The 57,671-nt window shown below is 37.7% G+C and carries 60 protein-coding genes, 1 tRNA gene and 1 pseudogene (1 of these 62 running past the window's edge); 10 read left to right on the top strand and 52 right to left on the bottom strand.

The genetic code is table 11. The features are described from left to right. The 4 genes in view from dltA to dltD are tightly spaced (at most 48 nt apart) and all read left to right on the top strand, a layout consistent with a single transcriptional unit that may run on beyond the window. Window positions 1–244: the 3' end of a D-alanine--poly(phosphoribitol) ligase subunit DltA gene (gene dltA / locus C9J29_RS15955; protein ID WP_089986243.1), read on the top strand. 1,232 nt of this gene lie to the left of the window's left edge; 244 of the gene's 1,476 nt are visible here — the last part of the coding sequence; its start codon lies off the left edge, out of view; the stop codon is at window positions 242–244. Continuing rightward, window positions 241–1,404, top strand: coding sequence for a D-alanyl-lipoteichoic acid biosynthesis protein DltB (gene dltB, locus C9J29_RS15950; protein WP_036221103.1), 1,164 nt, complete (start codon window positions 241–243; stop codon window positions 1,402–1,404). The genes dltA and dltB overlap by 4 nt, the downstream gene beginning before the upstream one ends. A gap of 48 nt (window positions 1,405–1,452) precedes the next feature. Beyond that, window positions 1,453–1,686, top strand: a complete 234-nt coding sequence (dltC, locus tag C9J29_RS15945) for a D-alanine--poly(phosphoribitol) ligase subunit 2 (protein ID WP_008173205.1) — start codon at window positions 1,453–1,455, stop codon at window positions 1,684–1,686. After that, complete coding sequence (gene dltD / locus C9J29_RS15940; protein ID WP_089986244.1) at window positions 1,683–2,858, top strand: D-alanyl-lipoteichoic acid biosynthesis protein DltD; 1,176 nt, start codon at window positions 1,683–1,685, stop codon at window positions 2,856–2,858. The genes dltC and dltD overlap by 4 nt, the downstream gene beginning before the upstream one ends. A 65-nt stretch (window positions 2,859–2,923) precedes the next feature. Here dltD and C9J29_RS15935 read toward each other — a convergent pair whose 3' ends face one another. The 13 genes from C9J29_RS15935 to C9J29_RS15880 form a co-directional block, all read right to left on the bottom strand. Then, window positions 2,924–3,439 carry a GNAT family N-acetyltransferase gene (locus tag C9J29_RS15935; protein ID WP_008173208.1) on the bottom strand — a complete coding sequence of 172 codons (516 nt, stop codon included), beginning with the start codon at window positions 3,437–3,439 and terminating at the stop codon, window positions 2,924–2,926. Beyond that, the gene (locus C9J29_RS15930; RefSeq protein WP_089986245.1) at window positions 3,426–4,037 is read right to left on the bottom strand and encodes a GNAT family N-acetyltransferase; all 612 of its coding nucleotides are present in this window, start codon (window positions 4,035–4,037) and stop codon (window positions 3,426–3,428) included. Before C9J29_RS15930 ends, C9J29_RS15935 begins: the two co-directional genes overlap by 14 nt. 147 nt (window positions 4,038–4,184) lie before the next feature. Continuing rightward, window positions 4,185–5,477, bottom strand: a complete 1,293-nt coding sequence (eno, locus tag C9J29_RS15925; protein WP_069482559.1) for a phosphopyruvate hydratase — start codon at window positions 5,475–5,477, stop codon at window positions 4,185–4,187. 2 nt (window positions 5,478–5,479) lie between these two features. Then, window positions 5,480–7,021 (bottom strand): 2,3-bisphosphoglycerate-independent phosphoglycerate mutase, encoded by a 1,542-nt coding sequence (gene gpmI, locus C9J29_RS15920; RefSeq protein WP_107922414.1) that lies wholly within the window; start codon window positions 7,019–7,021, stop codon window positions 5,480–5,482. Continuing rightward, entirely contained in the window at window positions 7,014–7,775 is a 762-nt protein-coding gene (gene tpiA / locus C9J29_RS15915; protein WP_107922413.1) for a triose-phosphate isomerase, read from the bottom strand. The genes gpmI and tpiA overlap by 8 nt, the downstream gene beginning before the upstream one ends. Window positions 7,776–7,802: 27 nt before the next feature. Then, window positions 7,803–8,987, bottom strand: coding sequence for a phosphoglycerate kinase (locus C9J29_RS15910; RefSeq protein WP_089986247.1), 1,185 nt, complete (start codon window positions 8,985–8,987; stop codon window positions 7,803–7,805). A gap of 510 nt (window positions 8,988–9,497) precedes the next feature. Continuing rightward, window positions 9,498–10,514 carry a type I glyceraldehyde-3-phosphate dehydrogenase gene (gene gap, locus C9J29_RS15905; protein WP_090003053.1) on the bottom strand — a complete coding sequence of 339 codons (1,017 nt, stop codon included), beginning with the start codon at window positions 10,512–10,514 and terminating at the stop codon, window positions 9,498–9,500. Window positions 10,515–10,642: 128 nt separating this feature from the next. Next, on the bottom strand, window positions 10,643–11,689 hold the full coding sequence (locus tag C9J29_RS15900; RefSeq protein ID WP_089986249.1) for a sugar-binding transcriptional regulator: 1,047 nt from the start codon (window positions 11,687–11,689) through the stop codon (window positions 10,643–10,645). Between the two features lie 176 nt (window positions 11,690–11,865). After that, complete coding sequence (locus tag C9J29_RS24970) at window positions 11,866–11,988, bottom strand: hypothetical protein (protein WP_255250346.1); 123 nt, start codon at window positions 11,986–11,988, stop codon at window positions 11,866–11,868. Window positions 11,989–12,244: 256 nt separating this feature from the next. Next, window positions 12,245–12,478 (bottom strand): glutaredoxin family protein, encoded by a 234-nt coding sequence (locus tag C9J29_RS15895; RefSeq protein WP_008173221.1) that lies wholly within the window; start codon window positions 12,476–12,478, stop codon window positions 12,245–12,247. A 161-nt stretch (window positions 12,479–12,639) separates the two neighbouring features. Then, complete coding sequence (locus C9J29_RS15890; RefSeq protein ID WP_107922412.1) at window positions 12,640–14,910, bottom strand: S9 family peptidase; 2,271 nt, start codon at window positions 14,908–14,910, stop codon at window positions 12,640–12,642. 130 nt (window positions 14,911–15,040) lie between these two features. Further along, the gene (locus C9J29_RS15885; RefSeq protein ID WP_107922411.1) at window positions 15,041–15,790 is read right to left on the bottom strand and encodes a TPM domain-containing protein; all 750 of its coding nucleotides are present in this window, start codon (window positions 15,788–15,790) and stop codon (window positions 15,041–15,043) included. Continuing rightward, the gene (locus C9J29_RS15880) at window positions 15,790–16,371 is read right to left on the bottom strand and encodes a LemA family protein (protein WP_089986252.1); all 582 of its coding nucleotides are present in this window, start codon (window positions 16,369–16,371) and stop codon (window positions 15,790–15,792) included. The genes C9J29_RS15885 and C9J29_RS15880 overlap by 1 nt, the downstream gene beginning before the upstream one ends. A gap of 132 nt (window positions 16,372–16,503) precedes the next feature. Between C9J29_RS15880 and C9J29_RS15875 the strand changes: the two genes are divergently transcribed. Further along, window positions 16,504–17,121, top strand: a complete 618-nt coding sequence (locus tag C9J29_RS15875) for a spore coat protein (RefSeq protein WP_008173231.1) — start codon at window positions 16,504–16,506, stop codon at window positions 17,119–17,121. A gap of 54 nt (window positions 17,122–17,175) precedes the next feature. Here the strand turns inward: C9J29_RS15875 and C9J29_RS15870 are convergent, their stop codons facing one another. The 4 genes from C9J29_RS15870 to C9J29_RS15855 all read right to left on the bottom strand — a co-directional run bounded on the left by C9J29_RS15870 (window position 17,176) and on the right by C9J29_RS15855 (window position 20,048). After that, on the bottom strand, window positions 17,176–17,898 hold the full coding sequence (locus C9J29_RS15870) for an amino acid ABC transporter ATP-binding protein (RefSeq protein ID WP_008173232.1): 723 nt from the start codon (window positions 17,896–17,898) through the stop codon (window positions 17,176–17,178). Further along, complete coding sequence (locus tag C9J29_RS15865; RefSeq protein ID WP_107922410.1) at window positions 17,895–18,599, bottom strand: amino acid ABC transporter permease; 705 nt, start codon at window positions 18,597–18,599, stop codon at window positions 17,895–17,897. Before C9J29_RS15865 ends, C9J29_RS15870 begins: the two co-directional genes overlap by 4 nt. 80 nt (window positions 18,600–18,679) lie before the next feature. Further along, window positions 18,680–19,474, bottom strand: a complete 795-nt coding sequence (locus C9J29_RS15860) for a basic amino acid ABC transporter substrate-binding protein (protein WP_089986253.1) — start codon at window positions 19,472–19,474, stop codon at window positions 18,680–18,682. A gap of 499 nt (window positions 19,475–19,973) precedes the next feature. Continuing rightward, window positions 19,974–20,048 (bottom strand) — tRNA-Arg (locus tag C9J29_RS15855). Between the two features lie 316 nt (window positions 20,049–20,364). Here C9J29_RS15855 and clpP point away from each other — a divergent pair. Further along, the gene (clpP, locus tag C9J29_RS15850; RefSeq protein ID WP_008173241.1) at window positions 20,365–20,958 is read left to right on the top strand and encodes an ATP-dependent Clp endopeptidase proteolytic subunit ClpP; all 594 of its coding nucleotides are present in this window, start codon (window positions 20,365–20,367) and stop codon (window positions 20,956–20,958) included. 51 nt (window positions 20,959–21,009) lie between these two features. Here clpP and C9J29_RS15845 read toward each other — a convergent pair whose 3' ends face one another. The 14 genes from C9J29_RS15845 to C9J29_RS15780 form a co-directional block, all read right to left on the bottom strand. Then, window positions 21,010–21,267 carry an HPr family phosphocarrier protein gene (locus C9J29_RS15845; RefSeq protein ID WP_008173242.1) on the bottom strand — a complete coding sequence of 86 codons (258 nt, stop codon included), beginning with the start codon at window positions 21,265–21,267 and terminating at the stop codon, window positions 21,010–21,012. A 113-nt stretch (window positions 21,268–21,380) separates the two neighbouring features. Continuing rightward, entirely contained in the window at window positions 21,381–22,328 is a 948-nt protein-coding gene (whiA, locus tag C9J29_RS15840) for a DNA-binding protein WhiA (RefSeq protein WP_008173244.1), read from the bottom strand. 88 nt (window positions 22,329–22,416) lie between these two features. Beyond that, complete coding sequence (locus tag C9J29_RS15835) at window positions 22,417–23,385, bottom strand: gluconeogenesis factor YvcK family protein (RefSeq protein ID WP_008173246.1); 969 nt, start codon at window positions 23,383–23,385, stop codon at window positions 22,417–22,419. A 4-nt stretch (window positions 23,386–23,389) separates the two neighbouring features. After that, window positions 23,390–24,283, bottom strand: a complete 894-nt coding sequence (rapZ, locus tag C9J29_RS15830) for an RNase adapter RapZ (protein WP_008173248.1) — start codon at window positions 24,281–24,283, stop codon at window positions 23,390–23,392. A 9-nt stretch (window positions 24,284–24,292) separates the two neighbouring features. After that, window positions 24,293–24,760 (bottom strand): NUDIX hydrolase, encoded by a 468-nt coding sequence (locus C9J29_RS15825; RefSeq protein WP_008173251.1) that lies wholly within the window; start codon window positions 24,758–24,760, stop codon window positions 24,293–24,295. 328 nt (window positions 24,761–25,088) lie between these two features. Continuing rightward, window positions 25,089–26,033 (bottom strand): thioredoxin-disulfide reductase, encoded by a 945-nt coding sequence (trxB, locus tag C9J29_RS15820; protein WP_008173253.1) that lies wholly within the window; start codon window positions 26,031–26,033, stop codon window positions 25,089–25,091. Between the two features lie 231 nt (window positions 26,034–26,264). Continuing rightward, window positions 26,265–27,788 (bottom strand): tetratricopeptide repeat protein, encoded by a 1,524-nt coding sequence (locus C9J29_RS15815; protein WP_090003049.1) that lies wholly within the window; start codon window positions 27,786–27,788, stop codon window positions 26,265–26,267. Between the two features lie 90 nt (window positions 27,789–27,878). Then, window positions 27,879–28,496 carry a bifunctional phosphoribosyl-AMP cyclohydrolase/phosphoribosyl-ATP diphosphatase HisIE gene (hisIE, locus tag C9J29_RS15810; RefSeq protein ID WP_089986254.1) on the bottom strand — a complete coding sequence of 206 codons (618 nt, stop codon included), beginning with the start codon at window positions 28,494–28,496 and terminating at the stop codon, window positions 27,879–27,881. Further along, entirely contained in the window at window positions 28,493–29,254 is a 762-nt protein-coding gene (gene hisF, locus C9J29_RS15805; protein WP_090003048.1) for an imidazole glycerol phosphate synthase subunit HisF, read from the bottom strand. Before hisF ends, hisIE begins: the two co-directional genes overlap by 4 nt. Then, entirely contained in the window at window positions 29,248–29,880 is a 633-nt protein-coding gene (hisH, locus tag C9J29_RS15800) for an imidazole glycerol phosphate synthase subunit HisH (RefSeq protein WP_008173260.1), read from the bottom strand. Before hisH ends, hisF begins: the two co-directional genes overlap by 7 nt. Further along, window positions 29,877–30,476 carry an imidazoleglycerol-phosphate dehydratase HisB gene (hisB, locus tag C9J29_RS15795; protein WP_008173261.1) on the bottom strand — a complete coding sequence of 200 codons (600 nt, stop codon included), beginning with the start codon at window positions 30,474–30,476 and terminating at the stop codon, window positions 29,877–29,879. Before hisB ends, hisH begins: the two co-directional genes overlap by 4 nt. A gap of 4 nt (window positions 30,477–30,480) precedes the next feature. Further along, complete coding sequence (gene hisD, locus C9J29_RS15790) at window positions 30,481–31,755, bottom strand: histidinol dehydrogenase (RefSeq protein WP_107922409.1); 1,275 nt, start codon at window positions 31,753–31,755, stop codon at window positions 30,481–30,483. A 47-nt stretch (window positions 31,756–31,802) separates the two neighbouring features. Further along, on the bottom strand, window positions 31,803–32,432 hold the full coding sequence (gene hisG / locus C9J29_RS15785) for an ATP phosphoribosyltransferase (protein WP_036120252.1): 630 nt from the start codon (window positions 32,430–32,432) through the stop codon (window positions 31,803–31,805). Then, on the bottom strand, window positions 32,425–33,597 hold the full coding sequence (locus C9J29_RS15780) for an ATP phosphoribosyltransferase regulatory subunit (protein WP_096364814.1): 1,173 nt from the start codon (window positions 33,595–33,597) through the stop codon (window positions 32,425–32,427). The genes hisG and C9J29_RS15780 overlap by 8 nt, the downstream gene beginning before the upstream one ends. 526 nt (window positions 33,598–34,123) lie before the next feature. Between C9J29_RS15780 and C9J29_RS15775 the strand changes: the two genes are divergently transcribed. Further along, window positions 34,124–34,327, top strand: coding sequence for a hypothetical protein (locus tag C9J29_RS15775; protein ID WP_036120258.1), 204 nt, complete (start codon window positions 34,124–34,126; stop codon window positions 34,325–34,327). 75 nt (window positions 34,328–34,402) lie between these two features. Here C9J29_RS15775 and C9J29_RS15770 read toward each other — a convergent pair whose 3' ends face one another. The 15 genes from C9J29_RS15770 to C9J29_RS15700 form a co-directional block, all read right to left on the bottom strand. Further along, window positions 34,403–34,948 carry an acyltransferase gene (locus C9J29_RS15770; RefSeq protein ID WP_008173273.1) on the bottom strand — a complete coding sequence of 182 codons (546 nt, stop codon included), beginning with the start codon at window positions 34,946–34,948 and terminating at the stop codon, window positions 34,403–34,405. A 5-nt stretch (window positions 34,949–34,953) separates the two neighbouring features. Further along, entirely contained in the window at window positions 34,954–35,595 is a 642-nt protein-coding gene (gene ppaX, locus C9J29_RS15765) for a pyrophosphatase PpaX (RefSeq protein WP_008173275.1), read from the bottom strand. Between the two features lie 13 nt (window positions 35,596–35,608). Then, complete coding sequence (gene lgt, locus C9J29_RS15760; RefSeq protein WP_008173278.1) at window positions 35,609–36,430, bottom strand: prolipoprotein diacylglyceryl transferase; 822 nt, start codon at window positions 36,428–36,430, stop codon at window positions 35,609–35,611. A gap of 45 nt (window positions 36,431–36,475) precedes the next feature. Continuing rightward, window positions 36,476–37,411 carry an HPr(Ser) kinase/phosphatase gene (gene hprK, locus C9J29_RS15755; RefSeq protein WP_025116542.1) on the bottom strand — a complete coding sequence of 312 codons (936 nt, stop codon included), beginning with the start codon at window positions 37,409–37,411 and terminating at the stop codon, window positions 36,476–36,478. Between the two features lie 122 nt (window positions 37,412–37,533). After that, window positions 37,534–37,851, bottom strand: coding sequence for a cytochrome c551 (cccB, locus tag C9J29_RS15750; protein WP_008173280.1), 318 nt, complete (start codon window positions 37,849–37,851; stop codon window positions 37,534–37,536). 51 nt (window positions 37,852–37,902) lie between these two features. Next, window positions 37,903–38,745 (bottom strand): YitT family protein, encoded by an 843-nt coding sequence (locus tag C9J29_RS15745; protein ID WP_036120271.1) that lies wholly within the window; start codon window positions 38,743–38,745, stop codon window positions 37,903–37,905. A 172-nt stretch (window positions 38,746–38,917) separates the two neighbouring features. After that, window positions 38,918–40,147 carry an EAL and HDOD domain-containing protein gene (locus C9J29_RS15740; RefSeq protein ID WP_043989566.1) on the bottom strand — a complete coding sequence of 410 codons (1,230 nt, stop codon included), beginning with the start codon at window positions 40,145–40,147 and terminating at the stop codon, window positions 38,918–38,920. A 171-nt stretch (window positions 40,148–40,318) separates the two neighbouring features. Beyond that, window positions 40,319–40,963: a VTT domain-containing protein gene (locus C9J29_RS15735; protein WP_225316111.1), complete on the bottom strand. Its 645-nt coding sequence runs from the start codon at window positions 40,961–40,963 to the stop codon at window positions 40,319–40,321. Between the two features lie 255 nt (window positions 40,964–41,218). Beyond that, complete coding sequence (locus tag C9J29_RS15730) at window positions 41,219–42,766, bottom strand: fatty acid--CoA ligase family protein (protein WP_089986259.1); 1,548 nt, start codon at window positions 42,764–42,766, stop codon at window positions 41,219–41,221. Between the two features lie 142 nt (window positions 42,767–42,908). Beyond that, window positions 42,909–44,843, bottom strand: a complete 1,935-nt coding sequence (locus C9J29_RS15725) for an FtsX-like permease family protein (RefSeq protein ID WP_043989568.1) — start codon at window positions 44,841–44,843, stop codon at window positions 42,909–42,911. After that, window positions 44,815–45,591, bottom strand: coding sequence for an ABC transporter ATP-binding protein (locus tag C9J29_RS15720; RefSeq protein ID WP_008173288.1), 777 nt, complete (start codon window positions 45,589–45,591; stop codon window positions 44,815–44,817). Before C9J29_RS15720 ends, C9J29_RS15725 begins: the two co-directional genes overlap by 29 nt. Before the next feature lie 12 nt (window positions 45,592–45,603). Further along, window positions 45,604–46,029, bottom strand: a complete 426-nt coding sequence (locus C9J29_RS15715; protein ID WP_107922408.1) for a hypothetical protein — start codon at window positions 46,027–46,029, stop codon at window positions 45,604–45,606. An 11-nt stretch (window positions 46,030–46,040) separates the two neighbouring features. Next, window positions 46,041–47,024, bottom strand: a complete 984-nt coding sequence (locus tag C9J29_RS15710) for a sensor histidine kinase (RefSeq protein WP_008173291.1) — start codon at window positions 47,022–47,024, stop codon at window positions 46,041–46,043. Next, window positions 47,024–47,728 carry a response regulator transcription factor gene (locus C9J29_RS15705; protein WP_008173292.1) on the bottom strand — a complete coding sequence of 235 codons (705 nt, stop codon included), beginning with the start codon at window positions 47,726–47,728 and terminating at the stop codon, window positions 47,024–47,026. The genes C9J29_RS15710 and C9J29_RS15705 overlap by 1 nt, the downstream gene beginning before the upstream one ends. A gap of 100 nt (window positions 47,729–47,828) precedes the next feature. Next, window positions 47,829–48,821 (bottom strand): lipoate--protein ligase, encoded by a 993-nt coding sequence (locus C9J29_RS15700; RefSeq protein ID WP_008173293.1) that lies wholly within the window; start codon window positions 48,819–48,821, stop codon window positions 47,829–47,831. Between the two features lie 144 nt (window positions 48,822–48,965). Between C9J29_RS15700 and yhfH the strand changes: the two genes are divergently transcribed. Next, a complete protein-coding gene (gene yhfH / locus C9J29_RS15695; protein ID WP_008173294.1) occupies window positions 48,966–49,091 on the top strand; it encodes a protein YhfH in 126 nt (41 codons plus the stop codon). A gap of 200 nt (window positions 49,092–49,291) precedes the next feature. On the opposite strand, the gene C9J29_RS15690 is transcribed toward yhfH, so the two are convergent. From C9J29_RS15690 to C9J29_RS15665, 6 genes are all read right to left on the bottom strand, one after another. After that, window positions 49,292–51,481: a YhgE/Pip domain-containing protein gene (locus C9J29_RS15690; protein ID WP_090003043.1), complete on the bottom strand. Its 2,190-nt coding sequence runs from the start codon at window positions 51,479–51,481 to the stop codon at window positions 49,292–49,294. Window positions 51,482–51,611: 130 nt separating this feature from the next. Continuing rightward, window positions 51,612–52,184 carry a TetR/AcrR family transcriptional regulator gene (locus C9J29_RS15685; RefSeq protein ID WP_008173298.1) on the bottom strand — a complete coding sequence of 191 codons (573 nt, stop codon included), beginning with the start codon at window positions 52,182–52,184 and terminating at the stop codon, window positions 51,612–51,614. Window positions 52,185–52,305: 121 nt separating this feature from the next. Beyond that, window positions 52,306–52,833, bottom strand: coding sequence for a FixH family protein (locus C9J29_RS15680; protein WP_008173300.1), 528 nt, complete (start codon window positions 52,831–52,833; stop codon window positions 52,306–52,308). Between the two features lie 3 nt (window positions 52,834–52,836). Then, window positions 52,837–54,225, bottom strand: coding sequence for a sensor histidine kinase (locus C9J29_RS15675; RefSeq protein ID WP_008173302.1), 1,389 nt, complete (start codon window positions 54,223–54,225; stop codon window positions 52,837–52,839). Then, window positions 54,222–54,905 (bottom strand): response regulator transcription factor, encoded by a 684-nt coding sequence (locus C9J29_RS15670; protein ID WP_008173305.1) that lies wholly within the window; start codon window positions 54,903–54,905, stop codon window positions 54,222–54,224. The genes C9J29_RS15675 and C9J29_RS15670 overlap by 4 nt, the downstream gene beginning before the upstream one ends. Continuing rightward, the gene (locus C9J29_RS15665; protein WP_233301547.1) at window positions 54,902–55,873 is read right to left on the bottom strand and encodes a YncE family protein; all 972 of its coding nucleotides are present in this window, start codon (window positions 55,871–55,873) and stop codon (window positions 54,902–54,904) included. Before C9J29_RS15665 ends, C9J29_RS15670 begins: the two co-directional genes overlap by 4 nt. 164 nt (window positions 55,874–56,037) lie before the next feature. Between C9J29_RS15665 and C9J29_RS15660 the strand changes: the two genes are divergently transcribed. After that, on the top strand, window positions 56,038–57,126 hold the full coding sequence (locus tag C9J29_RS15660; protein WP_043989571.1) for a glycosyltransferase family 2 protein: 1,089 nt from the start codon (window positions 56,038–56,040) through the stop codon (window positions 57,124–57,126). A 170-nt stretch (window positions 57,127–57,296) separates the two neighbouring features. Then, a pseudogene (locus C9J29_RS15655) lies at window positions 57,297–57,671 on the top strand (collagen-like protein); the annotation flags it as partial.

The following is a 57,671-nucleotide window of genomic DNA, read 5'->3' as shown; positions in this document are numbered from 1 at the left end:
TTCAAGCTGTGTAGTTGTTCCTGTCCATAAAGATAATGAAATTGTTTCTCTAAATGCTCATATCGTTTTGCGTGAGCCTTTAGCGGACTCTGCTTTTAAAATGACTAAGCAGTTGAAGACCCTATTATCGGAGTATTTACCAGCCTATATGATACCTAGAACGTTTAAATATATGGATGCTTTACCGCTAAATCCAAATGGTAAAGTCGATCGTAAAGGATTGGCGGTTATGGAAACAGTATGACGCCTTATGGAAATATAGCATTCTTTCTCATTATTGGACTATTATTGCTACCTACTATTTTATTAGGTTTACGTGGCAAGTCTGCGAAGCATTATAATTTATTGGTATCGTTGATTGTTTTAGCTCTTATCTTTGGACACTCCTTGAACGGATCAATTTCGTTAATATTGTTTACGGTCTTTCAAATAGTGCTTATTACGGCTTATCAACGCTATCGACTGCAGCAAAATAATGGACCCGTTTTTGTCATGGCTGTGCTCCTGTCGATTTTGCCGCTTGTGCTAGTGAAGATTTTGCCTATCCTTGGTCTGCATCATTTATTCGGCTTCCTTGGTGTGTCCTACATTACGTTTAAAGCAGTGCAAATGATTTTAGAAACACGCGACGGCTTAATGAAGGAAAAAGTCTCTATCGTCGAACTGGCCTATTTTTTACTGTTCTTTCCTACAGTATCGTCGGGTCCTATCGATCGTTGGCGCCGTTTTACGAAGGATTTTCATTCGGTTCCCTCTTCGGAAGACTATCAAAAGCTGTTACTAAGTGGCATTAACTATATCTTTGTGGGCTTTTTATATAAATTTATATTGGCTTATTTAATCTACAACTACACACTTATTTATTTGCCAAACCATACGTATAACTATTTGACACCTTTCCAAGGACAGTTAGCGTATATGTATATGTATAGCTTTTACTTATTCTTTGATTTTGCAGGCTATAGTGCATTCGCAGTAGGTGTAAGCCGAATAATGGGCATTCAAACACCTATTAACTTTAACCGTCCATTTGCCAGTCGCAATATTAAAGACTTTTGGAATCGTTGGCATATGAGTCTTTCCTTCTGGTTCAGAGATTATGTTTATATGCGCTTTGTTCTTTGGATGACGAAGAAAAAATGGCTGAAAAATAAATTCGCCATTTCATATATAGGGTTCTTTTTACTATTCTTTTTAATGGGCATTTGGCATGGCCTCGAATGGCATTTTGTCGTTTATGGTCTCTATCATGCCTTATTAATTATTAGCTTCGATAAATTCGAACGCTGGAATAAAAAGCATAAGCTTTGGCCAAAAAATAAATGGACGCATGCCATTGGTGTATTTATCACGTTCAATGCCGTATGTTTTGGCTTCTATATCTTTTCAGGGAAATTATTTTAACTAAAGGCTTTCTACAAATAAAGCCTGTTCAATAAAGGAGAATTATTAATGGAAAAACAACAAGTTTTAGAAATGCTAGTGGAGTTATGTGAAGATGAAATTATTGTAGAAAACCCAGATATCGATCTATTCGAGGAAGGTCTTCTTGATTCCTTTGGTACCATTAATTTATTGGTAGAAATTGAGAACCGTTTTAATATTTCTGTACCTATTACTGATTTTAATCGTGAAGAATGGAACACGCCGAATCGTATTGCAGGGAAGTTAGCTGAAAGACAATGATAAAAAAAGGCTTTCTATCACTATTTATTGCCTTAGCCCTGTTTTCCGGCTTTGTCTTCTTTCCAAATTCTTGGATCAAAGCATGGATATCAGAAGATGATGTGGAGCAAGCCAAAACAAATATGTCTCCACTCGTCTTTCAAGGCACGTATTTACAGGAGCGAATGTTACAGGAGCCTACTTCCATGCCTTTATACGGTTCCTCTGAATTAAATCGATTTGACCCGTTTCACCCTTATAATTATGCTCGAGCAACAGATGCCCCGTATACGACATTTATGATTGGTCGTGGTGGGATGCAGTCCATTACGCATTTCTTAAATTTTGCTGCGCAAGAGAAAAATTTAGAGGGCAAAAAATTAGTTTTTATTATTTCACCCCAATGGTTTACGGAAAAAGGTATGGGTGAATTCCATTTTTCACCGAATTATTCTATGTTACATGCCTATGACTTAGCGTTTAATCGTGACATGGATGCTCATCTCCGTAAACAGGCTATGGAGCGCCTGCTAGAATTTGATACCGTTGAGCGAGATCGTCTCTTAAAAACGATGTATCAATATCAAATGTCTAATGGCAAAAAACATCCTGTTACAGGACGTATGGCTATGATAGCGGGCCGCTTTCACAAGGAATTACTAGAAAAAAAGGATCTCTACTATTCGCTATTCCCTCGCAAGGGGCATTCATTAAAAAATAATGATAAGCTCGTTGCGGACCAAAGCTTTGAACAGCAAATACAGCATGCTGAAGCCTATGGGGAGAAACGTGTCTCCAATGAATATATGATTGAAAATAGAGCTTACAAGCGACTGGTTAACGCTAATTTTTCAAAGTTTAAGAATATGCGAAAGCATGAAGATTATACGGAATCTCCTGAGTACAAGGATTTTCAGCTAGTTATGGATGTGTTAAAGGATGCTGGTGCTAAGCCATTATTCGTCTCTATTCCCGTTAACGGCTATTGGTATGATTATAATGGCTATTCTAAAGAACGACGACAACAATATTATGAGAAGATGGCACAACTATTAAAGGATGCCAATGTCGACTATGTTGATTTTACAGACCATGAGTACGACCCTTATTTTATAATGGATACGATTCATATTGGCTGGAAGGGCTGGGTTTATTTAGACCAGAATATGGATAAATACTGGGCACAGCAGTAATGTAATAGCAAATGGAGAGTCGGTCTGTAGTGAGCTAACACTTCAGACTGACCTTTTTATATTCATTAACTTTCATCATCTAATGAGAACAGTCTAAGTTCCTCAGAATCATTGGAAAATTGGATGACCTTTTCAAACTGCAAGCCTATTCTTTCGAGTAACTTAGCTGACGCATGATTATCTTGGGTAGTAATAGCCACAATTCGATTAAATCCTAGTGTCTCTAGACCATAGGCTAAAACGGCTGATGCTGCTTCATAGGCATATCCCTTTCCCCAATAATCAGGGAGAAACGCGAAACCAATATCTACATCCTCTAAATTATCTCTTTTGACGAAACCGCATATTCCTATCGGGGTTTGATCTTCCGTTTTTTCCACTACATATAGGCAAAATCCGAATTGCTCATACATCCGTATTGCACCATTTTCTATATAACGAGCCGCCTCCTCTACGGTCTTCACACCGCGGTCACCGATAAATTGTATCCACGAGGGATCATTCACTAGCTCAAGAATAAATGGCGCATCATCCGTTGTTTGTAAGCGCAATATTAGTCGTTCTGTTTCAAGAATGTTCATTGTCACGCTGCTCTCCTTTCGTCTGAAGCTTACAGTCAAATTTACTGCTCTCCCATTCAGACGCTAAAATAGAATATTGATATTCATCCACCCATTGTCCCTTGGACATATAGTTTTGTAAGAAATGACCTTCGCGTCTCATCCCTATACGCTCAAGTACGGCAATAGAATTGTTATTTCTCACATCCGTAAAGGCAATGACTTTATGTTTCTTTAATGAATGGAAAAGATAATTTATTAACGCGCAAACCGCTTCCTTTGCATATCCCTTCCCCTGATGTTCCGGAGAAAGGGTAAATCCAATTTCTACAATGCGTGGTTCACTTAAAGGCGTGTGAAGTGCGCAATCTCCAATAAGCTCATTCGTTTCCTTCAAAGCAATGGCGAATTGGTACCATGTCCCTGGCTGATTAGGAACATGATTTATTTGGTGATGCACGAACGTTTTTGCTTCGTGATATTGATAATTCTCCCACGATTGATATTTAGCAATTTCAGGATCAGCCCGATATGTGTAAAAACTTTCAATATCATCCGTCTGAAATTTTCTTAATAGAAGACGATCTGTTCCAGCAAATACTTCCATATTTTTCTCCATAGTATTTTCCCTTTCATAACTTTCTTCCATATATATTATTATAATCATTTTAAACGATGGATGCTTTGTTCATTTTTCATGACAACATCCATAAAAAATCGCCCCAAAAGTATGTTTAACTTTTGGGACGAAATACGTATTAGTCGCTTATTTTAAGTTATAGAATGATTTTAAACCAAGGTACTCAGCCGTTGAACCAAGTTGATCTTCGATGCGAAGAAGTTGGTTGTATTTAGCTACGCGGTCTGTACGTGATGGCGCACCCGTTTTAATTTGGCCTGCATTTGTTGCTACGGCGATATCAGCAATTGTTGCATCCTCTGATTCACCAGAACGGTGAGAGATAACTGCTGTGTAGCCTGCACGTTTCGCCATTTCGATCGCTTCAAATGTTTCTGTTAATGTACCGATTTGGTTCACTTTGATAAGGATTGAATTTCCAACTCCTTGCTCAATACCTGCAGATAATTTTTTTGTATTTGTTACAAATAAATCATCACCTACTAATTGAACACGACTACCAATACGTTCAGTTAATAGCTTGTGTCCAGCCCAGTCATTTTCATCTAAACCGTCTTCAATTGAAATGATTGGGTATTTGTTTGTTAACTCTTCGTACCAATCAACCATCTCTTCTGAAGTTTTAACAACACCTTCACCATCTAAGTGGTATTTACCATCTTCTTTATTGAAAAGCTCTGATGAAGCTACATCCATTGCAAGCTTCACTTCTTCACCTGGTTTGTAGCCTGCTTTTTCAATTGCTTCTAAAATGACTGTAATTGCTTCTTCGTTAGAGCCAAGGTTTGGTGCGAAACCACCCTCGTCACCTACTGCTGTATTATAGCCTTTAGCTTTTAGTACTGCCTTTAAGTGGTGGAAAATTTCAGCACCAATACGTAGTGCATGACGGAAAGATTCTGCACCGACAGGCATAACCATAAATTCTTGAATGTCTACATTGTTATCTGCGTGTGCTCCACCATTTAAAATGTTCATCATTGGTACTGGTAATTGTTTAGAATTAAACCCACCAAGATATTGATAAAGAGGTACATCTAAATAATCTGCCGCAGCATGTGCAACTGCCATGGATACACCTAGAATTGCGTTAGCACCTAGCTTGCCTTTATTTTCTGTGCCATCAAGCTCTATTAAAGCTTTGTCAATGACAACTTGGTCAAGAACAGAATAGTTACCTTCTAATTCTTGTGCAATAATTGTGTTAACATTTTCAACTGCTTTTAATACACCTTTGCCTAGGTAACGAGAGTTGTCACCATCGCGTAATTCTACAGCTTCGTATTCACCTGTTGATGCACCTGATGGTACGATTGAGCGTCCGAAAGCGCCTGACTCTGTAAATACTTCAACCTCTACTGTTGGGTTCCCACGTGAATCTAAAACTTCGCGAGCATAAACTTGTGTAATAAATGGCATAATTAATTCTCCTCTTTTTCAATTAATGATTGACCTGTCATTTCAGTAGGCTGTGACACCTGTAATAATTCTAACATGGTTGGAGCCAAATCGGCTAAAATACCACCATTTCGTAAAACAACATTTGGTTTTGTCACAATTACTGGAACAGGATTTGTTGTATGAGCTGTCATAGGCTCCCCAGCTAGTGTTACCACTTCATCAGAGTTCCCATGGTCAGCTGTAATAATAGCTGCACCAGCTTTTGCAAGAAGCGCATCTACTACTTTCCCTAAGCATTCATCCACTACTTCAATGGCCTTAATTGTTGGTTCAAGCATTCCACTATGACCTACCATATCAGGGTTGGCAAAGTTAAGAAGAATACCATCAAATTTTTCAGCCTCAATTTCTGCAAGTAAGGCTTCTGTCACCTCATAAGCAGACATTTCAGGTTTTAAATCGTATGTGGCAACCTTTGGGGATGCGATTAATAAACGTTCTTCACCTAAGAATTTCTCCTCACGTCCACCGCTCATAAAGAAAGTAACATGTGGATATTTTTCGGTTTCGGCAATGCGTAGCTGTGTTTTACCATTCATCGCTAACACTTCACCGATTGTATTTTTCAGGTTGTCATTTTCATAAGCAACCTGTGCATTAACTTCATCACTATAATGAGTAAAGGATACAAATTTCAAGTTTTTTGGATGCTTGGCAGATACTGCAAAACCATCAAAGCCTTCATTTGTGAATACTTTTGACAACTGTATAGCACGGTCCGGACGGAAGTTAAAGAAAATGACTGCATCGTTATCACCAATCGTTGCCACTGGCTCTCCATGCTCTTGAATGCTAAATGGGATGACAAATTCATCTGTCACTTCACGCTCATACGATGCTGCTACACCACTTTTTGCACTTTCCGCTGTTTGACCAACGCCATCTACCAGTACATTATAAGTAAGCGCGACACGATCCCATCGTTTATCGCGGTCCATTGCATAGTAACGACCGTGAATAGATGCAAATTGACCTACTCCCATTTCAGTCATTTGTTTTTCAGTTTCTTCAATATAGTCTAAAGCTGTTGTAGGTCCAACATCTCGACCATCTAAGAAGCCATGAACGAAAACGTCCGTTACATCTTGCTGCTTTGCAAGCTTTAATAGAGCAAACATATGCTCATAATGACTATGAACACCACCATCTGATAACAGCCCCATAATATGCAATTTAGAATTATGAGCTTTCACATGTGCCACCGCATCTAAAAATGCTTGATTTGTAAAGAAGTCTCCTTCACGTATCGATTTATTTAAGCGTGTTAAGCTTTGATAAACAATACGACCAGCACCAATGTTTAAGTGACCCACCTCGGAATTACCCATTTGTCCTTCTGGTAGCCCAACGGCTTCTCCAGATGCTGTTAATGTAGCGTGTGGGAATTGGCTCCAATATCGATCAAAATTTGGCTTTTTAGCCTGTGCTACTGCATTTCCGAATGTTTCATCACGAAATGCAAAGCCATCTAAAATAATTAAAGCTACTGGCTTTTTAGGCATTTGCTGCCGCCTCCAATAATGTTAAATAAGATTCTGGTTGTAAGCTTGCTCCACCTACTAATGCTCCATCAATATGCTCTTTTGATAAAAGCTCATGAACGTTGTCAGGCTTAACGCTGCCACCGTATTGGATGCGAACTGCATTGGCCGTTTCAGCATCAAATAATTCCTCAACGACCGAACGAATCGCTCCGCAAACTTGATTGGCATCATCGGCTGTAGCCGTTTTACCTGTACCGATTGCCCAAATTGGTTCATAGGCAATGACCATATGCTCTACTTGCTGCGCTTCGAATCCAGCAAGTGCCGCTTTAATTTGGCCCGCAACCTTTTGCTCTGTCGTTCCCGCTTCTCGTTCCTCTAGCGTTTCACCACAGCATATAATCGGTACAATATTATGTGCAAGTGCTGCTGCTACTTTTTTATTAATAGCGTCATCTGTTTCATTGTAGTACTCGCGACGTTCTGAGTGTCCTAATATAACATAGTCCACGTCCACACTTGCTAGCTGTGCAGGGCTAATTTCACCAGTAAAGGCACCTTCATTTTCATAGTGCATCGTTTGGGCACCAATAGCTAGCTCTGATTCACTAGCAACTTGCACAAGTGTAGGTAGGTAAAGTGCTGGTGCGCAAATTACAGCATCTACTTTCTCATTAGAAGGAAGTTTATCCTGTACGGCATCTACAAATTGTATAGCTTCTTCAAATGTCTTAAACATTTTCCAGTTACCTGCAATAATTGGTTTACGCATCGTCTTGCCTCCGATTTTTTATTTGGCTTATTTATCGTTTAGTGCAACAATTCCTGGAAGCTCTTTACCTTCCATTAGCTCTAGTGAAGCACCGCCACCTGTAGAAATGTGATCCATTTTAGTAGCTACTTCAAACTTTTCAACTGCCGCTGCAGAGTCACCACCACCGATTACTGTATAACCGGATGTAGTTGCCATTGCATCAGCCACTGTTTTTGTACCATTCTCAAATTTATCCATTTCAAAGACACCCATTGGTCCGTTCCAAATAATCAATTTAGAATTTTTAATGACCTCTGCATAGTGAGCTGCTGTTTTTGGCCCAATGTCTAGCCCCATCCAATCGGCAGGAATAGCATCAACATCCACAACTTTTGTTTCCGCATCTTGTGAAAATTCATTAGCCACTACCGCATCAATTGGCATATGTAATTGCACGCCTTTTGCTTTTGCCTTTTCAATAAATGATTTTGCTAGCTCAATTTTATCTTCTTCTAATAAAGATTTCCCAATATCGTAGCCTTGTGCCTTAATGAACGTGAATGATAATCCACCACCAATAATTAAGTGGTCTACTTTTTCTAATAAACTTTCAATTACACCAATTTTATCTTTAACTTTGGCACCACCGATAATCGCTGTAAATGGATGTTCAGGATTCGATAGCGCTTTACCAAGTACATCTAATTCCGTTTGCATAAGGAAACCTGATACTGCAGGAATGTGCTTGGCGATTCCTTCTGTAGAAGCATGTGCACGGTGAGCTGCACCGAAAGCATCATTGACATAAATATCTGCTAGCTGAGCAAATTGCTGTGCTAAAGCTGGATCATTTTTTTCTTCGCCTGCATGGAAACGAACGTTTTCAAGAAGTAAAATGTCTCCATCCTGCATGCTCGCAACAGCTTCTTCCACTGCTTGCCCAATAGATTCATCTAGCTTCGTAACTGGTTTGCTCATTAGCTCCGCTAAGCGAATACCAACTGCTGTTAGACGCATATCCTCTTTTACTTCACCCTTTGGACGACCTAAATGAGAAGCTAAAATGACTTTTGCACCTTGCTCTACTAAGTATTCAATTGTTGGAATAGCTGCTCGAATACGTGTTTCATCTGTAATGGCCCCATCCGCCATTGGAACATTAAAATCAACACGTACAAAAACGCGTTTACCTTTTACATCAATATCTTTCATTGTCTTCTTATTTAACATGAAGAAACTCCCTTCAAAGCTGTTTTAGTCTTACATCATTGTGTTTTACCCATCTTGGCTCCACACCATGCTTCCTAAATCGAAAAGTCATCTTGGTACTTTTTCGGGGTCACCATCTAATGTGCATATGATTCTCCAACTTTTGATAATGAACCCTAATACTTATTTTATAGTAGCAAAAGTACCCTTTTATGTCTTGCAAACACCATATATGAATTACGCATTAGTGTTGGAGTCCCAACAAAATCTGTGACATCCGCTAGGCTATTATCTTGATGTAGTCGGTGTTTGGACACCCACTCCATTAAAGAGAGCCATTTGTGTATTCATCTCATTACCTATAGAGGTGGGTATTTCCTGCTGAATTTAGACAAAAAGGGAGTAAGGGTTAACCCTTACTCCCATTACCCTTGTATATTATATCTATTCGATATTATAAAGGCTATACTTTTTGTGCATAAAAAGCAGTATTATGTCACACTTTTTACTCAAAATGTTGAAATATGATACTTATTTATTGTTTAACCCTTGTTCAGCAATGTATAAAGCTAAGTCCATTAAGCGAGTAGAGTAACCAATTTCGTTATCGTACCAAGCTAGAACCTTCACCATTTTGTTTTCTAATACCATTGTTGAAAGACCATCAACAGTAGAAGAATGGTGGTTACCGTTATAATCAATAGAAACTAATGGTAGTTCGTTGTAGTCTAAAATGCCTTTTAATTCATTTTCAGATGCTTCTTTTAATACCGCATTAATTGCTTCTTTCGTTACATCTGCTTTTAATTCTACAACTAAGTCTACACATGATACGTTAGGTGTTGGTACACGCATAGAGAAGCCATCTAATTTACCTTTTAATTGTGGTAATACTTTAGAAACGGCTACCGCTGCCCCAGTTGTTGTTGGAATCATAGATACCGCTCCTGCACGTGCACGACGTGGGTCAGAGTGTGGGAAGTCTAAGATTCGTTGATCGTTTGTGTAAGAGTGGATTGTTGTCATCATACCGCGTTCAATGCCAAATTTCTCATCAAGTACTTTCGCTACAGGCGCAAGACAGTTTGTTGTACAAGAAGCATTTGAGATAACATCATCTGTTGCTGGGTTATAGTCTGTATGGTTAACACCCATCACAAATGTAGGCATTTCTCCTTTTGCTGGTGCAGAAAGGATTGCTTTTTTAGCTCCTGCTTCAATATGCTTCCCTACTTCTTCCACTGAACGGAAATGACCAGTACATTCAAGAACTACGTCTACTCCTAATTCACCCCATGGTAATTGTGAAGGATCTTTTTCAGCATATACTTTTATACGTTGACCATTTACTACGAAAGAATCTTCATCTGCATTGACTTCAGCATCATAGATACCGTGGACTGAATCATATTTCAATAAGTGTGCAAGCTGACCTGCGTCTGTTAAGTCGTTTACAGCTACTACTTCAAATTCATTTTGCTTCATTGCCTCACGAAATACTAAACGTCCAATACGTCCAAATCCATTAATTGCTAATTTTAATGCCATTGTTAATTCCTCCAATAATGTGTAATTTCTGCCTCCATTGAAATAGAGACGTTAAATTGCTTTTATGCTCATTCAAAAAATGCTTCAACATTTTTTGAGATCGAGTGACATGGTAATGCTCACACCCATCAATCAAAATGGCTGTCAGTAGATAAAGTAGCGGCAATGGCTTTTGCGGCTGCTTCATCTGTAATAAAAATCGTTTGCTTTGGCGCTACTTTAAAATAAGAAAGCATCGCATTGACCTTTTGTTTTCCTGCTGCCACGGCAATAACTTGCTGGCTATTTTTTACCTGTTCAAGCTGAATACCAATCGTGCGGATACGATGTACGATTTCACCATCGGCATTAAAGTAATAACCAAATGCCTCACTTACCGCGCCCTTCTCCTCAAGAATTCGCAAATCCTCAGAAGATGAATTACGTCGAATCGCCATTTCCTCTGCCGATCCAATGCCATGGATCACGCAATCTGCTCGATCATAATACGCCATCATTTCAGTTACCATAGGCTCTGTTAGCATTGCTTGATATGCTTGCTCACTTAAATGCTCAGGTAAAAATAATGTACGGTATTGTTCCTCCATCTGCATGGCAAATGTTGCAACAAGCGTATTCGCTTGCATTTGCATTTCATGACCAATTCCTCCGCGTGCGGCAACAAAGGTAATATCTTTTTGTCCCTCTAATGGATGTAAAAATTGAGCTAGAGAGGCAACTGATTTTCCACCAGTGACCGCTACAACTTGTTCATCAAAAGCAGTAGACATAAATTGCAATGCTGCTTCCTTGCCAAGCAAGGTTAGGATTGTATTGTCTTCACTATAGTCACCTGGTACAACAACAACATGTTGTATACCAAAATGATGTTCAAGCAATTTTGCAAGCTGGGTTAAACCAGACCATTCATAAACGATGGCTCTCAGTTTTTCAATGACTTCTTCACCATCATCTGTACATACCATACCCGACTTTTGCGAATCTAATAACCCTTGTTCACGTAAAATGTCAGTTTCTTTACGAATTTCTCTCTCTGTCATTTTCAATGAATCTGCGAGTGTTCGACGCCCGATAGGTTGCATAAGTTGAACGGCTTGCAAAATACGATATCTAGATTGCAGAAGCGGATACATTTCAGGAAGTAGCCTTTGCTGTGCCTCTGGAATAGTGAACATATTTATCTACTCCCTTGTTAATAGGGGTGGGTTCAATTAAGTCCCACTATATTATTTTGTGTCCCACTTATGATTTTATTATAATACGCATATTTGGAAAGTGCAAGTAATTGTATAGTTTTGGATTAAAAAAAAAGCCCCATAGCTTTGTCATTAACTACGGGACTTTGGTTTGCTTATTTTGTGAAAGATAAAATTGCGTTTTTCTTAAATCCTTCTAAAGCTTTTGTTGCTTCATTTTTATTTGTAAATTCAAAAATACGAACGTCCTTTTTTTCAAAAACTGTAATAACCCACATTGTAAAATCTCCCTTCACATCGCTTTTGTAATATAACAACCACTAGAATTTGTGATACTTTTCATTATCTGTTTTATAACAACGTCTTACTTGATACCTATTCTACTCCGATTTTTATAAAATAAAAGACTAATGTGAAGGTCTTCACAAACTGTTCAAATTCAAACCGCTTTCATTGAACAATTTGTGAATTGTATGAATGACAACTAACAATAGAGCGATTTACGCCGTTATTATCTTTTTAAAGACATAGAACTTAACTGCCCAAGTACTCCATCAATGTAGCATAATCCAGATTACCGTATTGGATAACGACCCCATCCTTTTCTACTACAGGTATCATTAACATATATTTTTCGTGTATGAGATCATCCTCTTCAATATTAACTATTTCAATATCGAACGCTACATCTTCCTGTACAAGCTTTAATGTATGTAAGCCCTCTACACATAATGGACAATTAGCTCGACTAAAAAATTGAACAATCATGGATGGCACCTCCTGTTTCTATTATTTCTTCATCGTTGAACGATGACAATGCTAGCTACAACGATTGTAAACTATGTGGTGGATTCATTCAAAAGCTTACTAGAAAAATGAAAGGCATTGAGTGCGAATAACAAGCACATCAATGCCTTTTGGCTATTATGTTATTTTAAATGATGATCAAGGAATTTCAACATGGCATTATAGAATTCGATTCTGTTTTCTTCATTCGCGAAGCCATGGCCCTCATTATCCTTTAACATATACTCTACATCTACACCTCTAGCACGTAAAGCTTCGACAATTTGGTCGGATTCCGCTTTGTTGACACGTGGATCATTTGCGCCTTGTGCAACAAATAAAGGTGTTTTAATTTTATCTGCATGGAAGACCGGAGAAACCGCTGTTAATAATTCTTTATCTTTCTCTGGATGACCTACTCGTTCATAAAAAATGTCTCGCATAGTTTCCCAGTATGGTGGAATTGTATCTAATAGTGTGAAAATATTAGATACACCAACATAATCAACTGCTGCCGCATATAAATCTGGTGTATACGTAATGCCAGCTAATGTAGCATAACCGCCAAATGAAGCACCGTAAATACCGATACGTTTAGGATCTGCAATACCCTGGTCAATCGCCCATTGAACGCCATCCGTTATATCATCTTGAATTTTCAAGCCCCATTGCTTATTACCAGCTTGAAGGAATTCCTTCCCATATCCAGTCGAGGAACGGAAGTTTACTTGTAGCACTGCATAGCCACGATTTGCTAATAGCTGTACTTCTGGATTGAATCCCCACATATCACGAGCCCACGGTCCACCATGTGGGTTTACAATAAGAGGTAGATCTTTAGCATTTTTATTTTTCGGCAATGTTAAATAACCATTTATAATTAATCCATCACGACTCTTATAAGAGATAGGATGCATTTCTGCAAGCTCTGAAGATTTCAACCAAGGGCTCAATGTTGCTAATTCTGTTAATTCATCTGTTGTTGAATCATAGTAATAATATTTTCCATAGATGGTGTCACTCGATACACTTACAATAAATTTTGTCATCTCTTTATTGTAATCGTTTATGCCCAATTGGCTTTCTTGAACACCAAGCTTGTTTTGAATTTTACGAAATAACTTTTCAAAATTTTTATCAAAGAATTGATAATGGATTTTATCCGTAGCATACGCACCATACAATAATTTATCTTTTTCAGCATTATACAATACACCCGAAACATCCACTTCATCATTGGACATGATTACTTCTTCTTTCCCTTGTAAGTCATACTTCACCACTTCTACTTTATCCCGGCCTTTATTGGATGTAGCATAAATAAACTTATTGTCCTTCGAGAAAGCTATCGGCATCACTTCATCCCCAGCACCGATTTTAATAAATGATCTGAATTCATCCTTTTCTGAATCTCGATAAAGGACAGTACCTTCCACCCCATCAGTAGCCACAGCTACACGTACATTGCCGTTACGATCTGCTAACCAGTTCGTAATATTGCCAGGATTTTTGGCGACGTGAGTCGTTTTACCCGTCTTTACATTTAGCTTGTACACATCAAAAACAGTAGCATCCTCTTTGTTCATCATAATAAGAATTTCGTCTTTTACACCCTGTAAGCTATCCAATATTCCTACCGTTACGTTAGGATATGGCGTTAAATCTTTTTCCACAGAACCGTTAAAGGTTGTAGAATAAATATGGAAGTTTTCATCTCCACCTTTATCTTTCAAATAAAGTAAAGCATCCTCCTTCCAGAAAAAACCTGCAATATCTCGATCCTTTGAGCTTGATACACGAACAGGCTCACTATTATCATTCATTTTTTTCACGAATACATTCGAGCGGTTCTCCCATTCAGAGGCAAATGTAATGTAATTACCATCAGGGGAAAGTTCGTAGCCAAAATTCCCTGGATTTTTCATAAAATCTTCCACAGAAATTTCTTTTACTCCTTTATTATTGGAACCATTTTTTATATGTTTAACATTGTTAAGGAGTTTGCCAGCATCTTGTTTCGTAATAAAATCTGTACTTGAAGATACTCCCTTAAAGAAACCAAGCTTATTGGCCTTCTTTAAATACTCTGGTAGTGACTTTTCTTTTCCTTCTTTATTGGCAGCTCTAACTAAAATCCTAGCTGCTTGATCACGTTTAATAATAGCGCTTAAGTCTGAAATCTCTCCAGCCTTTACCCATTGATCCTTAATTTGTTGACGCATTGAATCAGAGCCATGCTGGAATGTTAAAGCTGTTACTGCTAAATCCAGAAATTCCTGTGCTGAAAGATGTTCCTCTTGTGCTAATACAACATTTGTTTCATTGGCAGCACGTACTTCTTGCAATGTTGCAGGAATAACCGTAGCAGTTGTTAAAATAATTGCTAATGATGCAGTTAAAAATCTTTTTTTCAAAATGATTCCTCCCTATATCAGTTTACGTTATATCGATAGTCGATATATTCAAATTATACCATTATTTGTATTTTTGTCAATATTTTCATATTAAAAGCGAACTAAATAATTAGCTCGCTTGTCGTTAGTATTAAAATTTTCGGCTTGCCCCTCCACCTGCTGAAGAGCCGCCACCAAACCCTCCAAAACCGCCACCACCTGAACGTCCGCCACCAAAGCCACCAGGATAACCGCCGTAGCCTCTCCCACGAGGTCCGCCTCTTCCGCCTTTTGAAAAAGAAGAAAAAATGAGGACTATTATAACGATGACAATAATGAGCCAGATGGGCATTCCTTCCTCCTCCTTTGCACCTGCAGGTAATTCACCATTCCAATTATACTCTTCAGCTACAGTACGAAAGACCTCCGCATATGTAGCTAGAAAGGCTTGATCATTATCACCTTCACTTGCAAAGGGATAAAATGCATTATCTAAAATACGCCCTAATTTACCGTCTGGTAATGCTCCCTCTAAGCCTTGACCTACAGCTATCACCACATCATTTTGGCCTTCGCCCTGTCCAAATGTAGCGAGTATAAGGACACCATTATTTTTCTCTTTGTCCCCAATGCCCCAGGAACGAATCATCTTTGTCGCATACATTTTCGCCTCCTGCCCATGAAGGCTATCAACGGTTACGACCATGATTTCAGCACCTGTCCCTTTATCTAATTGCTCTGAATAATGGTTTAGCTCCTGTTTTACATCTAAAGATAAGACATTCGCAAAATCATGGATATACGTATTTTTCATTGGTGAAGGTATTGCTGCATTCGTCATAGTCATGCTAAAAAGAAGCACTGAGCAAACGATAAGCAGCTGTATAATACAACGCTTCATCACTGTGTACCCGATTGACTAAAATCAATAGACGGTGCTTGTTCGGCACCCGCAGCGGCTTTAAAGTATTCTTTTTGTTCAAATCCAAACATCCCTGCCATTAAATTGCCAGGAAAGCGTTTAACATGCTTATTAAATTGTTGTACTTCATTATTATAATCCTCGCGCGCAACTGCCAAGCGATTTTCTGTGCCAGCAAGCTCATCCATTAACTGACGAAAATTTGCATCTGCCTTTAAGTTCGGGTAGTTTTCCACGACTACTAGTAAACGACTAAGCGCACCAGATAAAGCATCATTCGCAACAGCTTGCTGTTCAGGAGTATTAGCATTGCCCATTTGAGCACGTGCGTTAGTAATATCCGCAATGATCTGTTGCTCGTGATTCGCATACCCTTTCACAGATTCAACCAAATTGGGAATTAAATCGTAGCGGCGTTGGAGCTGGTTTTCAACTTGCGCCCATTTGGAATCTACATTTTCCTCAGCTGTTACTAAACTGTTATATTTAGGAATCAATACTAAGGCTAACACGATAAGAATGATAACAATTATCCCAATTGGTCCAAACCATTTCTTCATTTTCTAAAACCTCCTTGACTTGCATTTCCTTTTGTTAGTCTACATTTTTGCCTTTGCATTTATACCGTATGAAAATCATTTGGCTTGACATACTAAATACTGCATCAAAAATTATATGAGGAGGCGTTTTTTTTGTCACAATCGTTTTACAATGAATCATCATCCAATCAAACAAATTTCAATCAACAACATAGTCTAAATCATGGTGGACACGAAATGATGGACATGCATGAAGCAATTGGTGAAATTATCGCTGGTATGAACCAAGCGATCATTTTACGTCCACAAGTAAAGGATCAAGAATTACTCAGCATTTTGGATCGCCAATATAATTTTACATTGGGTATGTATAATACGATTGTTGAGTCCTTTAAAACAGGTCATGATCCATCTGTTCCTACGGGACGTTACCAAATGGAAACAGGCAATGACTTTAAATATGGCTTAACTCCAGGCCAACCAAAAAAACCAATGCAAAACGCTAATGAAATTAATGATGAAGCCATTTCTGGTTTCTTACTAGGCGCTCAAAAGGGAGCAGCAAAATGTATGACGGCTGCTGCAACAGAAACGACAAACCCTGTTGTTCGTCGTGTTGTTGCTGATAGTATTCCCAACTGCATTGAAATGGCCTATGAATTATCCATTTACCAAAATAAACATGGCTATTATCAAGTGCCTCAGTACTCTCAACAAGATATGCAAACGATGCTTAATGCATACGATACAACCTCTAATCCCCTTCATTAAAAATCAAAAGGCAGTCCATGGTGATGAATTCTCATCATGGACTGCCTTTTCTCATTATAATACTTTTCCTAAAAATGCTTTCGTACGTTCACTTTGTGGGTTTCCGAATAATTCCTCAGGCAACCCCTCTTCCACAATATAGCCACCATCCATAAAGACTACTCGATCACCAACCTCACGAGCAAAGCCCATTTCATGTGTGACTACAATCATTGTCATCCCTTCAGCCGCTAGATTTTTCATTACATCTAACACCTCTTTTACCATTTCAGGATCAAGAGCTGAAGTAGGCTCATCAAATAGAATGGCCTTTGGCTTCATTGCTAACGCACGTGCAATAGCTACACGCTGCTGTTGTCCACCTGATAGCTGTTCAGGATAATTATAGGCTTTACTGTCGAGACCGACCTTTTTTAACAGCTCATGCCCAAGCTCTTCAGCTTCTGGACGACTCATTTTACGAATTTGCATGGGAGCCATCGTGACATTATCGATGACGTTCATATGAGGGAATAAGTTAAATTGTTGAAACACCATTCCCACCTCTGCTCGAATCTCATTGATATTCGTTTTCGGATCATTGATCTTCACATCTTCAATATAAATAGCACCGTCCGTTACTTCTTCTAGCATATTAATGCAACGTAAAAAAGTACTTTTTCCTGAACCAGAAGGCCCAATGACACATACAACTTGTTTTTCTTGGATTTCATAATCAATCCCTTTTAATACTTCTAGCTTACCAAAATATTTGTGTAGGTTCTCAATTCTTATCATCTTGCTTCCCGCCCTTCTGCCTTACGAGGGACATAACTATTGCTAAATCGTTTCTCAATAAATGCAACAATCTTCGTTACACCATACGTTAATATTAAATATAGTAATGCAGCAACAATATACGGTTCCCAGAAACGGAAGCTTGCACCTGCAACAACTTTACTAGCATATAGAATATCTGGTGCAGCGATGACTGTTACTAGTGAGGAATCCTTTAATAATGCTATGAATTCATTCCCTAATGGCGGAATCATGCGTCTAAAGGCCTGCGGTAAAATAACCTTACGCATCGCTTGGTTATGTGTAAGACCAAGAGAACGAGCGGCCTCCATTTGCCCCTTTGCAATACTTTGGATACCTGCACGGAAAATTTCTGCATTGTAAGCAGCACAGTTTAAAATAAGCGCGGTAATCCCTGAAACCATATACCCTAAAGAATGTCCAAAAATGGTTGGAATAACGGCTAAGTGTATTAATAAAATTTGAACAAGCATTGGTGTTCCGCGGAATAAATCAACATATAATTTTGATGGCCAATATATCCATTTTTTACTTGATAATTTCCCTAGTCCTAAAAACAGTCCTAAAAGAATACCGCCAAAATAACCACTAAGTGTCAAAATAAGTGTTGCGCCAATACCTCGTATAAACATATCTCGGTAGTTCCAGACAATGTCCCAGCGTAGGTCAAAGATGTCCATCCGAAAACCCCATTTCCCCTTTAAAGTTACATCAATTAAATGAGTCGCTAGCATACTGCTTGGCGAGTGGCATTACCATATTATTCGAAATCAGTACCTGTAATTTCTTTTAATTTACCGTTTTCTTTAATCTTTTTCAGACCTTCATTTAATTTATCTAAAAGCTCTTTATTCCCCTTTTGAACCATAAAGCCATAATATTCTTTTTCGAATGCGTCATCTTGAATGACTTTAATTTTTTGATCTGGATGCGCTTTAATATATTCGTATACTACCGCATTGTCTCCAATAGCTGCATCAACATTACCATTTAGCATTTCTTGAATTGCGATTGGCTGACTTTCAAAAGCCATAATATTTGTACTTGCTTCACCTTGTAGCTTTTTAGCTGCCATATGGCCAGTAGCATTAATTTGTACGGACACCTTTTTATCTTTTAATTCATCTAATGATTTAATCTTTGAATCTTCTTTCACAACAATTAATAATTGAGATTCATAGTATGGCTCAGTAAAATCGAATGATTCTTTGCGCTCATCTGTAATTGTAATCCCTGAAGCACCAATATGTGTTTCACCGTTTTTAATTGTTTGGAAAACGGGTTCCCAACCAATATTATTCCACTCTACTTCGAAATTCATTTCATCAGCAATTGCTTTTAAAATATCGACATCAATCCCCACAATTTTCCCTTTATCGTCAACAGATTCAAACGGTGCAAAAGTTGCTTCTGTACCTACTTTATATACTTTCTTGCCATCCGCACCTTCTGAAGGTGTGCTACCAGAAGAGGCATTGTCCTTTGTGCCACATCCTGCAAGTGCTAAAGTTAGCGCTGCTATCATCATAAGTAACATCCAAGCTGTTTTTTTCATTGCATTTCCCCCTATTTCGATAATTTTCCATCCTGCGTATTATTTTTCGCAATTCGGAAATGTTAGACTATTAGGTCAATTATATTAATATTATAGTATTTGCACAACAACTTTTCGCATAAAACTAAATATTTTTTCATATTAATTAATGGTAAAACCATTTATATAGAAAAAATAAGCATTAATAACAAGATATCGAACCTAAAACTAATATATATACAATAGAAGCGATGTCAAATTTCGATAAATTTAAACAAAAAAAAAGAATCCCCTCAGAAAGGATTCTTTTTTTCGGCTATTACTAGCCTTCACGGACAGTATGTTCACTAAAAAATAATTTGGAGTTGTTGCTTTCTTGAAGGTTTGAAAGGCATAAATAGGGGAATAATGCCAACTAGGACAGTATTCCCATTACTTTTCCTCTCTATCCCCACTAAGCAGGCTGCTAAACTACTTATTAGGAGATTGAGCTATTACAGTATATCAATATTCAGTAAAATGGCGCCCTCGGAGGGAATCGAACCCCCAGTGCAAGAACCGGAATCTTACGTGTTATCCATTACACCACGAGGGCAAAAACACAAAAAAAAAGTACTCACCCTAGGCTTACGAAAAGCATGATGTAGATAATCCTCTTTTGAAGCATACCTGCAAAATAGTGTCCTGTACTTTCAAACTTATAACCTTACCTATTATACAAACGTATCACATATAATTCAACCATAGAATGCAAAAAGAATTTATTTTTTTTATTTTAATTAATTTCACTTTAGCAGGGTTAATATTTGACCTTCCCTGACTATAATGTGTATGATAAGGTTACAGCTGAAATAAACAATGTAGATTTCAGCAAAGGTAATCGAATTTAGTTTTTTGAAGGAGGATTTAACATGAATTTAATTCCTACAGTTATTGAACAAACAAGCCGTGGTGAGCGTGCATATGACATTTATTCACGTCTACTTAAAGACCGCATTATCCTTTTAGGAAGTGCTATCGATGACAATGTGGCGAACTCCATTGTCGCACAGCTACTTTTCCTACAAGCAGAAGATCCAGACAAAGACATTTCTCTTTACATTAATTCGCCAGGTGGATCAATTACGGCTGGTATGGCTATTTATGACACAATGCAAATTATTAAGCCAAAAGTTCAAACGATTTGTATTGGTATGGCTGCATCAATGGGAGCTTTCTTACTTGCTGCGGGTGAACCTGGTAAACGTTTTGCATTACCAAATGCGGAAGTAATGATTCACCAACCACTAGGTGGCGCACAAGGTCAAGCGACAGAAATTGAAATTGCTGCTAAACGTATTTTATTCTTACGTGAAAAATTAAACGGCATTTTATCTGAACGCACTGGTCAACCACTTGAAGTCATTGCAAGAGACACAGATCGTGATAACTTCATGACAGCTGAACGTGCAAAAGAATATGGTTTAATCGATCACATTATGCACCGTAGTACGGATAATAAATAATACTAAAAAGCCTCCCAGAAAATTACTCTGAGAGGCATTTTTATTTGTTTGTTAATCTTCATTTTCAATAATTGCAGCTAATGCTGTAACCGCTTGCTCGGCATCATTGCCTTCACTACTTAACGTTACTTCGGTACCTTTCGCAACCGCTAAGCTCATGACACCCATTATCGATTTGGCATTCACTTTTTTTTCATCTTTTTCTAGAAAGATATCCGCACTGAAACGATTGGCCTCCTGCACAAATAGTGCCGCTTGTCTAGCTTGTAGTCCTAATTTTAATTTAACCTGGACTCTTCTCTCGATCATTCTCAAAACTCCCCTTCACTACCGTTCATCTATTAGTTTTATCTTACCTTACTTACTAGCAAAAGAACAATAAGCGATTACGCATGACATTCATACCTGAAAAGTATGAAAACTTAACCGCCTATTTTTTCACCGCGTCTTAATGCATCTGCTATTTCGTCTATTTTTCTTAAACGATGGTTGACACCTGATTTGCTGACGGTACCACTGGATACCATTTCACCAAGTTCTTTTAACGTAACATCTTGATACTCTACTCGTAATCGTGCAATTTCACGAAGCTTTTCTGGTAGTTGGTCAAGTCCAATAGAATTTTCAATAAATCGAATATTCTCTACCTGCCGTAATGCTGCTCCAATTGTTTTGTTTAGATTGGCTGTTTCACAGTTCACAATACGATTGACACTATTGCGCATGTCTCGCAATATCCGAACATCTTCAAATTTCATCATTGCCTGATGGGCGCCTACAATATTAAGGAAATCAGAAATTTTTTCCGCTTCCTTTAAATAAGTAACAAAGCCTTTTTTGCGTTCAATTGTTTTGGCATTGAGTTCAAATTCATTCATTAAATCCATCAATGCTTCACCATGTTCTTTATATAAAGAATAAATTTCTAAATGGTAGGCGGACGTTTCTGGGTTATTGACAGAGCCTCCTGCCAAAAATGCACCTCTTAAATAGGCTCTTTTTTGACCATTTTTTTTAATGAGCTTTCTTGAGATCGTATGATTAAATTGAAAGTCGTCTGAGATGATTTCTAAATCAATTAACAGCTCGCGCGCTCCTTCTCTTACACGGCAAATATATACGTTATTTTTTTTCAATCGCATTTTCTTACGAACTAGTAATTCCACATTGTACGGATACAATTTTTTCATAATCGTATATAGTCTTCTTGCAATTGCAGCGTTTTCAGTTTGCACGTCCAAGCTTAGTTGTTTATTCGCAAAGGATAATGAACCATTCATACGAATTAGGGCAGAAACTTCTGCTTTCATACAATGATTGTCCGCTTCTATTTGGGTTAATTCCTTTTTCGTTTCAGAAGCAAAAGACATATCACGCCCCCCTTTCAATCATAATTTCTATGTATATGTTCATCTTACCATATACAATAAACACTTTATGTTTCTATTATCGGTTCTCTTACCGATCATAAATACCGGCATAATCTACCAGCCACTCTGCAACATTCGTAGCATTATGTCGAACCGTACCATCTGATCGAATTGTAGCAATATCGCGTCTTATAACCTCTAATCCCATACTTTCAAGCTTTGCCACATCAAATGTCACTGGCTCTGCTCTTTCTTCTTTATACAATTCTTTTACTGGATTCGGCAATTCTTCATCATTAACTAAAATCGAATCAATAAAGGATGCGCCAACATGCTTATGTATGGCCGATACATGATCACCTGCTGTATAAGAAATGGTTTCACCTTTTTGTGTCATTAAATTACAAACATATATTTTTCTTCCTTTTGCTTTCACAACAGCTTCCCCAATCTCTTTGACAAGGAGATTTGGAATAATACTTGTGTATAAGCTTCCTGGGCCAATTAATATATAGTCTGCACGCTGAATTGCCCGAATAGCTTCTGGTAACGGTTGCACGTTTTCGGGTACTAAAAAAACGCGATCAATGCGTTTTGTCGCTGTCGGGACTTTTGATTCACCTTCAATGATTGAACCATCCTCTAACACAGCATGTAAGTTAATTTTTTTATTGGCTGCTGGTATTACACGGCCATGTACTTTTAATACCTTCCCCATCTCACTTATAGCATGGTTAAAATCACCAGTAATATCAGTAAGTGCTGTTAGCATTAAGTTCCCTAAGGAATGGCCACGTAAATCCTCTGACGCTGAAAAACGGTATTGAAACATTTGCTCCACTAGCGGTTCAATATCTGATAATGCCGCAATGACATTACGAACATCACCTGGTGGTGGAATATCATAATCATCTCGTAAACGTCCTGAAGAGCCGCCATCGTCTGCTACCGTCACAATAGCAGTAATATCAAATGGATGGTGCTTGAGCCCACGAAGTAATGTAGATAGTCCTGTTCCACCACCAATTACCACAAGCTTTGTTTGCTTTTTCCCCATTCACTCATTCCTTTCTACGATTAATATCACGATGCGTAATAACCGTATTCTCTTTGTTGGCTAAATAAGCCCCAAAAAACTCTGCTAAAGTTACTGAACGATGCTGACCACCTGTACAACCAAAAGCGATAACGAGTTGTGATTTACCTTCTTGTCGATAAAGAGGAATCATAAAGTCGAACAAATCCGTTAGTTTTTGTATAAGTATTTGCGTATCTTCCAAGGCTAAAACATAGGAGGATACTTCTGTTTGAAGTCCCGTCTTTGGGCGTAGCTCTTCTACATAATACGGATTTTTAAGAAAACGAACATCGAACACTAAGTCTGCATCAATTGGCATACCATGCTTGAAGCCAAAAGACATGATGTTTACGGTAAAAATAGTATCTGCTTCACTGGCAAATTCCTTAACGATCTTTTCACGTAATTGCTTTGGTTTCATGTTAGATGTGTTATAAACAAAATTAGCACGGCCTTTTACTTCCGATAAAAGCGCTCGCTCTTGCTTTATACCATCTAAAGGTAAGCCACTTACTGCCAATGGATGGGCTCTTCTTGTTTCTTTATAGCGTCTTACTAATGTGGCATCATCTGCATCTAAAAATAAAATACGAGCTACAATGTCGCCTTCTTTTAGTATATGGTCTAACGCCCCAATAAGCGCATCAAAAAAGTTACCTCCACGCATATCCATCACTGCCGCAATACGTGTACTATTCTTTCCAGAATCTCTTAGCAGAGTTAAAAAAGTTGTAAGTAACGCAGGTGGTAAATTATCAATACAGTAATACCCTAAATCTTCAAAGCTTTGAATAGCTACTGTCTTCCCAGCTCCAGACATTCCTGTAATAATAACCAATTCATGTGTACTTTGTTGGCCTTCAACCACCACTGTCATGCAACTCCTTTATTGTTCTTTTGATATTTGTATTTTCTGATGAAGTAATTCAAAATTCGTTGTATAGTCAAACGTGCCATACTGAATACCTGATTGCGAAATAGCAAATTGTAAATTAGTGCGATCTCCTTCAGCCATTGGCAAATGTGCTAAATCCTCTACTGGGTGCCATGCAAGTTTACCTTCTCTAGTTTCTACAAACGGTATACCGTCTACATCCTTAGCAACAAATGTATAAAGCATCCATTCATCTACAACTTCATCATTTTCTTTAATGACCATCGTATAAACACCCTTTAGGTGTACATGTAAAGGTATAACATTTGTCTCTTCCTGAAATTCACGAATAGCAGCCTCAAAGATGGACTCACCGCTTTCCATTTTTCCACCCGGAGCAACGTACCAACCTCGTCTTGGTTTCTGAAGTAATAATACTTTACCGTCTTTTACGGCAATTAAATTTGCAATTCTTTGCATAGGCACACCTCTAATCACTTTTGCATTCTACTCTCCATTATAGCAAGACACAGCAAGATTTGTCCTCATTTACAACTCTCATACGTAGACATTTAACAATTTAGTTTTATCGAAGAATTTATTGAAAAAAAGCTCATGCTCTTTTCATGATCTATACAAATAAAAAAGTAGGTTGTTCCCACCTAATTGAGGCGGAAACAACCTACTAAACAAAATAAAAGGGGGATTGCTAATTACACTTTTAATCATACACCTTTTATATGTCATTCAAGTTACAACAATATTAAAACCACATTAAAATTGTATTTTTTTCCTTAAAATAGCCAAGTTATGCATTAATTTTCTCTAATAGCTCTTCTACATAATGCTGTACAGCTTGAGCTGCAATACTGCCATCACCAGTTGCTGTAACAATTTGACGTAGTGATTTTTCACGTACATCTCCAGCTGCAAAGATTCCTGGAATTGTTGTTTCCATATTATCATTTGTCAAAATATAACCAGCATCATTTAAAATACCTAAAGATTCAAATGGCTTTGTTAAAGGTAGCATACCGATATACACAAACACACCATCTGTTGTAAACTCTGATTCAGTTCCATCCACAGTTGATTGTAGTGTAACACTACCCACTTTACCATTAGCTTCATTAATTTCTTTTACTGTAGCATTCCAAATGAAATCAATTTTGTCATTTGCAAATGCACGATCTTGGAGGATTTTTTGTGCACGTAATTTATCACGACGGTGGACAATTGTTACTTTATCAGCAAAGCGTGTTAAATATACGCCCTCTTCTACAGCTGAATCTCCTCCGCCAACAACTACAAGATTTTTTTGTTTAAAGAACGCGCCATCACAAACTGCACAGTAGCTGACACCACGGCCGCCAAGTTCTTTTTCACCAGGCACACCCATTTTTTTATACTCTGCACCAGTTGTAATAATAATGGCACGTGTTTTATATTCTTTTGTACCTGATTTAATTGTTTTAAATTCTTCCCCGTCGATGATTTCTGTTACATCGCCATAGGCATATTCAGCACCGAATTTTTTAGCATGGTCAAACATTTTTGTAGAAAGCTCAGGTCCTAAAATTGTATCGAAACCAGGATAGTTTTCTACTTCTTCAGTGTTGGCCATTTGTCCACCAGGGATTCCTCGTTCAATCATAAGCGTTGCCAAATTAGCACGTGATGTATAAACAGCAGCAGTCATCCCCGCAGGACCTGCACCAATAATGACCACATCATAAATTTTTTCTTCCGACATAAATACTTCCCCCTAAACAGAATACTTTTTATCTTCATTCAACAAATAGTAGTGAAAGTGTAACGTCACCTACATATGATCCCAACTTACAATAGAGGGGATGAAGATAAACCATTGGCAACTAGCAAGGAGTAACACTCAAACGCAATGTTGCCAGGGCAAATTCTTGATAACGTTAGTATGTTCATCGTATGTGAAAGTATAAAGTTATTCAACTATGTTGCTCACACACTAATTATGACTGTCTGGTAAAAAAGCTAAAATTTCTTCAATATACTTCGATAAAGTGGCAACAGATACTCCATATTGTTGAGCTATTTCTTTTTTTGTCACCTTAAGCATTTGAGAAGATCTAAATAAATAATCATTTGCTCCTGCAATCGCTACAGGATTTGTAAAACGATAATTTTGAATTAAAGCTTGTTCACACAGGACAAACCACATTTGAAACATAGGTACAATCAATGATGATAATTTGCCATACTGCTCTAATAAAATTTCCGGCACATTTACAGCACGTAAAAAGCTGGCCTCTACTTTGTTTTTCTTATCAAATTCATGACCAAGTGCATAGGCTAAAAATAATTTCTCAAACGCACCGAATTGCTCGATATTGACCCATTTAGGATGGGCGATTATTTCTTGCTTATGAGCCGTATCCTTCAATAAAAATAAGCCAAAGATACGCTCACTTGAATAGCTACTTTCTAATTTTTCAACAATAAAATTTCGATCATGTTCCAACGCATCCAGTGCAAATTCGTTGTCTTGTTGGCGCCAAGGTTCAAAGCCCTCTTTATCTGGGTCTACCTCTAGCAGTTGACCCCAAGCACTTTTAGAAACTTCCTCATGCCCTGAAAAATAAGCAGCATGGGATAACCAGAAATAAAAACCTGCGTCGCCTACATAGCCTCTTTTTTGCATACTGCGCAACCATTTATAGGCTAATTCATATTGCCCTATTAAAGCTAATGTAGCACCTAGTTTATAACGATGCTCCCATGTATATGGCTGAATTTTAACAAGGATATTTAATAGCTCTTGCAAATCTTCTTCATTCTTTTCGTAATACGCAATCACCGTTAAGTTACAAAGTGCATGTAAGTTTCCCTTATTTTCACGTAGTACTGTATGTAAGAGAGTCTTCGCCTGTTCCTCTTCTCCAACATAAAAATAAGCAAGTGCAAGATTATTATAGGCCGACCAAAAGGCTGGTCGATCTTCAATTAAATCTTCTAAAATAGTAATAGCTTCAGGAAAGTCGCCCTTCTCCATATGACGGCGAGCCTGTTCCTGACGATATAAATCCTCACCAGATCCTTCAAGCTCCTCAAATTCATCCTGCTCGAATGCGACAAATTCTAAAATTTCTGCTGCTTCATCTGCATATGCACCTTCAGGCTCTAGCTGCAAATACTCTTCAGCAAAGCGTTTAGCATCCTGCATGATGCCTACACAACCCGACACTTCCGCCATGTAAAAAATAATTTCCGGATTATCGGGGTCAATTTGATAGGAACGACGAAGCAGATCATACGCTTCTTCAAAACGTTGACCTTCTAACTCTACAATAGCAAGCTGCAAGATTATCATAGGATCATCTGGGCTAAGATCAACTGCACGCTGCAAATATTTATAGGCTTTATTCATTTGTCCACTGTTCATAGCTTGAATTGATTTTTTATAATAATAGTCGCCTGTTGGAATGAACGACACTATATTTGATTGGTTCTTATTTTGACGTTTCTTTTCCAATATATTTCCTCCGAAACAAGAAATAAGGAACGTATTAAACGTTCCTTTACACAGTAAACCCTATTATACCATACAATTAATAATATGCTGTTATTTCTCCTCGTGACGTTTTTTCAACACATGAAGAACATCATATATACTTACCTTTTGTTCTTGCAGTAATACTAGTAGGTGATAAATTAAATCAGCAGCCTCCCACTTTACTTCTTCTGCATCCCGATTTTTGGCCCCAATAACAACCTCTGTCGCTTCCTCCCCAACCTTTTTACAGATTTTATCGATACCCTTGTCAAATAGATATGTAGTATAAGCTCCTACAGGCATTTCCTGTTCTCGCTTTTCAATAACACTTACAAGTTTTGCAATCATTTCTACAGAGCCGACTTCAGCATTTTGCTGTACCACCTCTGTAAAGCAAGAAGTTGTACCATTATGACAGGCTGGACCATCTGGTAAAACCTCCACAACTAATGCATCTTGATCGCAGTCTGTTTTAATGGTGACAACCTTTTGTGTATGACCACTTGTCGCGCCCTTATGCCAAAGCTCTTGACGTGAACGAGAATAAAACCAAGTTTCACCTGATTCTATCGTTTTAACTAATGACTCTTTATTCATATAAGCCACTGTTAGTACTTCTTTCGTATTGGCATCCTGTACAACTGCCGGTACAAGACCTTTCTCATCAAATCGAATACGTTCTATCATCGTACTGCCACTCCTTTTTCCCGTAAGTATTCTTTCACTTGGGCTACGCTTGTTTCTTTATAATGGAAGATGGAAGCTGCAAGTGCTGCATCTGCATCAACTTCTTCTGCTAATACTTCGTAAAAATGTTCGGCATTTCCTGCCCCACCACTTGCAATAACAGGGACTGTCACAGCCTCTCGTACCGCTTTTGTTAATCCCAAATCAAAGCCAGATTTTTCCCCATCTTGATTCATACTAGTTAATAAAATCTCACCTGCTCCTAAGCGCACCGCTTCCTTTGCCCAGTCAATAGCTGACCAAGTAGTTTTGTTGCGCCCACCATGGGTATAAACCATCCATGTACCGTCCTCTTCACTATAGCGAGCATCGATGGCCACGACGATGCATTGGGCACCAAAGAAATCGGAGCCTTCTTGAATAAGGGCAGGACGCTCTAAAGCGGAAGTATTAACAGAAACTTTATCCGCACCAGCGCGTAAAATACGCTTCATATCATCCAACGTCCGAATACCTCCACCAACTGTAAAAGGAATCGCTAATGTGGCTGCACTTTGTCGAACTACATCTATCATTGTTTCGCGACCTTCATGTGAAGCAGATATATCTAAAAATACGAGCTCATCTGCCCCTTGTTCATCATAGAATTTTGCTAGTTCCACTGGGTCACCAGCATCACGAATGGATACAAATTGTATCCCTTTTACAACACGGCCCTCCTTGACATCTAGACAGGGAATAATTCGTTTCGTTAGCATGCTTTCACACCTTTCAGCCATTGCTCCAATAAATATACGCCCAGCTCACCTGATTTTTCAGGGTGAAATTGCATACCTGTCACGGAACCTTTCGTTACAATACCGGGAACTCGTATGCCACAATAGTCTGCATAAGCAACAAGCTCAGACTCCTCAATATGAGTGGCATAAAACGAATGAACGAAATAGACATGCTTTGCAGGGGCACTATTTTCTAACCAAGCAGGACGATTCGCCATCACCAATTGGTTCCAGCCCATATGTGGCACTCGATATGCCCGCCCCTCATTTGTTCCACTAAATCGCTTAATTTGTCCTTTAAAGAAACCTAAGCCATTTGTTGATGTGACCTCATCACTTTGTTCAAATAATAATTGCATCCCTAAACAAATGCCTAAAAGAGGGCGATTTTGGCTTTGGGCTTTTATTAGATAACGATCTAATTTAGTCTCTGCTAAACGCTTTCTAGCATCCGGGAATGCCCCAACTCCTGGTAATAGTAATGCATCTGTAGCATCTAGCTTCTGTTCATCAGCTGTCACAACCACCTCACAGCCCAGTCGATTTAATGCTTGTACCACGCTAAATAAATTCCCCATACCATAATCAATCACACCTATTTTCACGTTAACAGCCCCTTAGTCGATGGTACTCCTTTAACACGTGGATCAATTTCTACGGCAGCATCAATCGCTCTAGCTAATGCTTTAAAAATCGCCTCAATGATATGGTGCGTATTATGTCCATAGGGTACAATCACATGTACATTCATTCGTGCTTCCAAGGCAAATTTCCACAAAAACTCATGCACTAATTCTGTATCAAAAGTTCCCACCTTTTCTTTTAAAGCGGGCACACGGTATTCTAAGTGTGGACGATTCGAGCAATCAACCACCACCTGCGCAAGTGCATCATCCATTGGCACAAATGCCGTTCCATAGCGTTTAATGCCCTTCTTATCGCCAAGTGCTTCTCGAATTGCTTGCCCTAACACAATGCCAAGATCCTCCGTAGTATGGTGATCATCGATATAGGTATCCCCATTCGCATGGATGGTCCCGTCAAAAAGACCATGCTTGATAAATAAATCCAGCATATGGTCCATAAAACCTACGCCTGTTTTAATGTTTGCCTTCCCTTCACCATCTAAATTGATAGCTATTGAAATTTGCGTTTCATTAGTTGTTCGCTCTACTTGTGCAAATCGTTTCTTTTCCGTCATTGTATTATTCCTTCTTCCATCCGCGAGATTCCACCGCACGTGCATGCCCCTCTAAACCTTCCATACGTGCGAGACGGGCAATTTTTGGTGCATTGTCTTGCCAAGTTTTTTCACTGTAATAAACAATACTTGATTTTTTCACAAAATCATCTACGTTTAAGCCACTAGCAAAACGTGCTGTACTATTGGTTGGTAACACATGATTGGTCCCCGCAAAATAATCACCAACAGGCTCTGAACTATAACGACCAATAAAAATACCACCTGCATGCCTTATTTGTTCAGCGATCGCCTCAGCATTATTTGTCATAATCTCTAAATGCTCCGGTGCTAATGAATTAATCGCTTCCACTGCATCTGATACTGTTTCAGCTACATAAATGACCCCAAAATTTTCGATTGAAGCACGGGCCACTTCTTGACGCGGTAAAATCTCCAATTGCTTTTCAACTTCTTCAGCTACCTTTTTGGCCAATTGCTCTGAGGTCGTGACGAGAATAGCACAAGCTAAAGGGTCATGTTCTGCTTGTGATAATAGATCTGCAGCAATTTCGTCTGGAAATGCAGTGTCATCAGCTAATATTGCAATTTCGCTTGGTCCCGCAATCATATCAATTGCAACCTCTCCAAATACCTCCCGTTTAGCAAGGGCTACATAAATATTTCCTGGGCCTGTAATTTTATCGACTGGTGCGATGGTCTCTGTGCCATATGCAAGAGCAGCAATCGCTTGTGCCCCACCAATTTTATAGATTTCATCAATCCCTAAAAGCTGAGCCGCCACTAGGACACCTGCAGGTATTTTTCCATCACGCCCTGCCGGTGAAGCAATCACGATTCGCTTCACACCAGCTACCTGTGCTGGAATCACATTCATTAGCACGGATGATGGGTATGCTGCTGTACCGCCAGGAACATATAACCCTACTGCATCTAGAGCTGTTACACGTTGTCCTAGCCAAGAACCGTCTCCAAGCTCTAAGCGATAGCCGTGTCGTGACTGTTGTTCATGATAAAGGCGAATATTCTTGGCCGCTTCTGCCAAATCCTGATAGAGTTGTTGGTCAAGATCATTTACGGCTTTTTGTATTTCTTCCATTGTGACCTGCAAGCTTGTAGGCATATATCCGTCCCACCGCTCTGTATAGGCACGTAATGCTATGTCTCCCTGTGTCCTGACATCTGCTAGCACCTGTCTTACAACTGTTAACTGTTCCTCATTTCCTCCTTCAAGTGGTCTTTTTAAGGAAATACCCTTTGCTAGTTTTGCTATTTTCATACAATTAAACCCCTTCAGTTACTCATATGTAGCGAGATATGATTACTTTATTGTTCATTCACACACTTCTTTAGTCGCCTTACAAGGTCAATAATACGCTCACCCTTCATGCGATAACTGACTGGATTGGCAATTAACCGAGATGAGACAGCCGAAATAAATTCATATTCCACTAAGCCGTTCTCTTTTAATGTGCGTCCTGTAGAAACAATATCGACAATTCGATCAGCTAAGCCAATCATAGGAGCTAATTCAATAGATCCATTAAGCTCAATGATTTCGACTTGCTCCCCAATGCCTTTATAATATTTCATCGCAATATTCGGATATTTCGTTGCAATTCTAGGAGCAATCTCATTCATCTCTGTATGGGGTAAACCCGCTGATGCGATATAGCAATTACTAATTTTTAAATCCAGTAATTCATGTACCTCTCTCTGCTGCTCTAACAAAACATCCTTCCCAGCAATACCGATATCCGCTACACCATGTTCAACGTAAACAGGTACATCCATTGGCTTTGATAAAATAAAACGAATTTTCTCTTCTGGTATTTCAATCATTAATTTACGCGACATTTCGACCTCTTCTGGTAAATTAAATCCTGCCTCTAATAGCATTTGGTAGGCTTCTTCAAAGATTCGCCCCTTTGGCATTGCAATTGTTAATTCATTCACCGCCAACTTCCTCCTGTCCAACTACAACTACTTCAGTAAAGTGTGCTAAAAAGGCTTCTTCATCGACTAGGCTACTACGCAACTGTAAGGTAGCAAATTTTCCTGCTCCTCGTAATGTGTTTACCTGTAATAAAGCTGCCTCAAATTGTTCTTCCTCAAACAGCACAACAGTTGCTTCTTGCTGCCCCTCTGATTGTCCATTTAATGTTTCCAATAAACGATCGACACGAATGCTAAAGCCTGTCGCACCAGCTTTTGATCCAAACACCTCTAACAATCCATCGTAACGGCCACCATTTCCTAATGGAAAACCACTGCCTAAGGCAAATATTTCAAAAAGCATACCTGTGTAGTAACTCATATGACTCGAAAGTGTAAAATCAAACGTAACATAATCAGCTAAGTCAGCCATCTCCAATAGCTGAGCAAGCTGTTGCATATATACTAATGCATCATTTTTGCGAACATACTGTTCAATATCACGAATATCCTTCACATCCATTGCTTCTTCAATAAACTGGAGAAGAGCATCCGCTTTAGCTTTCGGTAAATTAAATGACTCTACCGCTTCTTCAAATCCAACATAATTTCGCTGGACAAGTAAAGTTCTGAGTGTAGCTTGCTGTTCAATACTCTCTGTGTAATCTTGTAAAATGCAGTTTAGGATTCCTGCATGCCCAATCGTCACTTTAAACGCTACTAATTGTAAGTGTTTCAAAAGCTCCATTGCTGTCACTATGACTTCTGCATCAGCAAATACGGATTGGTCGCCTATTAATTCAATGCCCATTTGATCGAATTCTGCTGGTCTCCCACCTTCTGCTTCTTGTGCACGAAAAACACTTGCGAAGTACGCTAAACGTTGAGGAATCATTTCTTTCAATAATTTTGAAGTGGCCACCCGAGCAATGGGGGTCGTCATATCCGGTCGTAGCACTAATGTATTTCCTTGACTATCCACAAGTTTAAATAAATGAGTATCAGCGATCGCGGAAGCTTTTCCGACTGTATCAAAATATTCAACAGCTGGCGTTTTGATAAACTCATATCCTCTTTTACATAAGAAATCTTTGCCAGTCTGTCTTACTGCTTCAACTTTTTCAAAGATCTGCGGAAATGTATCACGCATTCCAAGTGGTTTTTCAAACATTTTTATTGACGACATATGAACACTTCCTCACATTTACTTTAATTCACTAGAGTATTAGAGAATTAGATTATGAAAGAATTCTAACTTATTTCTTTTCAACAGTCAACGCAATTCCCCTTAATTATCTAAATCTTTAATTTACTTTTCATTTGAATAATATAGAGAGGCAAGAGGCAAGTTGAAGAAAATCTACAAACTTAAAGATTGAGAATGAGAATATGTCTAAAATGTGACAAGCAAATCATGGACGCTGTTAACTTGTCTGTAAAAAATTGATAATGATTCTCGAGTGGACTGAAATATCGACCACTCCATCATTTATTCTCAATACGATCCATTATAAAATTATATTAATATAACTTAATAGCCATGTAAAATTAAAATGATTCTCAATCTCATTATCAATAAAATTACTATACTATCAGTATTTACGATGATTATTACTCTCATTCTACTTTTACTTTTACAATTCAAAATCCTTCATATAGAATAGCATTAATAAATAAAACAACAGTTATAATACACATTGGAGGGATTTATGATGGCATGTCCATTCGTACAACTTAGTGAGCAAATGATCGTTAGTATTTGTAAGGGAGATTTTTATCCTGGTGATAAAATTACACTGCATACAACAGAAGATATTGATGGTACTGCAATCAAATCAACTTTCGTTGAATCAACTTGCTTAGGGGATCATAGTAATTGTGAATTCAAATCAGAATATGATGCTGTACACGCATAAATCGGCTTCATAATACAAAAAACAAAAGCTACTCCCCAAAATTGTTGGGAGTAGCTTTTTAAACTTATTGAACGTTTATTGTTTTTTAGGTGTACACCATTGCACAATTTCATGACGCTTACGCTCTGCCATTTGCTCTGCTGTATAAATAATTTGCATCGGGTTTCCTCCTGCTAGGCAACCAGCCGGCACATCCTTATGTACAAGAGTAGCGGCCGAAACAATGGCGCCATCTCCAATTGTCACACCAGGTAAAATGGTAGAATTCGCACCAACCATTACTTCATGACCAATATGAACATCCCCTAAACGATATTCCTCTATTAAATATTCATGGGCTAAAATGGTCGTATTAAAGCCAATCACTGTATTATCTCCAATAAAAATACGTTCAGGATACATAGTGTCTGGCATAACCATTAAGGCTAATGATGTTTTTTCACCAATGGTCATTCTTAAAAATGTTCGATAAAGCCAGTTTTTCACACGTAAAAATGGTGTGAAGCGTCCAATTTGAATGATAATGAAACACTTCATCACCTTCCAAAAGGACACCGTATCGTAGATTTTCCAAAGAGAATTCGCCCCTTCGACACGGTAACGTTCTGTTTTACGCGCCATCTAACTTACCCCTCTTTCACAATATCCAATAAATCCGTCATATGATGCAAAATAAATTCCGGTTGATACTGCTGTAAGTACGCCTCGCCTTTAATAGCCCAAGCGACACCAGCTGCTCTGACTCCTGCACGATGTCCGGCTTCTATATCATGCGAATTATCTCCAATCATAATGGCATCAGCTTTGTCGACACCTAGACGTTCCAATGCAAGTAATACTGGTTCAGGATCGGGTTTCACATTTTTCACATTATCTGTTCCAATACGCACATCAAATAGGTGTGTTGCTCCAAGGATAGATAGCCCGCGATCAATCGTATCATTCCGTTTTGTCGAAACAATCGCCAATAATATTCCTTGGGCTTTTAATTGCTCTAATGTCGAAACAACATCAGGGTATTGACTAACAAGTTCATCATGATGCTCTAAATTCCAAGCTCGATATTTGGCTATTAAAGCTTCCTCTTCACCTGGTGCAATGTCATTAAATGTCTGCTTGAGGGATGGACCAATGAATTTCAAGCAATCTTTTGGCGAAAATTGCCCGGGAAATCTCTCATTTAAAACATGCATAAATGTTTGAATGATTAATTCATTTGTATTCAGTAAAGTTCCATCAAAATCAAATAGTAGTGCCTTTACAGCCATATGTTACATCCCCTTATTTATTATCTAAGTATTTCATGGCTGGTTTAACCTTTATTCTACGATAAATAATGGCCCCAAGACCTACTACAATACTTATAATAGATACAATCTGTGCTGAGCGTAAATCACCAACTAGGTAAAGACTATCTGTACGCATGCCTTCAATGAAGAAACGACCAATAGAATACCAAATTAAATAACTGAAGAAAATTTCCCCACGATTTAAATTTACCTTACGTAATACTAGTAAGATAATGAGCCCTATTAGATTCCACACGGATTCATACAAAAACGTAGGATGTACATAAGTACCTAATTCTTCAATATACATTTGATTGATAATCCAATCTGGTAACATTAAATTTTCTAAAAATTCCTTTGATACAGGACCACCATAAGCCTCTTGATTCATAAAGTTGCCCCAGCGACCGATAATTTGTCCAATTAAAATACTAGGCGCTGCAATATCCGCTACTCGTAAAAAGCTTACATTTTTAATACGAGTAAATATGTAAGCCGTCACAAATGCACCTATTAACGCACCGTGTATAGCAATACCGCCATTCCATATCTCAATGATTTTACCTGGATTTTCACTATAGTAATCCCAGCGCATTGATACATAATAAATGCGCGCACAAATGATGGAAATCGGAACCGCCCACAATAATAAGTCTGCCAAAAAATCTTCAGGCAATCCTCGTTTTACAGCCTCTCGTTGGCCCACCACATACGCTAAAATAATACCCGATACGATGAGCAATCCATACCAACGGACTGGAATTGGCCCTAAGTGAAAGGCAATCGGGTTAATTTGTAAAAGTAATAAATCCATCTTTTGCTCCTCTCCAACTATCTGTTACCAAAGAACGGTTAACTTTTAATCATCTAATACATCGTTTGACGAAATAACTTCATCTAAACGTCTTGAAAATTCTTCAGCCGCATTTACACCCATTTTCTTCAATCGATAATTCATCGCTGCCACTTCGATAATTACAGATACATTTCGTCCTGGCCTTACAGGAATTGTTAATTTCGTCAATTCCGTATCAATGATTTTCATCTTTTCTTCTTCTAAGCCTAATCGATCATACACTTTTTGAGGGTCCCAAATTTCCAGCTCAATAATAAGTGTAATACGTTTATACGGGCGGACTGCACTTGCACCAAATAGTGTCATAATATCAATAATGCCGATGCCTCGTATTTCCAGTAAATGCTCTAAAAGAGGAGGTGGACTACCAATTAATAAATTTTCTGATTCTTGTCGAATCTCAACACAATCGTCGGCTACTAAACGGTGACCTTTTTTGACAAGCTCAAGAGCTGTTTCACTTTTACCTACGCCACTTTTACCAATAATCAGTATACCAATGCCATACACATCAACAAGGACACCATGTGCAGCTGTCATTGGTGCTAAACGACCCTCTAAATAGTTCGTCAATCTACTTGAAAACTTGGTTGTTGTCATATGTGTTTTAAAAACTGGAACATGCTTTTCGTTGGAAGCTTGAATCAGCTCCTCAGGTACTTCTAAATCCCGAGAAATTATAATTGCAGGTGTATCCTGAGAACAAAGTAAGCGCATCCGCTCAAGCTTGATATCTGTTGGTAACATTTCAAAAAACGACAGCTCTGTTTTGCCAAGCAATTGTACTCTATTGGCTGGATAATGTGTAAAATACCCTGCCATTTCAAGTCCTGGTCTTGAAATATCACTTGTCACAATTGTTCTGCCGATTCCTTCCTCACCTGCTAATAACTCTAACTTAAATTTCTCCATAACATCTCTCGTTAATACTACGACCAATGAAAAAGCCTCCAATCAATGGATAAGGTTCTCCTTATTTTAGCATGTCTATGTATAAAAGAAATGTATTTACTCTTCACAAAAAAAACTAGCGGCTCTCCAGTCCGCTAGTTTTTGAAGTATTATTTTTTAGTAGCTAACCATTTAGCAACTGCTTCAGCATCTGCGCCTTTTACAATTCCTCCAGGCATGCCACCTTTACCATTATTAATAATATCTAAAATTTCCGATTCTGATAAACGAGAACCTACATCGTTTAATGCTGGTCCATTGGCACCTTGTAGCTCGCCACCATGACATGTCACACATGATTTCATTGCGATAGCTTCTCCATCTGGAGCAGTGGCACCTTCATTGTTAGTTGCCTCTTTATCTCCGCCTCCACAAGCTGCTAAGAAAATTGCTGAACCGAACACTAATGTTAACATTGCTTTTTTCATTAGTACCCCTCCTCATAATAGATAATACCTTACGCCGCCATTATACCAAAATTATGCACGTTTGAAACCTTCTCCTAATACCTCATAGGCATCCGAAACGATGACAAACGCTGATGGGTCAACGCTTTTAATGAGTTGTTTCAGCTTTGTGAATTCTGTCTGATAAACAACAACCATAAGAACTGGTCGTGCCTCTCCTGTATAGCCCCCAAATGCTTGTAACTTAGTTACACCCCGATTGACTTCTGCATAAATGGCTTCACGTACTTCATCTTGTTTCAACGTAATAATATAGACCATTTTGGATTGGCTAAAACCTAGCTGAATAATATCAATCGTTTTGGTTGTTACATAAAGTCCAATTAGGGCATACAAACCTTTCTCTAAATCAAAAACAACTGCTGCACTAATCGCTATGATTCCATCTATTAACAGTACACTTGTACCAAGCGTTAATCCAGTATACTTCGTAATGATTTGCGCTAGTAAATCAGTGCCACCAGTAGAAGCATTCCCTTTAAAGACCAGTCCTATTCCTAATCCCACTACAATTCCGCCAAAAAGAGCTCCAAGCAAAGGATTGTCCGTCCATGGCTCCCAGCTATTTGTTAGCAAGACAATAAACGGTAATGTAATCGTACCAATAAATGATTTAATGCCAAATTTTTTGCCGAGTAATAAAACACCAGCAATAAATAGTGGAATATTAAAGGCATATTGTACAATACCCGGATTCCAGCCAAATAACCCATGCAAAATCGTACTAATTCCACTTACCCCTCCGGAGGCAACCTGATTTGGTAATAAAAAGACATTAAAACCAATAGCAATTACTGCTGCTCCTACAATAACATACACATAGTCCACAATGTTTTCCCTAACATCATGTTTCATTTCCCCACGCCCACTTCAACTATCAGAATTTTTTTAAGACGAGATGATTATAGCAAATACTTTCTACATTGAGAACTTCATCTTGATGAAGAGATTAGCTATTGTAGAGGATAAAAATAAGCTATCTTATACGAATGTAAGATAGCTTTTTGTACGAAATATTGGCACTTACTTAAAATGATTTTTCTGCCCATTCCATTGCCTCATAATATAGAAGATCCATATCATTAAGCGGGATATTTAATTGAGCACCTAGCTCCTCTAATCGGGGCCAATCCAATTTGCCTAGAGCGATACTAAATTCTAGAAATGGTGTCATCTCTGTTTCATGCCCTAAAATTGTATTTGTAATATCTTCTGAAAATGGTAGCTGATGTAATATGCTGCTCATAGGTCTTTGCAGTAATGTGTCAATGAGCGAAAACATACCTACAAGGAAATATTCCGAAAAATTCTTTTTGTAAGACAGCTTCGCTAACTTCTCACAAACTTTTGCTCGAAACAAGGACATACACATCACTTCTTTGAAAAGATCTGAATCCGCATCAATATCAATTTCTCGCATCGCTAATAGATAAATCCATTTTCGTAAATTGGATATACCTAATAACACGATTGCTTGTTTAATGGAGCGTACTTTAGATTTTGAACGCTTAGAAGAATTATTGATCATTTGTAATAATTTATACGTCAAAGAAATATCTCGTTCGATATTTTCTGCTAATAATTGAATATTTGGTTCTTCTTCTTTTAGCAAGGAGATGATATGAATATACTGAATCGTATTAGCAGGTATATCTGTTGCTTTTATAATTTGAGGTTGTTCAAAGAAATAGCCTTGAAATAAGACGTATCCAGAAGACTTAGCCACTTCAAATTGATGACGAGTCTCTACTTTTTCAGCGAGCAATTGAATATGTGGATAATTTCCCTTTACTTTATTTTCAATCTCCATTCTTTTAACCATCGATGTTGCTAGAAAATCTACTTTTATATAATCAACTTGTTCAAATAATTCATCATAGATTTCAACATGTTCATCCATAATAAAATCATCTAACGCAATTTGAAATCCATATTTTTTTAGCTCCACCACCCGTTTCACTAATTGTGATGTCAGTGGAACATCCTCTAAAATTTCAATGACAACTTGTGAAGGATTTAAAAATTCATGAATGGAGCTCATTAATAAGTTATCAGTAAAATTAACAAAACCTGGCTTACCTTTTGTTACTTCTTCAAAACCAATTGAAAGAAATGAGTTCACCAGTACATCAATAGTTGCTGCATCTGAATCAACCATTGGAAAGGCATTAACGTTTTTGCCACGATATAATAATTCATATGCAACGACCTGTTCGTGAAGATTAAAAATAGGCTGCCTGCCAATAAATACTTCCATTTCGTTGCCCCCATTTCTCCACATTCTAGTAATTAATAGTATAGCATTTTTTACGACCTGATGCTTATACTTCAATATAATTTATCATCATCATTATAGATTTACTAGTTCTTTTTTCTACCTAAAAAAAGACAGTCCCAGTGATGTGGCATCACGTTAGGACTGTCCAAATTATTTGCTAACTTTGGCTTTTATCGCACCAATTACTGCTGGAACGACAGAGATAAAAATAATCAATATAAGCACAACTGAGAAGTTATCTTTAATAATAGGAATATTACCAAAGAAATAACCAAGTAATGTACAGCTGAATACCCATAAAATAGCACCTAAAATATTATAAAGTAAGAAGTAGCTATAATTCATTTTACTTGCTCCCGCTACGAATGGGATAAATGTACGAATAAACGGCATAAAACGGGCTATTACAATTGTTTTTCCACCATGTGTATTGAAGAATTTTTCAGCTGCTTCCATACGTTCTTTTTTTACAACTCTTCCGAGAAGGCTCTTTGGAGGAATCGACGTTCCAACTTTATGACCAATATGATAATTCATTGTATCACCTAAAATGGCCGCTGCTAAAAATACTGGTATTAATATCCACATATCAAAGGCTCCCATTGCAGCAGCCAATGTACCACTTGCGAATAGTAATGAATCACCTGGTAAGAATGGGAAAATAACGACGCCTGTTTCTACAAAAACAATGGCAAATAAAATAAGATAACTCCAATTACCAAAATCACGAATGATTTCTTCTAAATGCACATCGATATGCACAATAAAGCTTATTAACTCCTGAATGAGTTCTATCATGTTTTTGTATGCTCTCTTTCAATAGTATTTTTACCTAAAAGCTTTGACGTAGCCTTACATCAAAGGGTTCCAGTTTTGTACGTCTTTTTACATTACTTCCTCACTATATGACAAGCTATTGAAAAGTATGTAGAAGATTTCACAAGTTTGATTTTATCACTTACAGATAACTTACCTCAACTGATTTTACTATTATACGAATAATGTACACAAAAAAAGAGCTACCATTTTTCAATAGTAGCTTTTTTCGCTTTATACTTTTTCTTTTAAGGAACGGCGAAGTATTTTTCCAGTCGTATTTTTAGGTAATTCATCCATAATTTCAATGACCTTAGGCACCTTATATTTCACCATATGCTTACCACAATACGATAGAAGATCTTCCGTCGTAGTGGCCGCCACTTCTTTTAATACCACATATGCATGAACTGCCTCTCCTAAGTTAGGATCAGGGAATCCAACTACCGCTGCCTCTACAATGTTATTATGGGCAAACAATACTTCCTCGACCTCTCTAGGATAGACATTAAAGCCTCCTACAATGATCATATCCTTTTTACGATCGACAATATAAAAATAGCCTTCGTCATCCACTCTTGCTAAATCGCCTGTATAGAGCCAGCCATCACGGATTGTCATTGCCGTTTCCTCTGGCATTTTATAATACCCCTTCATTACGTTAGGGCCACGTACTATTAACTCTCCAACCTCGCCAACAGGTACTTCCTGACCGTTTACATCGACAACTCTATTTTCCACATTGCTAATCGATGTACCAATAGATCCAGCTTTACGGTCACGATCCAAAGGATTAAAACACGTCACAGGTGATGCCTCTGATAAGCCATATCCTTCTGATACACGCACATTAAATTTCTGCTCGAAATTATGTAATAGTGCAACTGGTAAAGATGCTCCTCCTGAAATAGCTAAACGAATTGTCGAAAAATCTTCAGGATTGCCTTCAGGTAATTGGTATAAGAAATTATACATAGTTGGTACCCCAGCAAAGACTGTTGCTTTTTGCTCTCGCGCTAAAGCAAAAATTTCTGTAGGGCTAAATCTAGGTGCTAGTAAAACTGTTGCTCCACTTAATAATGGCGCGTTTACAACAACTGTTAAAGCAAAGACATGGAATACAGGTAATGTGGCAATGACACGATCCTTTTCTTGGATATCTAAATAATGGGCAACATCACGCGCATTTGAATAGACATTTTCATGCGTAAGCATCGCTCCTTTTGGAGTGCCAGTAGTGCCCGAAGTATATAAAATAATAGCATTGTCATCATCTGCCACTTCAACAGGTTGTAAAGATTGAGAAGTATTCGCGATGATTTGTGTAAATAAATGAGTTTTTTCTTGCGCACTTGGTGATAAAGCTGCTACTTTTTCCGCTATATCTGCCGTTGTTTCACAAACTACAAATGCTTTAACCTGCGGAAATGCTTGTACACCTTTCTCCACTAATGGTAGTAAAAGATCCAGCGCAATAACTGCTTTTACATCGCCATTATGCAAAATATAAGAAATTTCATCTGGTGTATAAATAGGGTTAACAGGAATTGCCGTTGCCCCTAAACGCATTGTTGCATACAAAGCAATTAAATAATGTGGTGTATTGCCGAGTAAAAACGCCACATGATCCCCTTTTTCAACACCCAAATCTTGTAATCCCTTTGCAAAACGACCAACTGTTTGCTCGAATTCTCCGTATGTCGTATCTTTCCCCATAAAATGATACGCAACTTTTTCCGGCTGTTCTGTTGCCTGTTGACGAACACGTGAAACTAAATTCAATTACACCATCCCCTTATCGTATAAAATGAATCGTTATTCAGTAATATTATATAAGAAATATATGTAAAAAACAATCAGTCTTTTTATTTCATGTCATAAATTACGTTAAATAATTCATTTTTTTCTCTTTTAAACAAATACATTACGAACGAATATGAGAAATGTATCGCCAACGAATTAAATAAAAATACACTACTTGAATTAATACAAAAAAGCCAAAAGCAAAGAATACTTCTTTTACAATAGAAATATTCGCGATATCTTTCAAAATGCCCTGTACCATTAGAAACGCAAAGGCACTGTGCATCATAGCAACGCCCCACGGTAAGAAGAATTGAGGAAATAAATGGCGGTTAACAAGCTTCTTTAACTCTATATCCGTTAAACCCATACGCATTAAAACATCAAATTTACGCTTTTCTCTCTCTAGTGATGTATGCAATTTGAAATAGATAAAGCTTCCTGCAGCCAGTAAGAATACGGTAGCTACTAGAACTCCCACTAATGTAAATAATGAATAGGTAGCTAATATATAAGAATAATTTAAACCGGCATTTTCAAAGTAGAATGGACTGAATTTATCCTTTTTAAGAAAATATAAATTGGATTCTAAATAATCGATGTCCTTACCGACTTCCTTCGTTTCCATCCACTGTGGAATAACAAATGTAAATAAATGATAGCTTGGTTGAATAATGTTTTTCTCAGAAATAGGAAGAATAAGCTTTGCAAAATCCTCATCACTAATAACGATCGAGTTTACGCTTACAATTGAACCAGGAAACACAATCTTAGGATAAACACTATCAATTGTAATTGGTATCGAATTTTCTTCAAGCACTGTATGCACAACTCTATTTTTTAATTTTTTTAGTGAATCCTCTGAATAAGGAATAAATACCGCTTCACCGGGACCAAGATTTAGAAGTGGATAACTATAGGAAGATAGCAAGACATTCATATCGGACTCACGAAAAACCTCTACTTCATTTTGCGTGAAAGAAGATGTTTGCTTAACAACAACAAAGCGGGACAGCTGATAGGATAACCCCTTCTCTTCTAATTGCAGACGCAAAGAATTTATATGCTCTCGCTCAAAAGGATTATCAATATCCCCCTTATAAACTAAGCCCAATGGATTTAAACGATCATATTGGGTTGTGTAAGAAGACATTGTCGCTAATACACCTACAGATAAAAATGCGAGTGTGGACACCATAGTAACGACAAAAAACATTTTCACATTATCCATCATAATATGAGTTTGCTCAGCTAGTGAGAGCAGACGATAGCGTTGCCAATGAAATTTACGTTTACCACGTGCTAAGTCTAAAAAACACGGGACAGAATCGCTGAAAAAATAATAAGTACCAAATGTTGCTGAAAATGGTATTAATAGCGTTAGTCCTATTAAAGACGTATGTCCTACAACAAACGCGAGAATATAAGTCCCTAAAATTAAAGTAATACCGTATATAGCCCGAATTTTGGAATAAGTTGTTAAACTATTTAAATAATCGCTACCTTTAATTAGATCTCGTAATTTCCTCTCTCGTGTAAAATATACACTAATAAAAGAAATGACGACAAAGGCACTTGTGAATACGCCTATTGTGAGTAGGAATGGCTGCCAGGAAACATACAATGGTAATTCATCCAAATGTAAAATTTCTCGCACAATCATGAAAAAGAATTTTGAAAAAGAAAAGCCAAAAACAATTCCTACAATGATGGAGCCTGCCCCAATAATCATTGTCTCAAGAAAGACAAGTTTATTCATCTGACGCTTTTCCATTCCTAGATGCAATAACATCGCAAATTCATGTGATCTAGCCTCTAAAAAGGCACTCATAGAATAATATAAAAAGAATAACGTAAAAAGGACGAGTACAATTTCAGCACCCACCATGCCAATAAGTGATACTTCTCCTAATATTCCTCGTTCAATATCAGGATGAAACATCAGCATTGAATAGATAAAAAATACAGCCACAGAAAAAAAGCTCGCCATGAAAAAGGCACCATATATCCGGCTGTTCCGTACGACATTACGGTAAGCGAATTGTCGAAAGGTCACCTACTTGCCCTCCTCCTAGTAAGCTCAAAACATTTAATATACGTTGGAAAAACATTTGACGGCGGTCATCTCGATAAATTTCATTGAAAAATTCGCCATCTTTTATGAATAGCACTCGATCACAGTAACTTGCTGCAATTGGATCATGCGTTACCATCACAATCGTCGTGCGTTTATCTTTATTTACTTTCGTTAAAAGTTCAAGTACATCTCGTGAAGAATTCGAATCTAAATTACCTGTTGGCTCATCTGCTAAAATGAGACTCGGATTATGAATAAGTGCTCGACCTATGGCGGTTCTCTGTGCTTGTCCACCCGAAATTTCATTTGGACGCTTATGCAAGAAGGGCGTCAAATCTAACTTATCGACAATATTAGCCAGCCGTTCCTCCATTACCTCTAACGGTTGCTGGTCCAATGTTAACGGCAACACAATATTCTCCTCAACTGTTAGCATATGCAGAAGATTGAAGTCCTGAAAGACAAAGCCTAGCTGCCTTCTTCTAAAGTAGGCAAGCTCTGTTGCATTAAGCTTATGAGGATTCATGCCATCTAAAATTATCTCTCCACTCGTTGGTTCATCAATAGTAGAAATAATATTCAATAATGTTGTTTTACCACTTCCAGAAGGGCCCATAACTGCTAAAAATTCACCTTCTTCCACGTCAAAGCTCAATTGATTTAAGGCACGATGTGTGACCTTGCCTTCATAAACTTTTGTCACATCTTTAATTTGTAATATAGGCATGCTAAATTCACCTTATTTCTTCATTAATTCTAATGATTGCGGTAAAAGCCACTGTAATACAACTTCAAAGCCGATTTGAAAATGGGGCTCTGTTAATTCTAAAACGGACTCTTCAGCTACCAAACTAAAACAATGCTCTCCTATAATGACATCCCAGGCATCCATTTCTCCCTCTAGAATTTCACCATATACAGTGTAATGTCCACTATACATAATCTGTTGACCATCGACAGGAAACGCATTTAATAATGTTGGTTGTTGTAAGTTTAACCCAAGGATATTTGAAAAATGCAGTAGTTCTTCATTTAGCACTTCATTTGCCATGACGAAATTTTGATAAGTTACTTGATCGCCCTCTTGCAAATGTGTCATAAAAAGAGACTTTGTTTTCTCTTTATCGATATTTAATAGCCAGCCTTCAATGCTTACTTCTGTCATCCTAGCTCCCCCTAATTTGTAAATGTCACTGTAACAATCGTCCCTTTTCCTACCTCTGATGAAATAGCCAATTCATGTCCAAGCTTCTCGCAAATTTCCTTGGCTAAATAAAGGCCCATCCCAGTAGACTCCCCTGTTTTCCGCCCATTTTCACCAGTAAAAAAGGCCTTCGTAACACGTGAAAGGTCAGAAGCTGGAATACCGATCCCCTCATCGCAAATGGCTAGCTGTACATAATCATCCTTTTTAATAGCAGAAATGACTATTTTTTTATTGGCTTCAAATGTGTATTTCACTGCATTGGTTACAAACTGACCGAGAATGAAGCGAAGCCATTTCGAATCACTCGCCACAATAAGATCATCTTCAATATGAATTTCAGGGAATACTCTTTTCGTAATAAATAAACGTTTATTCTCATTAACAGTTGCAGTCACTATGGACTTTAATGCAACCTGTTCTACTTGCATATCATCTTCGAAGTTTTCTAATCGTGCATTTACAAGCACCATGTCTAAGCCTCTACGTAAACGATCAATTTCCTCCTGCACATTTTTCTTATCCAGCGGACGATCATCCTGCAGCAGTAACTCTATGACAGATATAGGTGTTTTCATCTGATGCACCCACTGATTCATAAATTGATCATGACGTTTTTGACTAGCGTATAATGAATGCAGCTCATGTTGATAGAGTCGATATAGCTCATGCATATATTTCTCTGTTTGCATTGCTTCTGGCGTTTTGGCATTTTTTTGTAACACATCCTCCATTGCTGTTGGTAGCTGGGATATTTTCAACAAATAACGTTGCCGCATTAAATAGCGAACAAGTAAAAATGAACAGAGCAGCACAAGACTGATACAGAAGGAATATATAGCTGTATCGATATTTCTGAATCCATCTAGTCCATATAACACCATGATAAAGCCAACTAATAGGAGCTGAAATACAATAAATGATGCATAATCACGTAAAAATAATTTCCAGCCCACTATAATTCACCCGCACTCAATATGAATCGATAGCCTGCGCCACGCACAGTTTCAATAGTTGATGCAATTTGATAATCCGCTAATTTTTTACGGACGCGAGTCATATTAACATTCAACGTATTTTCATCGACAAATGCTTGATCATCCCAAAGTTCCTCTAATAGTTGCTCCCGTGTTACTACTTTCGGAGCATTCCCCATAAGCAATTCTAAAATAATACACTCTTTTTTCTGGAGTGGGATTTCTAATTCATTTTTATGCAGCTCCATCCTCTCTAAATGAAGAATAAGCTGTCCTTGCTTAATTGTCCGCTCCTCTTGCCTTGTAGCATACTCACCATATGTACGACGCAAATGACTACGAATTTTAGCCAAGACAATTTCATAATTAAAGGGCTTTGTAATAAAATCATCGCCCCCATTTTCAAGTGCAAAAATTTGGTCCATTTCCCCTGAGCGAGCAGAAATAAAAATAATTGGACACGTTGTATGCTGACGTAGCTGACGGCACCAATAGTAGCCATCATATGAAGGTAAATTTATATCAAGCAGCACCATATGTGGATTAAATGCTGTAAATTCTTCTATAAGATGATCAAATTCTTGAATGGTTTCAACTTCGTATTGATATTTTCTAAGCGTTTCCGCTAGTAATGATGCAATCTTCACATCATCTTCAACTATGAATATTCGATGCTTTTCCATATCAACACTCCTTTCTAACTATATTGTATCAAAAAAAGGTTCGACGACATAATTGTCAGCGAACCTTTAGGCTAAATCATTACATGAAATCGAATTTTTCTTAATAAATTAATTGTAAAAAGTCCTCAGTTGAAATTCCACCAAAATATGTAGGAATATCAATATCTGCTAATGCTTCTGCTATAGCCGTTCTATCATGGTTTGTCCCAACTAGGCGTTGTTCTATATCAGTCATATCCCCTACACCAAAGAAATCACCAAAAATATGTGCCTCTTCGATGACACCATGATTAACTTCAAGGCGAATATCAATGCCTCCTGTTGGGAAACGGTGCGTCTTTTGAATATTAAAGCGCGGCGATTTACCATAATTCCATTCCCATGTTTGATAACGTTCTGCTGAAAGCTTATGAATATTTTCCCAATCTTGATCCGTCAGTTCATAATAACGAATGTTTGCTTCGCCACCGAAAATGGATTTTAAAATTTCAAGACGAAATTCTTCTATCGTCATCTTCTCTTTTAAAAACTCAGAAATGTTTGCTACTCGGGAGCGAATGGATTTAATTCCTTTAGATTCAATCTTATCCTTTTTGACTTTTAAGGCTGACACAACGGCATCTATTTCAGTATCAAACATCAACGTACCATGACTGAACATACGGCCTCGTGTAGAAAACTGGGCATTTCCGGAAACTTTACGACCCTCTGCAAGAATATCATTACGTCCTGAAAGCTCTGCATTCACACCCATTTTTGCCAAAGCATCTACTACTGGCTGCGTGAATTTTTTATAATTCATAAAGCTATCGCCATCATCGTTTGTAATAAAACTGAAATTAAGATTTCCTAAATCATGATACACGGCTCCACCGCCAGACAAACGGCGAACAACAATAATGTCATTATCTTCTACATAATCCGTATTAATTTCTTCAATGGTATTTTGATTTTTACCAATAATGATGGACGGCTGGTTAATATAGAAAAGTAGCACTGGCTCCTTTTCAACATCCATTGTTTTAAGTAAATACTCCTCAATAGCAAGGTTAACACGCGGATCATGGATCCCTTTATTATCAACGAAAATCATAGTTTACGTTTCCTCCTTCACAAAATATCCATATTTATTTTAACGCAAATTAGGCGTTTTGTGTTGACGAAAAGCATCTGTTATAATACACTAGTAAATATCAGAACAGTAATAGTACAGATGAACTTAAAGGAGGAGTCCACAATGTTAGAAAACGTAGTTGAATTTTTCAAGAATTTGCCTGCTAAGCAATGTACAGAGTGCGGTGAAAAAATTGAAGAACAAAGTGAATGCTACTGCAACACTTGTGAAAAATGTAACCACCTATAAGCATTTGCCTATTCTGTAATTGTCATTTACGTGCCCCACACGTAGTCATAATGATAACTTCATCATATTTTATGATGAACCTTTAATTAAATCTCTTACACTTACAAAACAACAGCTGATACGCTCATATCAGCTGTTGTTTTTTGGCGTTTAAAGACAAAATAAAGCACCCACCTCAGTTGGTGAGTGCTTCAACTATTTTAGTTTTCTTCAGCTATTTTAGAGTAACGTTTGTTATGCAGTAGCATGAAATAACCGAATGTGATGGCTAAGAATGCTACTAAGAAGCCAGCTAAAACTCCATAGTTTTGCATTAAGAATGACGTATCGCCAGTAGAAATGCTTGTTTTAAATGCTTGAACCGTATAAGTCATCGGTAATAGTTTGTTAAATACTTGTAATGGTGATGGAATTAATTCAAGTGGGAAAGTACCTGCACTTGTTGTTAATTGTAAAATCAATACAACAATTGCCATGAAACGTCCTGGATCACCAAAGATCGAAACTAGCATCTGGATTAATGCTAAAAATACATAGCTTGTTAATAATGCTGTTAAGATAAAGTGGCCCATGTTATTTACTTCAAGTCCTAGACCCCATTTAACAATAACTACTGTTAGTACTGTTTGCACTAAACCTACGACTGCTAAAACAGTCACTTTACTTGTGAACCAAGATGCACCATTTTTTGGACGAATAGCTGGTTCAACAAGTGGGAACACAATTGAAATTAATAATGCACCTACGAATAAACCTAGAGAAATAAAGTATGGTGCAAAACCTGTACCATAGTTAGGAACATGGTTGACTGATTCTTTTTCAACTTCAACTGGACTACCTACCATATCGTAAGTGTCTTGATTAGCTTTTACTTCATTTGCTTTTTCACTTGCCTCACCTAATTTGCCTGATAATGTAGACGTACCGTCAGCAAGTTCTGTAGAACCATCTGCAAGTGTTGCTGAACCTTGTGCTAGCTCACCAGATTTTGAAGCAAGGGTAGATGTACCTTGATTTAATGTCGTTGTACCATTCGCTAATTCATTTAAACCAGATGCCAATGTTTTAGAGCCTGTTACAGCTGTATTCACACCCGCATTTAGTTCCCCTAATTTTGCAGCTAATGTTGCATTACCTGCTTGTAGACCTTTGGCACCTTCCACTAAAGCATTACTTTTTGCTGTTAGTGCATTAGCACCTGCTAGCACCTCAGCTTGCCCTGCTGCAATTTGACCTGCACCTGAGCTTACTTGATTAGCACCAGCTTGTAATTTTTCTGTACCTGCAGATAATGATGTTAAACCGTTGTGCACACTAGCACTACCTGCTTGTAGCTCTGCTAATGTTTGCTTTAATGCCGCTGCTTGTTCCTCTGGCATTGAAGCCATCATTGTTTGTAACTGGTTGGATAACGCTGTAATACCTGCTTCTACCTTAGCAGAACCAGCAGTTAATTGGTTCGCTGCACCATTTAATGCACCTGCATTTTCAGCAATAGAAGCTGCACCTGCACTAATTTGTTGCTGTTTATCATTTAAAGTGTTTAAACCTGCCCCAACTTTAGCAACACCTTGTGTATATTGTGATAATCCTTGCTCAAGGCTAGTTGCACCATTGGCAGCTTGCTGTGCACCTTGTTGTAATTGTACTGTACCATCTTGAAGTTTAACTAAACCACTAGATAAATCATTCGCACCTTTTGCAGCATCTCCAGCACCTTTTGTTAATTTATCTGTACCATTTGATAGTTCAACTGTACTTGATGCTAGCTGTTCAAGATAACCTTTTAAATCTTTTGCACCGTTCGCAACTTTTTGGGCACCTTCATCAAGCTTATTAGAGCCATCTGCGGCTTCTGTAAAGCCATCACCAAGCGTTGCAATAGAATCAAATAATTTTTCAGCGTAAGTTGCTGAAACTTGTGAATTTACTTCTGCACGGACACGATCCATTGCAGTCTCACCAATTTGTGCACCAAGGAAGTTTAGCCCTTCGTTTGGAATGTAGTTCATAACCAATTTTGATGGTTTGTCATCTAATAATGTTGTAGCATGCTCAGAGAAATTTGTTGGAATTTCTAGAATCATATAATAATCACGGCTATTTAAACCTTTTTCGGCTTCTTCTTTTGAGACCTCTATAAAGTTAAACTGCTCGCTATCTATCAACTTATCAACTAAGGTGTCCCCTAAGTCTAATTTTACGTCATCCATCTCAGCACCAGTATCCTCATTAACAACAGCTACTGGAAGATTAGGAAGCCCTGCATAAGGATCCCAAAACGCCCATAAAAACATACCCGCATACATTACTGGAATAAATAATACAGCAATAATGGAAACAAGCATTTTTCTTGTTTTAAAGATCTTCAGCCACTCAGCTTTAATCATATAATATCCTCACTCCTAAACTGTTTGACCGAAAACGTCATTCGGTCATTTTTGTTCAAAAAAATATAAACCCTTCAACCTTTGCAAAAAGAACACTTGATTCGACACTTTTGTGAGTATTGAAATCGAATCAAGTTAGAATTAAACCTCGAAAGATTGTCTCCTTGAAAAGATTAAGAATCTTCTCTTCAGGGATCACATCACCGTGTAACTCATGCCAATCGACAACAAATGCAAGATAGGCCTTTAATAGTAAGTAACTAACCAGCTCTGCATCACAATCTCTAATTTCACCTTTATTTATACGTCGCTGAATTAACTCTGCAACATACGATAAAATTTCTGTCTCGATGCGTAGGAGCACCTGTTTAACAGCTGGTGTACGTAGTTCTTTTTCTTCCTCTATTAACTTCGCAAATAAAAGATGTTTTTCACGGAACTGTAGCATTTTCATTAAAGCATTATGTGCATTATCCATAAAGCTTGCTGATGCATCCAACACTGCATCCGCTTCACCCTTCATCTCTCGGACTAGTGACATAGCGATTTCCTGAAATAAAATCTCTTTATTTGCAAAGAATGTATAAATCGTACCTTTACCGACATTAGCTATCTTTGCCACTTGCTCCATTGTTGTTGCTTTGTAGCCAAACAATGTGAAAGATTTTGCAGCTGCTTCAAGAATTTCCTGCCTACGATCCATTAGTAACACCCTTTCTTGTTAGGTTATGTACATCAAAAGTACACTTTCATAAAAATGACCAGAAAACCATTCCGGTCATCTGGTCATTATCATATTCCTATTTTAAAAAAATTGCAAGTGTTTAATGATGATTTTCTTCATCTTTTTTTTCTTCAGTCTGATCAGTGTCGTCAGAAGTGCCATTATCATGGTTCATCATGTTATTATCCATACTGTTATTGCTCTTTTCATCTTCTGGCAAAACTTGTGTCATATCGGGACTTCCTGCAAGAATTTCTTGCTTAGGCATGTTATGAACACCATTTGCTGTTGTATGCGCATACATATAATAAACCCCATCATGATCAAATGTAGTTGTCGCTTTATATACGCCATCTTTGTCTAATTTTCCATCAATCATTTGGCCTTCATCACGTTTCCCTGATTCCCACACTTCAAACTCTACTACTGCGTCATCGACATTTTTACCACCCTGCTCAACATGTGCTGCTAGCTCAATTGTTTCATTAAGTGGTACTTCTTTTGGTGTTAAAATTTCAACTTCTGGTATTTGTGGAACTTCTGGCTCCGGTAAAGCCTCTTCTTTTTTTTCTCCACAGCCTACCAATAAGGCAGGAACCGCAATTAGTGCAAATAACCATTTTTTCATTTTTTAATCCTCCATTAATGGCAATGTAATCTTAACGATTGTGCCTTTTTCAATAATACTTTTTATTTCCAATCTTCCCTGTAGCTGTTTTAATAATTGCTCTACAATCGATAAACCTAGTCCACTACCGCCATCTGCTCGACTCCGCGCCTTGTTAACACGGTAGAATCGCTCTGTTACGTGTGATATATCCTCTTGTGGGATGCCGATTCCATAATCTTTGATGGTGATTTGTGCACTTCCATTCTTTTCAAGAGCAACCATTTCAACCTTCGAATTTTCATACGAGTAATTAATAGCATTTTCAATAATATTTATGAAAATTTGTTTAAGCTTTACCTCATCCGCTTGAATAATTAAGGCATCGTCCACATCTAAGTGTAATGTTATGTTCTTTTTATCAGCTTGATGTGTTAAGATTTTTTGAACCTCTCGTAAAGTCTCTCCCAGAGGAATTGGATACACTACTATGTCTGTTTGTTCATTTTCAGTTCTGGCAAGTTGAAGTAATTCGTTCGTCAACCTCTCCATTCGATTAGCCTCACGAACAATAAGCTGAATCGTTTCCTCTTTTTGATTTTCTGTGATGATGCCATTTTGCATTGCTTCACTATAGCCCTTTACATAGCTAATTGGTGTTCGTAACTCATGAGAAACAGTCGCTAAAAATGTTTTTTGTGCTTCATCCTCTTGCTGGATTGCCTCTGCCATTTTATTAAAGGTGCTTGATAATTTACCGATTTCATCTCGTGAATTTACAGGTACACGTGTCTCATAATTCCCGTAGGACATCTGTTCCACCGCAAGTTGCAAATCGTTTAATGGTCGCATAATATGCCGAATACCTTTATAAATTAAATAGCTTACAACCACTAAAAAAATGAAAGCACTAATAAATAACAGAATCACCCCACTATTAGCTAATTCACTAATTTTGGCTAGAGGGAAATAAATGTAAATGATTCCTTCTAATCTATTTTGATCGACAAGGGGCAAGACGACAGAAATTAGCTGTCGATCGAAACGAGGTTCATAGCCAATTTTTTGCACATAACTACCAGAAAGTAATTTCTGTCTTTCTTCAGGTCCAATTAATGTTTCATAATCTATATCAAATGGAACACAGGCACTTAATTCACGTGGATTTCTTACCGCAAATATATTTAAATTTGAATAATCGTTAAAACGTTCAATGTCTGCAATAAATTCATCCGTTACCTTTCCATTGTTATACATTGTCTGTAGCTTTAGGCCAACCTCAACCATTGTATCTTCCGTATCTTGTACATATAAGCGTTGGTATAAAAAATTCGTGAGGACATACATAAAAACAACAGTAATAATTAAAAATGCAAAAATTAACAACCAAATACGTGTGGCTATCTTTTTCATTCGCCAGGATCAAAGCGGTAGCCGACTCCCCAGACCGTTTGAATATGTGCAGCCGCTTCCTTTCCAAGCTTGATGCGTAAGGTTTTTATATGAGTGTCGACAGTTCGAGTCCCACCTACATAATCAATATCCCAAATGCGTTCTAATAATTGCTCACGTGTATAGGCATTTCCAGGATTTTTCATAAATAAATGGAGTAGTTCAAATTCTTTTAAAGTAAGGGGGATACTTTTTCCATCGACCGATACTTTACGTGCTATTTCATCTATTTTAATGGGACCAAATACAACATATTTTTGTTGTAGCTCTGCAATATTTGCACCACTTCTTCTTAATACTGCGTAAATTCTAGCGACTAGTTCATCATGTGTAAATGGTTTAACAATATAATCATCACCACCAAGTGTAAGACCCTTCACTTTGTCATCATTGGCGTCACGTGCTGTCAGGAATATAATCGGAACATTGGACATAGCCCGTATACTTTGACACACAACAAAGCCATCCTCATGCGGCATCATTACATCAAGCAGCACTAAATCAATTTTCTCACGTACAATTATATCGTATGCCTCAGTACCACTTGCAGCAGTAAATGTTTCAATATCAGAGTTATTGAGCATCATTTCTATTAGGTTCCGCATATCTTGCTCATCATCAACTATTAATACAGTTGTCATTGTTTTTCCTCCCTTACTAACAGCTGAAAAGCACCTTTCCCGACATCAACTGTTTTTTCTTTCTGGCCATCTTTTATAAAGTGTAATTTGTGATCGTCATAGCCAGCGACAACAATATAGTCTTTAAATTGATTGACCACAAAAGGGTTTGCCCCTACTTCCTGCTGCCATTTTATATGACCATCAAAGTCAGCAACATATAACTCATTATGACCATGACTTACAACAAGTACAGCATCCTTTGTCTTTTTTAACCCTACTGGCATCAATGGCATGTTTATTTCACCATGCAATTGACCACTGCTCAAATCATATTTTTTAACCGAACTATTTGGCTTACTTCCTTCTCCATGGCCACCTATCCAAAGTTCATGTGTCTCGTCTACAATGGCTATTCCATGTGAAGATTTTTGTATCGGCCACTCCTGTTCAATTTGTAAATCTTTCATATTTAAAACAGATAATTTTGTATCTTTAAAATTTATCACATACAGCTTATCCTTATACGATGCCATTGACATAGGATAATTACCTATCCGCTTGGAGGCCAACACGTTTCCTTCATGATCAAAGCTTGTCACTGTATTAGTTTTACTATTCGTTATAAAAAATTGCTTGATATTGTCATCATAATACACATTCGTTGTACCAACCTCTACTTTTTGAGAATAGAGCTTTTCTCCAGTTGATAGTGTATAGACATCAATGGTATTTAATTGGTGTCCGTATAAGAGAACTTGATCATCCCCTAGTAATGTTGCCCCTGAATAAGCTCTATCAAATAACCACTTCGCTAATACATGGCCATTTTCATCAATAAAGTCTAATGATGGCTCTTGAATATTTAATGAAGCTATAAAATTTCGATCACGCTCAATCGATTCATAAGATTTTTCAGTACAACCCGCTAACCAAACTATTTGTAGTAAAGAAAAAATGAAGAATGCCCATTTTTTCAACGTTATCACCTCTGCCCCTTTACTATACTTCACAATTGTGAAATTCGGGTGAAACTTGAAAGGTAAATTTATGACAAACCATAAAAATACATTTCACAATTCAATTGTATTCATCCAGCCAATACTTCCTTCTATACATATACTACAAGGATAATGGTAAGGAGGAATAAAATGTGGTTTCCATCAGCTTATGTATGATTGTGAAAAATGAAGAAGATGTCATCGGTAGATGTCTTGAATCTGTTAAAGGTTTAGTAGATGAAATCAATATTGTAGATACAGGTTCAACAGATCGTACAAAACAAATTGTTGCTCAATTTACAGATAGAATTTTTGATTTTGAATGGATCCATCATTTTGCCGCTGCCAGAAACTATTCCTTTCAGCAAGCAACGATGGATTACATTCTTTGGTTAGATGCAGACGATGTTTTTTTAGAAGAAGATCAAGAAAAATTTAAGGCGTTAAAGAGTTCTCTTTCCCCTACTATTGATGCCGTTTCAATGAATTACAATCTCAGCTTCGATAGTGAAGGAAATGTAGATGCTTTAATAAGAAGAAACCGACTAGTAAAGAAAGAAAAAAGCTTCCAATGGATTGGTGCTGTTCACGAATATTTGGAAGTAGGTGGCGAATTAATAGAAAGCGATATAGCGGTTAGTCACTTACCATTAACTCATGACCATTCACGTAATATTACGATTTATAAGACATTAGTTGAATCTGGTGAAATATTATCACCACGAGATACATTTTATTTTGCCAATGAGTTATTAGATCACAGTCAATTTGAAGAAGCCATTTACTATTACGAATTATTTTTAACGTCAAAGCTAGGCTGGGTGGAAGATAATATTCGTGCTTGCTTTAAATTAGCGGATTGCTATTCGAATTTAAATGATCCAGAAAACAATTTTAGTGCAATATTAAGAAGCTTTGAATACGATGTACCCCGCCCTGAGGCCTGTTGTCGACTAGGTTATCATTTCATGGAGCAATATAAGAATTATGAAGCTATTTTCTGGTATGAACAAGCACTTATCATTAAACAAAATCCTAACGCTCCTTTTCAAAATAAAAGCTTCTCAACTTGGCTTCCTCACCTACAGCTTTGTGTTCTATTTGACCGTCTACAACAATACGAACTCGCAAACGCACACAATGAATTAGCCGGCTCCTTTATCCCAAACGACGCAAAGGTTTTACACAATAAAAAGTATTTCGAGCAAACTTTAAAGTCTAATCAGACTGATTCCCAGTAATTCTAATCGCTAGAATAAATAGGACAAAAAATTACCCGTTAGTATTTAGCAGGTCATTATGAATCTTCAAGTTTTATTAACAAACCTACTATTTACTATTAGTAAATAGTTATGTGTCTACCTCCTCTATCAATTCTCGGAATACGATATTTGAGAGAGGAGGTGAGACTTTGCATTTTGGAAATTATTTAAAACGAGTATGTAGTAAATGTAATTCTTTTCCTTGTTGTTGTAGAACTGGGCCTATTCCAAGTTGTCCAGTTTGGCCTGTAAAACCTACCGGAACTACTGGTGGTATTACAGGGGCTACGGGTGTTACCGGAGCTACTGGTGTAACTGGAACTACTGGCGCTACTGGTGTAACTGGGGCTACCGGTTCTACTGGCGCTACTGGTGTAACTGGAACCACTGGTTCTACTGGCGCTACGGGTGTAACTGGGGCTACTGGTGATATCGGAGCTACAGGCTCTACTGGTGTTACCGGAGCTACGGGTGTAACTGGAGCTACCGGTTCTACTGGAACTACTGGTGCTACTGGCGCTACT

Source organism: Lysinibacillus fusiformis (genome assembly GCF_003049525.1).
In the GTDB taxonomy this organism is placed as follows: domain Bacteria; phylum Bacillota; class Bacilli; order Bacillales_A; family Planococcaceae; genus Lysinibacillus; species Lysinibacillus fusiformis.
The sequence above is the reverse complement of the archived record's forward strand: the minus strand, read 5'-3'. Positions and strand labels throughout refer to the sequence as shown.

Excerpts from the sequence above, each read along its gene's own strand:
- dltB (WP_036221103.1), top strand. The coding sequence starts at position 241 with ATGACGCCTTATGGAAATATAGCATTCTTTCTCATTATTGGACTATTA.
- dltC (WP_008173205.1), top strand. The coding sequence starts at position 1,453 with ATGGAAAAACAACAAGTTTTAGAAATGCTAGTGGAGTTATGTGAAGAT.
- dltD (WP_089986244.1), top strand. The coding sequence starts at position 1,683 with ATGATAAAAAAAGGCTTTCTATCACTATTTATTGCCTTAGCCCTGTTT.
- C9J29_RS15935 (WP_008173208.1), bottom strand. The coding sequence starts at position 3,439 with ATGAACATTCTTGAAACAGAACGACTAATATTGCGCTTACAAACAACG.
- C9J29_RS15930 (WP_089986245.1), bottom strand. The coding sequence starts at position 4,037 with ATGGAGAAAAATATGGAAGTATTTGCTGGAACAGATCGTCTTCTATTA.
- eno (WP_069482559.1), bottom strand. The coding sequence starts at position 5,477 with ATGCCATTTATTACACAAGTTTATGCTCGCGAAGTTTTAGATTCACGT.
- gpmI (WP_107922414.1), bottom strand. The coding sequence starts at position 7,021 with ATGCCTAAAAAGCCAGTAGCTTTAATTATTTTAGATGGCTTTGCATTT.
- tpiA (WP_107922413.1), bottom strand. The coding sequence starts at position 7,775 with ATGCGTAAACCAATTATTGCAGGTAACTGGAAAATGTTTAAGACATTT.
- C9J29_RS15910 (WP_089986247.1), bottom strand. The coding sequence starts at position 8,987 with ATGTTAAATAAGAAGACAATGAAAGATATTGATGTAAAAGGTAAACGC.
- gap (WP_090003053.1), bottom strand. The coding sequence starts at position 10,514 with ATGGCATTAAAATTAGCAATTAATGGATTTGGACGTATTGGACGTTTA.
- C9J29_RS15900 (WP_089986249.1), bottom strand. The coding sequence starts at position 11,689 with ATGTTCACTATTCCAGAGGCACAGCAAAGGCTACTTCCTGAAATGTAT.
- C9J29_RS24970 (WP_255250346.1), bottom strand. The coding sequence starts at position 11,988 with ATGTGGGTTATTACAGTTTTTGAAAAAAAGGACGTTCGTATTTTTGAA.
- C9J29_RS15895 (WP_008173221.1), bottom strand. The coding sequence starts at position 12,478 with ATGATTGTTCAATTTTTTAGTCGAGCTAATTGTCCATTATGTGTAGAG.
- C9J29_RS15885 (WP_107922411.1), bottom strand. The coding sequence starts at position 15,790 with ATGAAGCGTTGTATTATACAGCTGCTTATCGTTTGCTCAGTGCTTCTT.
- C9J29_RS15880 (WP_089986252.1), bottom strand. The coding sequence starts at position 16,371 with ATGAAGAAATGGTTTGGACCAATTGGGATAATTGTTATCATTCTTATC.
- C9J29_RS15870 (WP_008173232.1), bottom strand. The coding sequence starts at position 17,898 with ATGATAAGAATTGAGAACCTACACAAATATTTTGGTAAGCTAGAAGTA.
- C9J29_RS15865 (WP_107922410.1), bottom strand. The coding sequence starts at position 18,599 with ATGGACATCTTTGACCTACGCTGGGACATTGTCTGGAACTACCGAGAT.
- C9J29_RS15860 (WP_089986253.1), bottom strand. The coding sequence starts at position 19,474 with ATGAAAAAAACAGCTTGGATGTTACTTATGATGATAGCAGCGCTAACT.
- clpP (WP_008173241.1), top strand. The coding sequence starts at position 20,365 with ATGAATTTAATTCCTACAGTTATTGAACAAACAAGCCGTGGTGAGCGT.
- C9J29_RS15845 (WP_008173242.1), bottom strand. The coding sequence starts at position 21,267 with ATGATCGAGAGAAGAGTCCAGGTTAAATTAAAATTAGGACTACAAGCT.
- whiA (WP_008173244.1), bottom strand. The coding sequence starts at position 22,328 with ATGTCTTTTGCTTCTGAAACGAAAAAGGAATTAACCCAAATAGAAGCG.
- C9J29_RS15835 (WP_008173246.1), bottom strand. The coding sequence starts at position 23,385 with ATGGGGAAAAAGCAAACAAAGCTTGTGGTAATTGGTGGTGGAACAGGA.
- rapZ (WP_008173248.1), bottom strand. The coding sequence starts at position 24,283 with ATGACAGTGGTGGTTGAAGGCCAACAAAGTACACATGAATTGGTTATT.
- C9J29_RS15825 (WP_008173251.1), bottom strand. The coding sequence starts at position 24,760 with ATGCAAAGAATTGCAAATTTAATTGCCGTAAAAGACGGTAAAGTATTA.
- trxB (WP_008173253.1), bottom strand. The coding sequence starts at position 26,033 with ATGTCGGAAGAAAAAATTTATGATGTGGTCATTATTGGTGCAGGTCCT.
- hisIE (WP_089986254.1), bottom strand. The coding sequence starts at position 28,496 with ATGATAGAACGTATTCGATTTGATGAGAAAGGTCTTGTACCGGCAGTT.
- hisF (WP_090003048.1), bottom strand. The coding sequence starts at position 29,254 with ATGCTAACGAAACGAATTATTCCCTGTCTAGATGTCAAGGAGGGCCGT.
- hisB (WP_008173261.1), bottom strand. The coding sequence starts at position 30,476 with ATGACGGAAAAGAAACGATTTGCACAAGTAGAGCGAACAACTAATGAA.
- hisD (WP_107922409.1), bottom strand. The coding sequence starts at position 31,755 with ATGAAAATAGCAAAACTAGCAAAGGGTATTTCCTTAAAAAGACCACTT.
- C9J29_RS15780 (WP_096364814.1), bottom strand. The coding sequence starts at position 33,597 with ATGTCGTCAATAAAAATGTTTGAAAAACCACTTGGAATGCGTGATACA.
- C9J29_RS15775 (WP_036120258.1), top strand. The coding sequence starts at position 34,124 with ATGGCATGTCCATTCGTACAACTTAGTGAGCAAATGATCGTTAGTATT.
- C9J29_RS15770 (WP_008173273.1), bottom strand. The coding sequence starts at position 34,948 with ATGGCGCGTAAAACAGAACGTTACCGTGTCGAAGGGGCGAATTCTCTT.
- ppaX (WP_008173275.1), bottom strand. The coding sequence starts at position 35,595 with ATGGCTGTAAAGGCACTACTATTTGATTTTGATGGAACTTTACTGAAT.
- lgt (WP_008173278.1), bottom strand. The coding sequence starts at position 36,430 with ATGGATTTATTACTTTTACAAATTAACCCGATTGCCTTTCACTTAGGG.
- cccB (WP_008173280.1), bottom strand. The coding sequence starts at position 37,851 with ATGAAAAAAGCAATGTTAACATTAGTGTTCGGTTCAGCAATTTTCTTA.
- C9J29_RS15745 (WP_036120271.1), bottom strand. The coding sequence starts at position 38,745 with ATGAAACATGATGTTAGGGAAAACATTGTGGACTATGTGTATGTTATT.
- C9J29_RS15740 (WP_043989566.1), bottom strand. The coding sequence starts at position 40,147 with ATGGAAGTATTTATTGGCAGGCAGCCTATTTTTAATCTTCACGAACAG.
- C9J29_RS15720 (WP_008173288.1), bottom strand. The coding sequence starts at position 45,591 with ATGCCTATATTACAAATTAAAGATGTGACAAAAGTTTATGAAGGCAAG.
- C9J29_RS15715 (WP_107922408.1), bottom strand. The coding sequence starts at position 46,029 with ATGACAGAAGTAAGCATTGAAGGCTGGCTATTAAATATCGATAAAGAG.
- C9J29_RS15705 (WP_008173292.1), bottom strand. The coding sequence starts at position 47,728 with ATGGAAAAGCATCGAATATTCATAGTTGAAGATGATGTGAAGATTGCA.
- C9J29_RS15700 (WP_008173293.1), bottom strand. The coding sequence starts at position 48,821 with ATGATTTTCGTTGATAATAAAGGGATCCATGATCCGCGTGTTAACCTT.
- yhfH (WP_008173294.1), top strand. The coding sequence starts at position 48,966 with ATGTTAGAAAACGTAGTTGAATTTTTCAAGAATTTGCCTGCTAAGCAA.
- C9J29_RS15690 (WP_090003043.1), bottom strand. The coding sequence starts at position 51,481 with ATGATTAAAGCTGAGTGGCTGAAGATCTTTAAAACAAGAAAAATGCTT.
- C9J29_RS15685 (WP_008173298.1), bottom strand. The coding sequence starts at position 52,184 with ATGGATCGTAGGCAGGAAATTCTTGAAGCAGCTGCAAAATCTTTCACA.
- C9J29_RS15680 (WP_008173300.1), bottom strand. The coding sequence starts at position 52,833 with ATGAAAAAATGGTTATTTGCACTAATTGCGGTTCCTGCCTTATTGGTA.
- C9J29_RS15675 (WP_008173302.1), bottom strand. The coding sequence starts at position 54,225 with ATGAAAAAGATAGCCACACGTATTTGGTTGTTAATTTTTGCATTTTTA.
- C9J29_RS15670 (WP_008173305.1), bottom strand. The coding sequence starts at position 54,905 with ATGACAACTGTATTAATAGTTGATGATGAGCAAGATATGCGGAACCTA.